We start from the raw sequence: 46,949 nt of genomic DNA, 5'->3' as shown, positions 1-46,949 counted from the left end.
TGTTGCGTTGCCCACACCGGCCCCGCCGCCCGCCACCCGGCCCGCGCGCTCCCCCCCCGGCGTGGGGGGTTGGGTGGGGGGGGGGGCGCTTCCACGTCGGGATTCCCTGCGTGGAGAGAGCCCCCACCCGCCGCGCTCTTCGAGCGCGTCGGCCTCCCCCGCAAGCGGGAGAGGCGAAGCGAGCCAGCCGATAAAACTCGTGAACATCATATGCGATTGCCCTGCCGCGGCCGGGAACCGGATTGCACCAACGATGTCCGGGCATAAAAAAAGCCGGGGCGATCCCCGGCAGCTGGAACGAGGGCGTCGGCGAACACGTCAGGACCATATCTCGGCCCGTGGCCGATGAGGCCCTGGGGGAAACCGCGGAACGAAGACCGCTCCGCACCGAACGAAGAAAGACCGTTTCTTCTGCCGTACCGATCCTCAGGCTTGAGGAAGTTTCGATCCGGCCGTTGACCTGATGTCTCGCCGACACCCTCTTTCGTCGACCAGAGCGCTTCAGGGAGAAACCGGCTTTCGCAGGTCAGTCGCTGGGAGGCTCTCGTGACGCGCCGGCATCAAGGACACCGGCATCCTCTCGAAGACGAGAGTTACTTCTTCTTCTTGGCGACCTTGCGGGTCTTCTTCGCAGTCTTCTTCACTGCGCTCTTCGCCTTCTTCGCCTTCTTTGCCTTCTTAGCCATGTTGCCCTCCTGATGTAGTGAGATGGCTTTGTCGCTGTTGTGCACTCGGGAATCGAGATGCACGTCATTCGAAATACAGCAACAACGTCAAAAAAAACAGCGTCCCGCTTAAGGAAGTGTTGACGCGCGGCTGCGCGAGCGCATCGCGCGCATCATGCGACGACGCGACGATGCGTGCGCATCGCGATGCGCGAAACGCTCGCGCCGCCCGCGTCCGCATTCGTCGGCATCGCAGGAAATGCCTGTGCCGCAGTGATTTCCTTGATTCACGCTCGACGCATTTCTTGCGCGATGAAAGCGCGCGCGAGCGGGCCAACGTAGTTAACGGCTCCGTTCGCGGACTCCGAGTCGCGAATTTTGGCAAGAAAAATATTTTCGTGCTCACCGGCATGTTCGCTCGCTCGCGCGCATCGAACGTCGCCGTTCTTGCGAATCATCGTCCGTCGATTCGCAACACGCGCGTCGCCTCGCGCACGTCATGCGCGATCGCTTTGCGACGAAAAAGGAAGATGCGAGGCGACGAAGCGGTGGCGGCGCGCGACGTTCGCGCACGCCGCCGTCAAAGACCGAGCTTCGTCTTCAGGAGATCGTTGACGGCTTGCGGGTTCGCCTTGCCGCCGGACGACTTCATCACCTGGCCGACGAACCAGCCGAGCGCCTGGGGCTTCGCTTTCGCCTGCGCCACCTTGTCAGGATTGGCGGCGACGATCTCGTCGACCACCTTTTCGATCGCCGACAGGTCGGTGACCTGCTTCAAGCCGCGCGCCTCGACGATCGCGCGGGGGTCGCCGCCCTCCTGCCAGACGATCTCGAACAGGTCCTTGGCGATTTTGCCGGAGATGGTGCCCTCGCCGATCAGGTCAACGATCGTGCCCAATTGAGCGGCCGACACCGGCGAGCCCGCAATATCCCGGCCTTCCTTGTTGAGCCGGCCGAACAGCTCGTTGATCACCCAGTTCGCGGCCACCTTGCCGTCGCGCTTCTGGTCGGAGAGCTTCGCCAACACCGCCTCGTAGAAATCGGCGCTCTCGCGCTCGGCGACCAGCACGCCGGCGTCATAGGCCGACAGTGCAAAGTCGGCGACGAAGCGCGCCTTCTTCTGGTCCGGCAGCTCCGGCAGGTGCGCCCTGAGGCCGTCGACGAAGGCCTGGCTGAATTCCAGCGGCAGCAGGTCGGGATCGGGGAAGTAACGGTAGTCGTGCGCCTCCTCTTTGGAGCGCAGTGAGCGCGTCTCGCCCTTGTTGGGGTCGAACAGACGGGTCTCTTGCTCGATCTGCCCGCCCTCCTCGACGATCTCGATCTGGCGCCGCGCCTCGACCTCAACCGCCTGTCCGATGAAGTTGATCGAGTTCAGGTTCTTGATCTCGCAGCGGGTGCCGAGCGGCCCGCCCGGCTTGCGCACGGACACGTTGACGTCGGCGCGCAGGGATCCCTTCTCCATGTCGCCATCGCAGGTGCCGAGATAACGCAGGATCGAGCGCAGCTTGGTCACATAGGCCTTGGCCTGCTCGGCATCGCGGATGTCCGGTTTCGAGACAATCTCCATCAGCGCGACGCCGCAGCGGTTGAGATCGACAAGGGACTGCGACGGCAACTTGTCGTGCAGCATTTTTGCCGGGTCCTGCTCCAGATGCAGCCGCTCGATGCCGATGGCGGCGGTCCTGCCGCCCTCGAGCTCGACGGTCACCTCGCCTTCGCCGACGATCGGCGACTTGTACTGGCTGATCTGGTAGCCCTGCGGCAGATCGGGATAGAAATAGTTCTTGCGGTCGAACACCGAGCGAAGGTTGATCTTTGCGTTGAGGCCAAGTCCGGTCCTGACAGCCTGCCTGACGCATTCCTCGTTGATCACGGGCAGCATGCCCGGCATCGCGGCATCGACCAGCGAGACCTGGCTGTTGGGCTCGCCGCCGAATGCGGTGGAGGCGCCGGAAAACAGCTTTGAGTTCGAGGTGACCTGGGCATGGATTTCCACGCCGATCACGACCTCCCAGTCGCCGGTTGAGCCCTTGATCAGCTTGCCGCCGGTCGCCGTCATTTCCGTTCTCCTCCGCCGAGCGTAGCGGCGATCCGCTCCCACTCGGCATCCAACGAGTCCTTTGCCACCGGCTGGCCCGCCTGGCGGTACCAATAGCCGGCGTTGCCAAGATCGCCCTCGACGCGGTGCAGATAGGCGTGCACCCAGGCGGCGTCCCTGGTGTCTTCGTCCTGGACGATCTTGTGCGCAGCGTCCCAGTCGCCCTTGGCGGCCCACCACAGCGCGGCCAGCGGCGGGCTCAGCGTCGGCGCCGGCAGTGCGTCTGAAAGGCTGGCTTTCAGATCGGCCATGCTCACCACCACTTGGGCGCGGGGAACCGGCCGGCGGCCTGCTCGATCACCTCGCCGAGCGCGAACAGCGTCTCCTCGTCGAAGGGACGGCCGATCAGCTGCAAGCCGAGCGGCAGGCCCTGGCTGTCCTTGCCGGCGGGCACCGCGATGCCCGGCAGGCCCGCCATGTTCACGGTCACCGTGAAGATGTCGTTGAGATACATCTCGACGGGATCGGCGCCGCCCTTCTCGCCGACGCCGAACGCCGCCGACGGCGTCGCGGGCGTCAGGATCGCGGTGACGCCCTTGGCAAAGCAGTCCTCGAAGTCCTTCTTGATCAGCGTGCGAACCTTCTGGGCACGCAGATAATAGGCGTCGTAATAGCCTGCCGAGAGCACATAGGTGCCGATCATGACGCGGCGGCGCACTTCGGCGCCAAAGCCGCTCGCGCGGGTGTTCTCGTACATGTCGATGACGTTGCGGCCCTGCTCGCGCAGGCCGTAGCGCACACCGTCGTAGCGCGCGAGGTTGGAGGAAGCCTCCGCCGGCGCCACGATGTAGTAGGCCGGCAGCGCGTATTTCGTGTGCGGCAGCGACACCTCGACCAGCTCGGCGCCGGCCGCCTTCAGCCAGGCCGCGCCCTCGCTCCAGAGCCTTTCGATCTCGTTCGGCATGCCATCGAGGCGATACTCCTTGGGGATGCCGATCTTCATGCCCTTCACGGACCTGCCGATCGCAGCCTCATAGTCCGGCACATCAATGTTGACCGAGGTCGTGTCCTTCGGATCGTGGCCGGCCATCGAGCGGAGCAGGATTGCAGCGTCGCGGTTGGTGCGTGCGATCGGACCTGCCTGGTCGAGCGAGGAGGCAAAGGCGACGATGCCCCAGCGCGAGCAGCGGCCATAGGTCGGTTTCACGCCGACGGTGGCGGTGAACGCCGCAGGCTGGCGGATCGAGCCGCCGGTGTCGGTTGCGGTCGCGCCCATGCAAAGCAGCGCCGCCACGGCGGAAGCCGATCCGCCGGACGAGCCACCCGGCACCAGCGCGGTGTTGGAGCCCTCGCGCCGCCAGGGATTGACCACCGGACCGAAGCACGAAGTCTCGTTCGACGAGCCCATCGCGAACTCGTCGTTGTTGAGCTTGCCGAGCATCACCGCGCCGTCGCGCCAGAGCTGCGAGGTGACGGTGGACTCGTAGGTCGGCACGAAATTGCCGAGGATCTTCGAGCACGCGGTGGTGCGCACGTCCCTGGTGGCGAACAAATCCTTGATGCCGAGCGGAATGCCGGCGAGCGGCCCGCCCTCGCCCCTGGCGATGCTGGCGTCGGCGGCCTGCGCCATCTGGCGCGCCCTGTCGGGTGTCTCAAGAACGAAGGCATTGAGCGAACGCGCGGCTTCCATGGCCGCCAGATGCGCCTCGGTCAGCTCGCGCGACGAGAAAGACTTTTTCGCGAGGCCGTCGCGGGCCTCGGCGATCGTCATCGATGTCAACGTTGTCATTTATTGATCGGGCTGCAGAAGAACGGGGAGAGCGTCTTGTCGTTGGCGGGGTCGTCCTGCTTCGGGCGGGTCAGCTCGCTGGCCTCGAGCGCATCGAGCACGGCATCGATCGCCTTGTCGGGATCGGCCTGTTTGCCCTGCTTCTCCATGGCATCCAGGAAGTCCATATAGGCCTTGTAGGCCTTCTCATCGTCGCAGAGCAGACACATGCGTCACCTCTATTCCACGACCTTGGGCACCAGGAAGAAGTGATCCTCGGTCGCCGGCGCATTCTTCACGATGTCGTCGGCGATCTCGCCGTCATTGACGACATCGGCCCGCTTCTTCATCTCCATCGGCGTCACCGAGGTCATCGGCTCGACACCCTCGATGTTGACCTCCGACAACTGCTCGACAAAGGCCAGCATTGCGTTCAGCTCGCCCTGCAGATGGGGAACTTCGGCGTCGGTGACCGCGATCCGCGCCAGATGCGCGATACGGCGAACGGTCGTGGCGTCCACGGACATTATATAGGGCCTCAAGCGGGGGTTTCAGCCCGCCGTATAGCAGAGGCCGCTTTTGCGCCGCAACCGCGGGGGCTGCCCGCTTAACCGGCCATTTGCGCGAGCCGGGCCAGCGCCCCGCCGGCCAAGGCCCGGGTAAGCTCCGCCGCGGGCATTTCCTTGCCCATCCGCACCGCCTGCCCTGCCCAAAGATTGGTGAAATCGACCCTGCCGAGCTTTTCGGCCGCCGCCTTCAGGGGGCCGAGCGCGGTGGCGGCATGGGGGAATGCCGGGGCATCCGGCGAGATCGGGCCGACCTCGCGCATCACGCGGTTGGCGACGCCGCGCGCGGGGCGGCCGGTCATGACGTTGGTGATGACGGTGCTCTCGTCGGTAGCCTGCGCCAGCGCCACACGCGCCGGAGCTGTCACCTTCGATTCGGGGCAGCGCAGATAGGCGGTGCCGATCTGCACGCCGGAGGCACCGAGCGCAAAGGCCGCCGCGATGCCTCGCCCGTCGGCGATGCCGCCTGCTGCAATGACCGGAACTTTCACGGCATCGACGACCTGCGGCACCAGCGCGAAGGTGCCGGGCTGCTCGGCGATATTTTCCGTCATGAACATGCCGCGGTGGCCGCCCGCCTCGGCACCTTGCGCGATGACGACGTCGGCGCCGTTCTCCTCCAGCCAGATCGCTTCCTTCACGGTGGTTGCCGACGACATCACGATTGCGCCCGTTGCCTTGACGCGCTTCACGAGATCGGGCGACGGCAGCCCGAAATGGAAGCTCACCACCTCGGGCTTGAGCTCCTCGACCACGGCACAAAACGCCGCATCGAACGGCGCACGGTTGGCGGCATTGACGGGTGCGGCCGGATCGAGCCCGAACTCCCCGTAGTAGTCGCCCAGTCTCGCCCTCCAGCCGGCTTCGCGCACGGGATCGGCATCGACCGCCCTGTGGCAGAAGAAGTTCATGTTGACCGGCGCGGAGACGCGCTGACGGATGATGTTGACCTGCTCGCGCGCCTTCTCGGCGGAGATCATCGCGCAGGGCAGCGAGCCCAGCGCGCCGCCTTGGGCCGCGGCGATGACGAGTTCGGCATCCACCACCCCCGCCATCGGCGCGAGCACGATCGGAAATTCGGTCTTGAAGAGGTCGAGGAGACGGCGATCGGGCCACATGGCTTTTCTCATTGGGTTGGCGCTAGGCGGCGGCGGTGAAATTGCTGCGGCCAAGCAGCAACTGCCCGGCTTCGGCGACGATGCGTTCGACGATTTCGGCCGCGGGCGGAATATCATGGATCAGGCCGACGGACTCGCCGGCAATCACGGCGGCGACGTCGAAATTTGCGGCGGCCCTGGCGGCGGCATATTCGGCTGCCACCGCATTGACCTGCTGCAGCAGCTCGAGTTCGCGGCCCATCCAGCGGCGCGCATGATCGTTGATCAGGCAGCGGCCGGTGAACGGCGCGGGCCAGACGTTGTTGCGCGAGAGATCGAAGATGATGCCGCGAACGCTGCTGCCGCTGTCGGCCGCACAGATGCGCCGCTTTGCCTCCTCCGCGCCGTCGGCCTCCGCGCTGGCGTAGAAGCGCGTGCCCATCAGCACGCCCGAAGCACCCAGCATCATCATGGCCGCCAGCCCGCGTCCGTCAGCGATGCCGCCGGCGGCAGCGACGGGCACGCGGCCGGCCGCCAGATCGATGATCGTGGGCACGATGTCGATGGTGGTGCGCGAGGCGCCGTGCCCGCCGGCTTCGGTCCCCTGCGCGATCAGGATATCGGCGCCGGCATCCAGCGCCTGCTTCGCCATATCCTCGTTCTGCACCTGGCAGATCAGCAGCGCGCCGCCCCGCTTGATGCGCGGCGCAAAGACCGAGGGATCGCCGAATGACAGCATGACCGCGCGCGGCCTTGCCGCCAGCGCAATGTCGAGAAGTTCGGGCTGCCTGGCGAGACTCCAGGTAATGAAACCGATGCCGAAGGGACCTTCGAAACCCCTGAGCTTCGCGGTCTCCGCCTCCAGCCACTCCCGATCGCCATAGCCGCCGCCCAAAATGCCGAGACCACCGGCGCCGCTCACCGCCATGGTCAGCCGCGCACCCGAGATCACATCCATCGGGGCCAGCAATATCGGATGCTCGATGCCGAGAAGCGCGGTCAGTGGCGTTGCGATCGACATGAATCCCTCCTCGTCTGGACAGCGAACTTAGCGGCGTCTATCATTCTCCAAAAATGAATACTTCAGAATGCAGCCATCTCTAAATTGAAACGGAGATTTGCGGTGGAACTGACCGACCTCCTCACCTTCTCGGCCGTGGCCCGCACCGGCGGCATCACGCGCGCCGCCGAAGAACTCAACACCGTGCAGTCCAACGTGACTCAACGCGTCAAGGCGCTGGAAGCCGAGATCGGCACCGCCCTGTTCGAGCGGCACAGCCGCGGCATGACCCTGACCGGCGCCGGCCGCCGCCTGCTTCCCTATGCCCAGCGGATGGCGGCCTTGTCGCGCGAGGCCGTGATCGCTGCCCGCGACGATGGCGAAGTGAAGGGGCCGCTCGCCATCGGCTCGATGGAGACGACGGCAGCCGTGCGCCTGCCGGCCTTGCTTGCCGATTTCCACCGCCGCTTTCCCGCCGTGAAGCTCAGCCTGCGCACGGCAACCACCGCCGACCTCGTCACCGCCGTGCTCGACGGCAGTCTCGACGGTGCATTCGTCGCCGGGCCGATCGAGCATATGGACCTCGCCGCGACGGTCGCCTTCCGCGAGGAGCTGGTGCTGGTCACGGAGCGGCATCTGAAAAGCCTCGCCGAATTGCGCGCGGCGACGCCGGAGCCCGGTCCGACGGCGCTGGTGTTCCGCACCGGCTGCACCTACCGGCAACGCCTGGAGCAGGTTCTGGCCGAATTCGGCTGGCCGTCGGCCACGCGGTTCGAGCTCGGCACGCTCGACGGCATGGTCGGCTGCGTCGCGGCCGGCATGGGGGTCACGCTGCTGCCGCGCGCGGTGGTGGAACGAAACGACGCCGTCAGCGTCCACTCACTCGGGGCGGCGCAATCGCGGGTGGAGACGCTGTTCGTCACGCGCCGGGCCACGCACGAGTACAGCGCGCTTCGCGGTTTCGTCTCCTGTCTGCACGGGCAGGAGGCAGACATCGCGGCCTGAACGACGGCCGTTCTTCCACGCTGCGAAATTCTCGTGCCACATTTTCGCGACAAAGCCAAAGCGCGCTTCGCAAATGCGAATGTGCACCGCTCGGTCGGAATCCTCTGGCCGTTCGCTTCGCCTCCGTTAGTATGAGGCACTTGCTGCCAACAACCATAACGTCAACTCTGGGAGGACTGCGATGCGTCAAGCACTCGTTCTGTGCTGCTCTGCTGCCTTGTTGGGATCGGTCAGTGCGGCCAACGCGCAAGACTGGACGAAATCGAAATGGGGTCCGAACGACGAGATCGGCGCCGCCAACTACATGAAGCCCGAGCTCGTCGTCAAAGCCGCCCAGCTCGTGAAGACCGGCAAGACCTACGCGCTCGGTATCCCCGTCGATTCAAAGACGCCCGCCTACCCGCCGCGCAGTTTCAAGGTCACCATCGTGCAGCCCGGCCAGGCCGGCATCCCCGGCCTCGGACCGAGCAAGACCACCTACAATGACGACATCATCGAGGGCTGGGTCGGCGTCGGCAGCCAGATCGACGGGCTCGGCCATATCGGCGTCGAGCACGTCTACTACAACGGCAACAAACTGCTCGAATTCGCCGATCCCACGGGCCTGAAGAAGCTCGGCGTCGAAAAGATCCCGCCGATCGTGGCGCGCGGCGTGCTGCTCGACATGGCCGCCCATTACGGCATCGACGTGGTCAAGGAAGGCACCGCCTTCAACGTCAAGGAGATCGAGGAAGTCGCCAAGAAACAGGGCGTCGAGATCCGCCAGGGGGACGTCGTGCTCTTCCACACCGGCTGGCTCAGCCTGATCGGCAAGGACGACAAGCGCTACGGCGCGGCCGAGCCCGGGCTCGGCGTCGAAGGCGCCAAGTACCTGGTCGGCAAAGGCGTTGTCGCAATCGGCGCCGATACCTGGGGTCTCGAGGTCCTCCCCTTCGAGTCCAAGAACGTGTTCGAGGTGCACCAGATCCTGCTGCCGATGAACGGCACCTATATTCTGGAGAACATGGACACGGCCGAACTCGCCAAGGACAAGGCCTACGAGTTCCTGTTCGTGCTCGGCCAGCCCCGCTTCAAGGGCGCCGTGCAGAGCATGATCAACCCGATCGCGATCAGGTAAGGACGATCTCGCCAAGCGGCGTGGCGTCCGCGGGGATGCCATGCCGCTTCGACCTTTGCCTGCTCCGCCGCGCGCATGCTATGCGCTGCCCATGCCCGCCCCCATCCTTCCGCTGATCGAAGCCGCCGCACGCTGGCCCGAGCGCGGCGCCCTGATCGGCCTCGACCTCGGCACCAAGACCATTGGCGTAGCCGTCTCCGATCCGGACCGGCGGCTCGCGACCGGCGTGGAAACGATCCAGCGCAAGGCGTTCAAGGCGGACGCGGCGCGCCTGTTGGCGCTCGCCGCCGAGCGTAGCGCCACCGGCTTCGTGCTGGGCCTGCCCATCAACATGGACGGCAGTGAGGGCCCGCGCGCGCAATCGACCCGTGCCTTTGCGCGCAATCTGGCGAGCCTCACAGAGCTGCCGATCGGCCTCTGGGACGAGCGGCTCTCGACGTCGGCGGTGGAGCGCGAACTGATCGGCATGGATGTCAGCCGTGCCAAACGCGCGGCTGTGATCGACGAGCATGCAGCGATCTTCATCCTGCAGGGCGCGCTCGACCGGTTGAAGACCCGTCGCGGAGACGCCTAGGCATGGCGGTGGTGATCCCGGCGCTGCTGCCGGTCTTCCTGCTGATCGTGCTCGGCTTCGTCCTGAAGCGCAGCCTGATGCGGCTGGACACGCAATGGCACGGGCTGGAACGGCTGACCTACTACGTGCTGTTTCCGACGCTGCTGATCCAGACGCTGGTGAAAGCCGACCTGTCCAGCGTGCCGGTCGCCGGCGTCGGCGGCGCGCTGATGCTGTCGGCGCTCGCGATGTCGCTGCTGTGCCTGGCGCTGCGCCCCCTCCTGTCGCGCTGGAACATCGACGGGCCCGCCTTCACCTCGATCTTCCAGGGCGCGACGCGCTGGCAGACCTATGTGGCGCTGGCGGTCGCGAGCAATCTGTTCGGCAATGCCGGGCTGGCGCTGGCCTCGGTCGCCATGGTGGCCATCATTCCGCTGGTGAATGTGTTCAGCGTATCCGTGCTGGCACATTACGCCGCGCCGGAAAAGCAATCGGTCCGCGCGATCGCGATGACGGTGGTGAAGAACCCGCTGATCTGGGCCTGCGCGATCGGGCTGGCTGTAAATGTCACGCATCTGCAGCTGCCGAAGGTCTGGCACGACGTCGCCGAGGCGCTCGGCCGCTCCTCCCTCGGCATCGGGCTGCTCGTCACCGGCGCCGGCCTGCACCTCGAAGGCCTGCTGCGCCCACGCCTCGCCGCATCGATCACAGTGTTCCTCAAGCTGATCCTGATGCCGGTGTTTTGCATTGCGCTGGCGCTTTGGTTCGGCGTTTCCGGCCCAAGCCTGGTGATCGTGGCAGTCTGCTCGGCTGTGCCGACCTCGTCGTCCGCCTATGTGCTGGCGCGGCAGATGGGCGGCGACGCGCCACTGCTGGCGCAGATCATCACCCTGCAGACGATTCTGGCGGCGATCACGATGCCGGTCGTGATTGCGCTGGTGAGTTAGGCTCCGGCCTCTCGCCGTCATTGCGAGGAGCGTAGCGACGAAGCAATCCATCTCGCCGCAAGCGGAAAGGTGGATTGCTTCGCTGCGCCCGCAATGACGATCGGGTCTACGAACCCGTCAGATAAATCGTCTGCACCGTCGCCGCGAGGTTGTTGAGGCCGTGCAGGACGATGGTCAGCCAGGTCGAGCCGGTGCGATGGCGGATGTAGCCGAACAGGAGGCCGATGGAAAACACCTCGCAGAAGAAGAACCAATCGTATTGCAGGTGCAGCGAGGTCCAGGCGATCGACGACAGCAGGATGGCGCCCGTCGGCCCGAGGCGCGACTCCGACCAGCCGCGATAGAGGAAGCCGCGCGCGAACAGCTCTTCCGATATCGGCGCGGCGACGCAGAACGCGATCACCAGCAGCCACAGCGCGCCGTCGGCCTGCGCGGATTTCAGTACGTCGCCCATGAAACCCGGCGTGATCTCGCGTCCCAGCGCGCGCGACAGCAGGTCCCAGCATCCGACCAGCACGACCAGCGAAACGATGCCGAGCGCGGCATTCTTCCAGGAGGTCCAGCGCAACCCGAGATATTCGGCAAACGGCGTGCGCGACGGCTTGATGGCGATCCAGCAAGCCGCGGCGACCGCCGGCAGGCCCATGATCACGGAGAGCGCGATCGTCAGCCCGCCGCCGATCGCGCGGATGGAGGTGGCAAGGTCGACGTCCCCTTCCTGCCGCAGCACGAACCAGGCGACGACGGCGAGCTGCCCGGCGAACATCGCAGCAAAGATGAAGAGGCCCCACAGCGTGGTGCCCCAGAATTTCCAGATCCGCGGAGGCCGGGCGTCAGCCGCCAGGGGAGGAGTAGTCTGCGGGCTGATCGAATCCATCGAGTAGTTCCCGGTTTTCTCCACTCGTCATGCCCGGGCTCGTCCCGGGCATCCACGCCTTTGTCGCCGCATGGTTAGGAAGTCGTGGATGGCGGGGTCATTTTGCGTCAAGACGCGCTTCGCGCTTCTGCCCGGCCATGACGACGCGGTTAGGGCAGCGCCCGCTCCAGCAGTCGGCGGACGTCGTCGTTGGGAAGCTCCGTTGCGCCGTACATGCCGCTGTGATTGCCGGCAAGGCGGGTTTCGGCGAACAATTCGGCGCTGCGCGGCGCGACCGCATTGAGCGCCGCAGCTGCCGCCAGCAATGCCAGCTTCTCGACCGCGATCCGCGCGACGCGCTCGCCGTCGGGCCGGCGGAACGCCTTGCCGATGAAGGCTGCGGCTTCGGCGGCGCCGGTCAAGCCCTTGCTTTCGCCAGCGAGCTGCTGCAGCACCGGCACCGCAGCGTCCGGCTCGCGCGCCAGCGCGCGTAGCACGTCGAGGCACATGACATTGCCGGAACCTTCCCAGATCGCGTTGACCGGGCTCTCGCGGTAATGCCGCGCCAAAATCCCTTCCTCGACATAACCGTTGCCGCCGAGGCACTCCATGGCTTCATAGAGAAAGCCCGGCGCGCTCTTGCAGACCCAGTATTTGATCGCCGGCGTCAGCAATCGCATGTAGGCGGCCTCCCCCGCGTCGGCGGGCGCGCGGTCGAAGGCGCGGCAGAGCCGCATCACCAGCGCAATCGATGCCTCCACATGCAGCGCCATGTCGGACAGCACCGCCTGCATCAGCGGCTGGTCGGCGAGATGTTTCTGGAACACGCTGCGGTGCCGCGCATGATGCAGCGCGTGCGCCAGCCCCGAGCGCATCAGGCCGGCGGAGGCAATCGCGCAATCCTGCCGCGTCAGCTGCACCATCTGGATGATGGTGCGGATGCCCTTGCCCTCCTCGCCGACAAGCTCGGCATAGGCGCCGTGAAACTCAACCTCGCTCGAGGCGTTGGAGCGGTTGCCGAGCTTGTCCTTCAGGCGCTGGAAATGGATCGCGTTGATGGAACCGTCGGGCACAAAGCGCGGCATCAGGAAACAGCTCAGTCCCTCCTCGGCCTGCGCCAGCACCAGGAACGCGTCGCACATCGGCGCCGACATGAACCATTTGTGGCCGGTGATGCGATAGCCGTCGGCGGCGCGCTCGGCGCGCGTCATGTTGGAGCGCACGTCGGTGCCGCCCTGCTTTTCGGTCATGCCCATGCCGAGCGTCATGCCGCGCTTGGTCCACCACGGCGCAAAGGTTGGGTCGTAGTCGCGCCTCGACACCACCGGCATCACCTTCGCGAGCAAATCCGGCTGTGCGGCCAGCGCCGCAACGGAAGCGCGAGTCATGGTGATCGGGCAGAGATGGCCGGTTTCCACTTGCGCGGCGATATAGAACTTGGCCGCGCGCACCACTTCCGACGCGCCGCCGGCGGGCCTGCCCTCCGCGGTCCAGGTGGAATTGTGCACGCCGGCGCGGGCGCTCGCCGCCATCAGCTCGTGATAGGCCGGATGGAACTCGACCTCGTCGCGGCGGTTGCCGCGGGAATCGAAGGTGCGCAGCTTCGGCGTATTCTCGTTGGCGATGCGGCCGCGCTCGGCCATCGCGGCCGAACCCCAGTGCTTGCCGAACTCCGACAATTCCTTTTCGGCGCACGCCCCGCCATTGCCTGAAACCGCCTCGACCAGCGGACGATCGGCACTGAAGAGATCGACGTCGCAGAACGGCGGCGACTGGTTGAAGACCTCATGGGTCTGGAAGGCTGGCTTGTTCATGGCCGGTCCTGTCAGGGGCGACGCGGTGCAATCGGGAAATCATAGGCCTCGCCGCCCGCGCCGGGCAGCGAAAAGTGCCACCACTCCTTCGAATAGTTCACAAAGCCCTGCTTGCGCATCGCCGCCACCAGCGTGCTCCGCCATTTGCGCTGTTCCGGCGCGATCGCGGGCGAGGCCGTGTGCGACTTCACGTCGGAGCAGTCATAGCCAGTGCCCATGTCGATGCTGCCTTCGGGCGCGCGCGCCTCTACCGGAGCCGTGCAGTCGGCATAGACCTTAGCAGGATCGAATTTCGCGGAATTGTCCGCGGTCAAGTCGACCAGCGTCAGGTCGAGCGCGCTGCCGGTCGAATGGCCCGAATAGGCGGCGATATAGCCGAGGCGGAACAGATCGGCCTTGGGGATCTTGGGATTGTAGCGCCGCTCGGCCGGCGTTTCCTTGCCGCTGCGCGACCACTTCACCATATCGGCGACCGCCCGCTTCGGCCGGTAGCAGTCGAACATCTTCAGCGACAGCTTCTGCGTCGCAAGTTCCTGCTGGACGGCCTTCAGCCGAAGTCCCACCTCGCGCTTCACCACGCATTCCCCGGCCTGATAGCCGGAGAGCGGATGGCCGACGAAGTTGTTGGCCGTGGCGTAACGCATGTCCTGGATGATGGTGGGGTCGATGTCGCGCAGATAGACGAAGCCGCCGGGCAGTTGCTGCGCCTGCGCCGCCTCCGCAATCAGCGCAAGAGCAAGCACCATCGCCTGCCCGGCGCGGCCGGCGGTCGCCATAAGAAAAACCTTCATTGCACGAGATCCGAATTGACCCGCAGCTTCGTAACGGCGGTGTCCTTGTATTTGTTGCCGGCCCAGACCTCCTCGATGACGAACTTCACCCAGTAGGATTGCACCGGCTTTGCAAGCGTCAGGGATTGCACGGTGATGCGGTCTTCCAGCGTGAATGTGTGCGTCTCGCCGCCGGAAAAGACGACGCGAAGCTGCCGAACGCGGTTGTTCTTGCGAAAGATGTCGTTGTTCTTCTGGTAGCCGTTCTGAACCGTGAACGACTTGACGCTCCGCAGCGTGTCGAATTCCACCGTGATCCATTCGCCGACGCCGTTGCCCGCCTGGCCCTCGACCCAGGCGGTGCCGGTCGAAGCATCGAACAGGTTCGCCACCCCGTAGGAGTTGCCGAATTGCGGCCTCAATACGGAGCTGACGCAATAGGTCTCGAAGGCGTTGCGCGCGCAGCTCTCGCCCGCAGCCGACGGACGTTGCGGCCGCAGCACGGTACGCTGGGTTTCTGGCGGCCTCGGCGCCCGTTGCACCGGCATGGCCGCCAGCGCAGGCGCGCGGCCGTCGCCGGACGGCCTGGCGAGATAGATGCGGCCGCCGAGGGTCTGGTCGTAATAGGCCGGCGTCTGCTCGTGCGGAGCCGGTTGGCCGCCGTCATTGGTCGCCTTCAGTGCGAGTTCCGCCACGCGCTCGCGCACCTCGACCGCGAGATCGCCCAGATGCAGTTCCGGCCGCTTCATTTGCTCGGCGAACACGCGCGTGAACACCGAATTGTCCGAGCTGTCGTTATTGTTCAGCCGGTCCAGCGCAGTCTGGCCGATACCCGCCGAATAGAGCGTGAAGATGCCGCGCGCGGGTTTGGCGTCGGCGAGCCCCCGCGTATTGCCGATGGAGCGGCCGGCGGCGCGCGGGAACGGGTTGTCGCGGCAGGCGTCGATCACCAGGAGTGCAACCCGCACCGATTTCGCCTGCAACTCCGCAATCAGGTCGGGCTCGGCGAGCGCAGCACCGCGCACCCGCGCTTCCGCCCCCTCGCTCACCGCCGGCACGTCGCTCGGGATCAGATAATTGACCCCGGCGATCGCCACGCCATGGCCGGCAAAGAACACGGCGGCGGTATCGCCCGGCTCGAGCCGCGCGGTCAGCTCCGCGAGCCGGTCGATCATGGCTTGCCGGCCGAGATTGCTACCCAGGATGACTTCAAATCCGAGCGATCTGAGCGCATCCGCGATGGTGGCGGCGTCGTTGACGGCCTTCTTGAGCTGCCGGTCCGGCGGCAGGTTCGGATAGAGGTCGTTGCCGATGGCAAGCGCGATCCGCCTTTCGGCCCGGCCTGGCGTCGCAGGAGCTGCGCAGGCCAGCGCCGCCAGCAGCGCGGCACACAGGAATTGCGAAAAATGCCGGGTATTTGCCATCATGGCCTGACGGTTGCGCGCGGACCGCGCCAGACTAGCAAGCAAGCCGCGACCCGGGAACATCTCCGGCGGGCCCGGTTTACCCTGTCGCAGACGTGCTGGTGGATAAGTCCGGATCGGGGATTTGAAGCTTGCCCTGCCCCCCGGCCGCGCCTATAGCTCTCGCTTTAATGACCTCCTTATCGAAATCGACTTTCGTCCTCGGTCACCGGCATCTGCTGGGAATCGAGGGGCTTTCCGCTGCCGACATCACCGGCCTGCTCGACCTCTCCGAGGAATATGTCGAGCTCAACCGCCAGGTCGACAAGAAGCGCACCAGCTTGCGCGGACGCACCCAGGTCAACCTGTTCTTCGAGGCCTCGACGCGGACCCAATCCTCGTTCGAGATCGCCGGAAAACGGCTCGGCGCCGACGTCATGAACATGTCGGTGTCGTCTTCCTCGATGCGCAAGGGCGAGACGCTGATCGACACCGCGGTGACGCTCAACGCCATGCACCCGGACATCCTGGTGGTCCGCCACCACGCCTCGGGTGCGGTCGAGCTCCTGGCGCGCAAGGTCGACGGCTCCGTGATCAATGCCGGCGACGGTTCCCACGAGCATCCGACCCAGGCGCTGCTGGATGCGCTCACCATCCGCCGCAACAAAAGCCGGATCGAGGGCCTCGTCGTCGCGATCTGCGGCGACGTCATGCATTCGCGCGTCGCCCGCTCCAACATCCTCCTGCTCAACACCATGGGCGCCCGGGTGCGGGTGGTCGCACCGTCCACCCTGCTGCCGCAGGGCATCGAGCGGATGGGCGTGGAAGTCGCGCGCGACATGCGCCAGGGGCTCGACGGCGCCGACATCGTCATGATGCTGCGGCTGCAGCGCGAGCGCATGAACGGCTCCTTCGTGCCCTCCACCGGCGAATACTTTCACTATTTCGGGCTCGACCAGAAGAAGCTGTCCTATGCCAAGCCGGATGCGCTGGTGATGCATCCGGGGCCGATGAACCGCGGCGTCGAGATCGACTCGGCGGTCGCCGACGGGGCGCAGTCGCTGATCCGGGAACAGGTCGAAATGGGAGTGGCGGTGCGGATGGCGGTGCTCGAAGCGCTCGCCCGCAACCTGCCGAACGCGTGAGAACATGCTGACCGAACGCCGCCCGATCCTGCTCGCCAATGCCCGCGTCGTCGATCCCTCCCGCGATCTCGACGGTCCCGGCGACGTGCTGATTGCCGATGGCGTGATCCGCGATAGCCGCCGCGGCATTGGCGCGGCCGGCGTGCCCGAAGGCACCGACATCGTCAATTGCGCCGGCAAGGTGGTGGCCCCCGGCCTGATCGACATGCGCGCCTTTGTCGGCGAGCCCGGCGCGAGCCATCGCGAGACGTTTGCTTCCGCAAGCCAGGCGGCAGCCGCCGGCGGCATCACCACCATCATCTGCCAGCCGGACACCTCGCCGGTCATCGACAATTCGGCCACTGTCGACTTCGTGCTGCGCCGCGCCCGCGACACCGCGATCGTCAACATCCATCCGATGGCGGCGCTGACCAAGGGCATGCGCGGCGAGGAGATGACCGAGATCGGCCTGTTGAAGGCCGCGGGCGCCGTGGCGTTTACCGACTGCGACAAGAGCGTCGTCAATGCGCAGGTGATGCGCCGTGCGCTGACCTACGCCCGCGATTTCGACGCGCTGATCGTGCACCACACCGAGGACCCCGACCTCGTCGGCGAGGGCGTGATGCACGAAGGCGAGTTCGCCACGAGGCTCGGCCTCGTCGGCATTCCCTATGCCGCGGAATCGGTGATGCTGGAGCGCGACATGCGCCTTGCCGCACTGACCGGCGGTCGTTATCACGCGGCGTCGCTGACCTCGAACGAGTCGCTGGAAATCCTCAAACGCGCCCGCGATGCCGGTCTCGACGTCAGCGCCTCCGTCTCGATCAACCACGTGACGCTGAACGAGAACGATATCGGGCCCTACCGGACGTTCCTGAAGCTGTCGCCGCCGCTGCGCACCGAACAGGACCGCCAGGCGCTGGTCGCCGCGCTCTCCTCCGGCCTCCTCGACGTCATCATGTCCGATCACAACCCGCAGGACGTCGAGGTGAAGCGCCTGCCATTTGCGGAATCGGCGTCGGGCGCGGTCGGGTTGCAGACCATGCTGCCGGCGGGCCTGCGGCTGGTCCACAATGGCGATCTCGATTTCAAGACGCTGATCCGCGCGATGTCGACGCGCCCCGCCGAGCTGCTCGGGTTGCCCGGCGGTTCCCTGCGCGCGGGCTCGCCGGCCGACGTGATCGTGATCGATCCGGATACGCCATGGGTGCTCGATCCGGCCGACCTGAAGTCGCAATGCAAGAACACGCCGTTCGACGAAGCCCGCTTCTCCGGCCGCGCGGTGCGTACTATTGTCGGCGGACGCACCGTCTACGAGCACGTCTGAACTTCGAGGAGCGCCGCCGATGGCAGCCGAAACCTTCCTGCCCGTCGCCTTCGTCGTCGGCTATCTCTTGGGATCGATTCCGTTCGGGCTGATCCTGACGAGGCTCGCCGGCACCGAGGATCTGCGCTCGATCGGCTCCGGCAACATCGGCGCCACCAACGTGCTGCGCACCGGCAAGAAGAGCCTTGCCGCAGCAACGCTGCTCGGCGACATGCTGAAAGGTACGGTAGCCGTCGTCATAGCCGGTTATGTCTGGGGGCCAAACGCCGCGATGCTGGCAGGGCTCGGCGCCTTCCTCGGTCACCTCTTCCCGATCTGGCTCAAATTCAAGGGCGGCAAGGGCATCGCGACCTACATCGGCGTGCTGCTCGGCCTGTTCTGGCCGGCAGCCGCGATGTTCGGCGCGATCTGGATCGCCACCGCCTTCACCACGCGCTATTCGTCACTGTCGGCGCTGGTGGCATGCTTCGTAACGCCGATCTTCCTGTGGTTCTTCGGCCATCCGGCGCTCGCCTCATTGTTTGCCGTGATGACGCTGATCTCGTTCTGGACCCACCGCGAGAACATCAAGCGGCTGCAGGCCGGCACCGAGGGCAAGATCGGGCAGAAGTAACCGAAGTGACAGGCGGCCCGGGCAACTGAACGCGGAAGCGCTTGATCGCATCTTTCGGTTGAGCGAAGCTGTCCGCGCATGCACGACCGGACACCCAGTACAAATCTCTCCGACGTCGAACGGCTCAACCGGCTGCGGTTGATCCGTTCGGACAATATCGGGCCGCGCACGTTTGGCGCCTTGATCCGTCATTGCGGCGATGCGGCGGCCGCGCTCGAGCGGCTGCCAGAATTCTCGCGACGCGGCGGCGCGGCGCGGCCGGGACGCATCTGCAGCGAGGACGAGGCGCGTGCCGAGCTCGCCGCCTGCAAGAAGCTCGGCGTCAACCTGGTCGCGCCGGGCGAAGCATTTTACCCGCCGCGGCTGGCCGTGATCGACGACGCGCCTCCCCTGCTCGCCGTGCGCGGCGCGCTCGATGCCCTGATGCGGCCGATGATCGCGATCGTCGGCTCGCGCAATGCGTCCGGCGCAGGACTGAAATTCGCGCAGTCGCTGGCACGCGATCTCGGCCAGGCCGGTTTCGTCATCATCTCGGGCCTGGCGCGCGGCATCGACCAGGCCGCCCACCGCGCCAGCATCTCCGGCGGCACGGTCGCGGTGCTTGCCGGCGGCCAGGACCGAATCTATCCGCCGGAGCACGAGGACCTGCTGTTTGCGCTGCTGGAAACGGGCGCTGCGATCTCGGAAATGCCGCTCGGCCATGTCGCGCGGGCGCATGACTTTCCGCGCCGCAATCGCCTGATCTCCGGCGCCTCGCTCGGCGTGGTCGTGGTGGAGGCGGCGCAACGCTCGGGCTCGCTGATCACCGCGCGGATGGCCAATGAGCAGGGCCGCGAGGTGTTTGCCGTGCCGGGCTCGCCGATCGATCCGCGCGCCGGCGGCACCAACGATCTGATCAAGCAAGGCGCGACGCTGGTGACGGAAGCCGCCGACATCATCAATGCCGTGCAGCCGATCATGGCCCGTCCGCTCGCGCTGGAAGAGCCCGACGACGACTATTCCGAAGCCGAGCCCGATGCGGGCGAACGCGCGCGCATCGTCGCCCTGCTCGGCCCGACGCCGATTCTGCTTGACGATCTGATCCGCATGGCAGGCAGCTCGCCCGCCATCGTGCGCACGGTGCTGCTGGAGCTCGAACTCGCCGGCCGGCTCGAGCGCCATGGCGGCGGCATGGTGTCGCTGCTCTAAAGCATGATCCGGAAAAGTGTGAAGCGGTTTTCCGAAAAGATCATGCTCAAACAACAACCTAAAGCGCGATGACGATTCATCCCAATCTCATCGCGCTTTAACTCTCCCCGTTGCGCGCGTCGAACTTCGATCGCGCCCGCTCGATTTCGGGAATGTGCTCGAACGCCCATTGGCCGAGCGCCTTCACCGGATCGGCAAGGCCACGGCCAAGATCGGTCAGTTCATAATCGACCCGCGGTGGAATGGTCGGAAACACCGTGCGCGTCACCAAGCCGTCGCGCTCCAGCCCGCGCAGCGTCAAGGTCAGCATCCGCTGCGAGATGCCGTCGATCATGCGCTTGAGTTCGTTGAAGCGCCGCGGGCCGCCCATCAGCAGCATGATCACGAGCACCGTCCATTTGTCGCCAACACGCGCGAGCACCGAGGCCACCGCGCGACAATTGCTGTCCCGGGGGTTGGCCGGGACGGTCACATTGATGTTCTCGGGTCTCATTGGTGTGCTCGGGGCTCAAAAATGTGCGTTCTTGCGGCTTTTGCCAGGGTCACTCATGTAGTGCCAGTTACAAACCTATACCATGAGGCGATATCAGCCATGAAACTCCTGCATCTCGATTCCAGCGTGCTCGGCCCCCATTCCGTCAGCCGGCAAGTATCTGCCGCCATTGTCGACCGGCTGCGTCAGACCACTCCCAATCTCGACATCGCCTACCGCGACCTCACGGCGACGCCGCTCGGCCATCTCACCGGCCTGCACCTTGCCGCCGGCCAGGGTGCGCCGCCCGATGCATCGCTGCGCGAGGACATCGCGGCGGGACAGGCCATGCTCGATGAGTTTCTGGCGGCCGATATCGTCGTGATCGGCGCGCCCATGTACAATTTCACCATCCCGAGCCAGCTCAAGGCCTGGATCGACCGCATCCTCGTCGCAGGCAAGACGTTCAAATATGGCGCGCAGGGTGTCGAGGGCCTCGCCGGCAACAAGCGCGTCATCGTCGCGGTCTCCCGCGGCGGCCACTATGGACCAGATACTCCGATGGCCGCGCTCGAGCACCTCGAGACCTATTTGCGCTCGGTGTTTTCCTTCATCGGCATCAGCAATCCGGAATTCATTTCCGCCGACGGCATCCAGATCGGACCCGAGCATCGCGAGAAGGCAGTCGCCGGCGCGCTGAGGGCGGCGAGCGATCTGGCGGCTTGAGCTGGGAAAAAGCCGGTTGCCGCCGTCTGGCGGCAGCCGCTCTATTCAGAAGATGCCATAGACGCGGCAGACGACGACGAGCACCGAGACCAGAAGACCGGTGCAGGAAAACAGCGCAATCGAAACGAGTTCGTTGGCGTCGGCATTTTCCGCCGGAGTCGAGGAAATACCAGTCTTCGGCACAGCTGCCCTCACCGGTCCATGATTCCTGCGCTTGAATGTCCGGCAGTTGCCCCCTCCGATTCAATGCGCGTTCTGGCCCAGCGCCAATCGGCCGCAGGCCTGGCCAGCCGGCGGCTGACGTCCGCGCCGCCCGAATCTTCACCTATAAGAGAGTCCCCACTTAAGAGAGCCTGCGCTTGTTGCGACACCATTCCGCGGCCTCGAGCTGCGTCATGCTGCGCAGATGCCTGAGCATATCGAGGCCGTGCCGCTCGGCCACCCGGGAAAGATCGGCCACCATGTCCGCGATGAAGGTCGCGGCCTCCTCCCGGCCCGCGCGGGAACAGGCCTCGTCTCCCGGAATCTCTTCCCCCGAGTCTCCGCTCTTCCGATCGCCCCCGATCTTGCTCAATGCCCGTCCCAAATCGCGCCCATTGGCCCCGAATATACGGCCAAACGGCACAACTCTAGGGATGCATAATACAACTTTTTGGATAGGTATTTCTACGAGTCCGGACCCCCATCAATATCTGGCGATTTGACAGGGGCGGCCTCACCACCCATGTTCGGGGCAAATCGGCCGGCCGCGAGTCTCGCGGAACCGGCCTGATATTTTTCGCGTAAGCTATTGGAATGACATGAATATCGTCATTGTGGAGTCGCCGGCGAAAGCCAAGACGATCAATAAATATCTGGGCTCCTCCTACGAGGTCCTGGCCTCGTTTGGCCATGTCCGCGACCTTCCCGCCAAGAACGGATCGGTCGACCCCGAGGCCAATTTCCAGATGATCTGGGAGATCGATCCCAAGGCCAACAGCCGCCTCAACGACATTGCCAAGGCGCTGAAGGGCGCCAACCGCCTGATTCTCGCCACCGACCCTGATCGCGAGGGTGAGGCCATCTCCTGGCACGTGCTGGAGGTGATGAAGGAGAAGCGCGCGCTCAAGGACCAGAAGATCGAGCGCGTGGTGTTCAACGCCATCACCAAGCAGGCGGTGACGGAAGCCATGAAGGCGCCGCGCCAGATCGACGGTGCGCTGGTCGACGCCTATATGGCGCGCCGGGCGCTGGACTATCTGGTTGGCTTCACCCTCTCCCCCGTGCTCTGGCGCAAGCTGCCGGGCGCGCGTTCGGCCGGCCGGGTGCAGTCGGTGGCGCTACGCCTCGTCTGCGATCGCGAGCTCGAGATCGAGAAGTTCGTTCCCAGGGAATACTGGTCGCTGGTGGCGACGCTCACGACGCCGCGTGGCGAGGCTTTCGAAGCGCGCCTCGTCGGCGCCGATGGCAAGAAGATCCAACGACTCGACATCGGCTCGGGCGCGGAGGCGGAAGACTTCAGGAAGGCGATCGAAGCCGCGCTCTTCAAGGTCTCGACCGTCGAGGCGCGTCCGGCGCGGCGCAATCCACAGGCGCCTTTCACCACCTCCACGCTGCAGCAGGAAGCCAGCCGCAAGCTCGGCTTTGCGCCGGCGCATACCATGCGCATCGCGCAACGGCTCTACGAGGGCATCGACATCGGCGGCGAGACCACCGGTCTCATTACCTATATGCGTACCGACGGCGTGCAGATCGATGCTTCCGCCGTCACGCAGGCGCGCAAGGTGATCGGCGAGGACTATGGCAACGCCTATGTGCCGGACGCGCCGCGCCAGTACCAGGCCAAGGCCAAGAACGCCCAGGAAGCGCATGAAGCGATCCGCCCGACCGACCTGTCGCGCCGCCCCGCCGACATGCGCCGCAAGCTCGATAGCGACCAGGCGCGGCTCTACGAGCTGATCTGGACCCGCACCATCGCCAGCCAGATGGAATCGGCCGAACTGGAGCGCACCACCGTCGATATCGAGGCCAAGGCGGGCTCCCGCGTGCTGGAGCTGCGCGCCTCCGGGCAGGTCATCAAGTTCGACGGTTTCCTGGCGCTCTACCAGGAGGGCCGCGACGACGAGGAAGACGAAGACGGCCGCCGCCTGCCCGCGATGAGCGAGGGCGAAGCGCTGAAGCGGCAGGATCTCTCGGTCACCCAGCACTTCACCGAGCCGCCGCCGCGCTTCTCGGAGGCCTCGCTGGTCAAGCGCATGGAAGAGCTCGGCATCGGCCGGCCCTCGACCTATGCCTCGATCCTGCAGGTGCTGAAGGACCGCGGCTACGTCAAGCTCGAGAAGAAGCGCCTGCATGGCGAGGACAAGGGCCGCGTCGTGGTCGCGTTCCTGGAAAACTTCTTCGCCCGCTATGTCGAATACGACTTCACCGCCGATCTCGAGGAAAAACTCGACCGCATCTCCAACAACGAGATTTCCTGGCAGCAGGTTCTCCAGGATTTCTGGCACGGCTTCATCGGTGCGGTGAACGACATCAAGGACCTGCGGGTTGCCGAGGTGCTCGACGCGCTCGACGAGATGCTGGGCCCGCACATCTACCCCGCCCGCACCGACGGCGGCGACGTCAGGCAGTGCCCGACCTGCGGGACCGGCCGGCTCAACCTGAAGGCCGGCAAGTTCGGCGCCTTCGTCGGATGCTCGAACTATCCGGAATGCCGCTATACCCGCCCGCTCGCCGCCGATTCCGAGGCGAGCGCCGACCGTGTGCTCGGCAAGGATCCCGAGACCGATCGCGATGTCGTGGTGAAAGCCGGCCGCTTCGGGCCCTATATCCAGCTCGGCGAGCAGAAGGACTATGCCGAGGACGAGAAGCCGAAGCGCGCAGGGCTGCCGAAGAACACCTCGCCCGGCGATATCGATCTCGAGACGGCGCTGAAGCTGCTGTCGCTGCCGCGCGAAGTCGGCAAGCACCCGGAGACCGGCGAGCCGATCACGGCCGGCCTCGGCCGCTTCGGACCGTTCGTGAAGCATGAGAAGACCTATGCCAGCCTGGAAGCGGGCGACGACGTCTTCGGTATCGGGCTCAACCGCGCGGTGACGCTGATTGCCGAGAAAATCGCCAAGGGCCCGAGCGGCCGCCGCTTCGGCGCCGATCCCGGCAAGCCGCTGGGCGATCACCCGAGCCTCGGCGGCGTTGCGCTGAAGAACGGCCGCTATGGCGCCTACGTCACCGCGGGCGGCGTCAACGCCACCATCCCGAGCGACATCGCGCCGCCCGACACGATTACGCTCGCGCAGGCGATCGCGCTGATCGACGAGCGCGCTGCCAAGGGTGGCGGCAAGGCCAAGCGCACGCCCAAGAAGGCGGCGCCTGCGAAGGCCAAGGCCAAGCCCGAGGGCGAGGATGCCGCCGCAAAGCCGGCGAAGAAGGCCGTCGCCAAGAAGGCCGCGGCCAAGCCGAAGTCGGATGCGGCGAGCAAGGCGCGCGCACCGGTAGCCCCTGCGGCCAAGACGTCGGCGTCGAAACCGGCGGCTGAAAAGGCGCCCGCCAAGAAAAGCGCGGGCAAGGCACGCGGGTGAGCAAGCGGCGCGAGCAAGGCTTTCCGGGCCGCGACGCCGTCCTCGCCTTCATCCGCGCCCATCCCGGCAAGGTCGGCACCCGCGAGATTGCGCGCGAGTTCGGACTGAAGAACGCCGACCGCGCCGAGCTGAAGCGCATGTTGCGCGAGCTCGCCGACGAAGGCGCCGTCGCAAAGCGCCGCCGCAAGATGCACCAGCCGGCGGAACTGCCGCCCACGGTACTCGCCGACATTACCGGACGCGACAGCGACGGCGAGTTGCTCGCCACGCCCACGGAGTGGGACGCGGACGAGAGCGGCACGATTCCCAGGATCCGCGTGGTCTTTCCGCGGCGGCCGCAGCCCGGCACCACCGCCGGCGTCGGCGACCGCGCCTTGCTGCGGATCGAGCGAACGGATGAGGCCGACGGCACGCCCTATCGCGGCCGCGTCATCCGCGTCATCGCCCATGCCAGGACCCGCGCGCTCGGCATCTTCCGCAGGAATCCCGACGGCAGCGGGCGTCTCGTCCCCGTCGACAAGAAGCAGGCCGGCCGCGAGCTCAACATCGCCAAGGCCGACAGCATGGACGCCGAGGACGGCGATCTCGTCAGCGTCGACCTGATCCGCACCCGCGCCTATGGCCTCGCCTCAGGCCGCGTCAAGGAACGGCTCGGCTCGATGGCGACCGAAAAGGCGATCAGCCTGATCGCGATCCACGCCCACGAGATCCCGCAGGCCTTTACGCCCTCGGCGCTGAGCGAAGCGGAAGCCGCAAAGCCCCCCAGGCTCGAAGGGCGCGAGGACTGGCGCGACATCCCGCTCGTCACCATCGATCCGCCCGACGCGAAGGATCACGACGACGCGGTTCATGCCGAACCGGATCGCGATCCCAACAACAAGGGCGGCTATGTCGTCCATGTCGCCATCGCCGACGTCGCCTATTATGTGCGGTCGGGCTCGGCGCTGGATCGCGACGCGCTGACGCGCGGCAACTCCGTGTATTTCCCCGACCGCGTCGTGCCGATGCTGCCGGAGCGCATCTCCAACGACCTCTGCTCGCTGGTGCCGGGCGAGCCGCGCGGCGCGCTTGCGGTGCGATTGGTGATCGGCGCCGACGGCCACAAGCGCTCGCATTCCTTTCATCGCGTCCTGATGCGTTCGGCGGCGAAGCTTGCCTACGCGCAGGCCCAGGCCGCGATGCACGGCCGGACCGACGACGTCACCGGCCCGCTGCTCGACCCCATCATCAGGCCGCTATATGCCGCGCACGATCTGGTCAGGCTGGCCCGCGACGCGCGCGACCCGCTCGATCTCGACCTGCCCGAACGCAAGATTCTGCTCAAGCCCGACGGCACGGTCGATCGCGTCATCGTGCCCGAGCGACTCGAGGCCCACAGGCTGATCGAGGAGTTCATGATCCTCGCCAACGTCGCCGCCGCCGAGACGCTGGAAAAGAAGGGATTGCCGCTGATCTACCGCGTGCACGACCAGCCTACACAGGAAAAGGTCCACAACCTCCTGGAATTCCTGAAGACGCTCGACCTTTCCTTTGCCAAGGGCGGCGCGCTGCGCCCTGCCGTGTTCAACCGGGTGCTTTCGCAGGTGAAGGGCGGGGATGTCGAAGCGCTGGTCAACGAGGTCGTGCTGCGCTCGCAGGCACAGGCGGAATATTCCGCGGAGAACTACGGCCATTTCGGCCTCAACCTGCGCCGCTATGCGCATTTCACCTCGCCGATCCGGCGCTACGCCGACCTGATCGTTCACCGCGCGCTGATCCGTGCGCTCGGGCTTGGCGAAGGCGCACTGCCCGCAGACGAGACGCTGGAACACCTCGGCGAAGTCGCAGCCCAGATTTCCGCCACCGAGCGCCGCGCCATGAAGGCCGAGCGCGAGACCGCCGACCGGCTGATCGCGCATTTCCTCGCCGACCGCATCGGCGCGACGTTCCAGGGGCGCGTTTCCGGCGTCACTCGCGCCGGCCTGTTCGTGAAGCTGGACGACACTGGCGCCGACGGCATCGTCCCGATCCGCACGCTCGGCACGGAATATTTCAACTACGACGAGACCCGCCACGCGCTGGTCGGTTCGCGCAGCGGTGCCATGCACCGGCTGGGGGACGTCGTCGACGTCCGTCTGGTAGAAGCTGCTCCCGTAGCTGGCGCGCTGCGCTTCGAGTTACTATCTGAAGGTCAGGTCGTACCGCGAGGCCGCAAGCGCGATGGCGAGCGTGACGTCCTGAAATCCCAGCGCTCGGAAAAAGAACGTGCCAACCGCGCCTCGCGCAAGAAGGCGGGCACGCGCAGCAGGCAAGAGTCCGGAAAATCCGGGAAAGGCAAGTCATGGAGACGGTAGGAACCGCAACTGATGTGTGGACCCGCAAGACCGCCGTCGGCGAGAAGCGCGACCTCTGGAGCGCCATGAAGCGCGGCTTTCGCGGCCGCTGCCCGCGCTGCGGCGAGGGAAAACTGTTTCGTGCTTTCCTGAAGACCGCCAACGACTGCTCGGCCTGCGGGCTCGACTTCACGCCGCACCGCGCCGACGACCTGCCCGCCTATCTCGTCATCGTCATCGTCGGCCACATCATGGTGCCGCTGGCGCTGTCGATCGAGACCCATTTCTCGCCGCCGGTGTGGCTGCAGCTTGCGACTTACCTGCCGCTCACACTGGTCCTGTCGGTGCTGCTGTTGCAGCCGGTCAAGGGCGCGGTGGTCGGCCTGCAATGGGCGCTGCGCATGCACGGCTTTGACGAGAATCCGCCTGACGGCATTCCGCCGGTCTAAGAAACAAGAAGACGCTAACGGGGATGGAAATGACGCAAGCAGCAGTTGCCGCCAAGGAGCAGGCGAAGGAAGAAAAGGAGGCCGATCACCATCCTTATTTCCGCCCCAAGGACGCCGCGACGCTGATCCTGATCGATCGCTCCGGCGAAAAGCCGAAGGTGCTGGTCGGCCGCCGCCACGACAACGTGGTGTTCATGCCGGGCAAGTACGTTTTCCCCGGCGGCCGCGTCGACAAGTCGGATAATCGCGTTCCCGTCGCGGCTCCCATCACCAGGGAGCTGGAGGAAAACTTGCTCAAGGGCAGCCCGAAGATCACGCCGGGCCGCGCCCGGGCGCTCGCCAACGCCGCCATCCGCGAAGCCTGCGAGGAGACAGGCCTTTGTCTCGGCCGCAAGTGCGACGCGCCCGGCAAGCTCGAAGGCGCCTGGAAGCCGTTTTCGGAAGCGGGCCTGCTGCCCGACCCCTCCGGCCTGTTCCTGATCGCGCGCGCCATCACCCCGCCCGGCCGCGTGCGCCGCTTCGATACCCGCTTCTTCACGGCCGATGCTTCCGCCATCGCCCACCGCGTCGAGGGCGTGGTGCATGCCGATGCCGAGCTGGTGGAATTGGTCTGGGTCGAGATCGGCTCGAAGCCGCTGGCGGACGCGCACGCCATGACCAAGAACGTGCTGGCCGAACTCGACCGTCGCCTTGCCACCGGACCGCTGCGCCACGACGCGCCGGTGCCGTTCTTCCATTTCTACGGCGGCAGGATGCAAAAGGACGTGCTGGGGGCGTAGCTCGCGTTACTCTCCCACTCTACTTTGCATGGGGTTGTTTTCGCGATTTTGAGTCCAGGCGCTCCGTTGGCGCGCTTGGAATGACGACTGTTCTGCCAGTTCGCCCAAAATCAGAATAGTCTTCTGCGCGAGCATGCTGGCACCGTCGCGCCGCCTTCCTATCTCATCTCCAACAACAACCAGGACGGAATAGGCAATGGCGAAGCGTCAACTCAAGCTCGGCGCCTTCATGCGGCCGGTCAGCATCCACACCGGCGCCTGGCGCTATCCCGGGGCCTGGCCCGACGCCAACTTCAACTTCGCCCACCTGAAGCAGCTGATCCGAAAATTGGAAGCCGGCAAGTTCGACGCCTTCTTCATGGCCGATCACCTGGCCGTCTTGAACATGCCGATCGATGCGCTGAAGCGCAGCCACACGGTGACTTCATTCGAGCCGTTCACGCTGCTGTCGGCGCTGGCCGGCGCCACCGAGCGCATCGGGCTGATTGCGACGGGCTCGACCACCTTCGACGAGCCCTATCACGTCGCGCGCCGCTTCGCATCGCTCGACCACATCTCGGGCGGCCGCGCGGGCTGGAACATCGTCACCACGTCGAACCCGGATGCCGCGCTGAATTTCGGTCTCGACGATCACATGGAGCACGCCGAGCGCTACAAGCGGGCGCGCGAATTCTATGACGTGGTCACGGGCCTGTGGGACTCCTTCGCCGACGACGCTTTCGTGCGCGACGTCGAGGCGGGCCTGTACTTCGATCCCGCCAGGATGCACGTGCTCGACCACAAGGGCAAATATCTGAAGGTGCGCGGACCGCTGAATATCTCCCGCCCCGTGCAGGGCTGGCCCGTGATCGTGCAGGCCGGCGCATCGGAGGACGGCAAGCAGCTTGCGGCGGAGACCGCGGAAGCCGTGTTCACCGGCGGCGGCAGCCTTGCCGACGGGCAAAAACTCTACGCCGACATCAGGGGCCGTATGGACAAGCTCGGCCGCGACCGCGAGCATCTGAAGATCCTGCCCGGCGCCTTTGTCGTAGTCGGCGACAGCGTCGAGGAAGCCAGGGAGAAGCGGGCGAAACTCGACAGCATGGTGCACTACGACTCTGCGATCGCCTCGCTCTCGGTAGTCCTGGGCACCGATGCCTCCGGCTTCGATCCCGACGGGCAGCTACCGCCGATCCCGGAAACCAATGCCAGCAAGAGCGGCCGCCAGCGCCTCGTCGATGTTGCCGCACGCGACAAGCTGACCGTGCGCCAGCTTGCGCAGCGCGTCGGCGGTTACGGCGGCCTTTCGTTCGTCGGCACGCCCGTCACCATCGCCGACCAGATGGAGGAATGGCTGACGAGCTACGCGAGCGACGGCTTCAACATCATGTTCCCGTATCTGCCGGCCGGGCTCGATGATTTCGTCGACAAGGTGGTCCCGGAGCTGCAACGGCGCGGCATCTTCCGCACCGAGTATGAAGGCACGACGCTGCGCGAGAATCTCGGCCTGCCGCGGCCAAGGAACCGCTTCTTCGAGAGCTGATGAGGCGGCATTCCTGCCCTCAGGTCGGAGAAAATCGCCGGATTCAGGGCTAAGCGCCGGGAAATCATCCCAGATTCAGCCTTGAAAACCTTGACTTTGGGTCGTTTGCGGCTAGGTTGCCGGCCAAATGCGGGCCGGTTGGCCGGCGCCAGATTTTCCCATTTTTGAGGCTTCCACCATGGCCAAAGCGGTCACCATCAAGGTCAAGCTCGTTTCCTCGGCGGACACCGGCTTTTATTACGTCGCCAAGAAGAATTCGCGCACCATGACCGACAAGCTCGTCAAGAAGAAGTACGACCCGGTCGCGCGCAAGCACGTCGAGTTCCGTGAAGCCAAGATCAAGTAAGATCACGGAATGTTTCTGACTGAACGGGACCCTCGCGGTCCCGTTTTTCATTCTGCTGTCACGGCCCGAGCCTTTCGCGCCGATGCATATTCTCTTGCGGCCTTGCGCGCGCTGATGCCGCGCGCGGAGCTAGTCCTGACGGGCTAGTCAACAAGCTCCGGCAAAAAGACGCATTTCCACCTGCTTCGCCACACGATCATGCGCCGGAACCGAAGTTCCTGCTGGGGCGCGTTGGTGTTTGGTGGCAGGCATGATCGAAAACGGAAAGCTCGCGCACGAACCTCTGATCTACAACGGACGGCGGCGCTGCCCGCACTGCACAGGGTTCTCCCGCCTCACCCATTCGCTTCTCGATTCCCGGAGCGGCAACACCGTCCACGTGTACCAGTGTATCGCCTGCGGCAAACGCATCTGGGATGAGAGCCGAAAAATGCGTGCGAGGGTGCAATGACCTGGAGAAACGGCTGCACCCGGCATTTTCTGCAACCGGCCCACGAAGGGCGGTCAACCAGCACGTTGCATAGAAACATTCGCGAGATTGTCGGGTCGAAACGCGCCTTAACCCCAAGTCGCGTGGCCTGACGATGCACGAGCTGGCGGCTAAATTTCCAGCTCCGGAAGACGAGTTTTATTAGAGGAGTGAAGTTATGAGAGGACAGAGCGCGGTGGTGAAACCCTTCGATGCCTCCAGGCTCGAAGATGAGGTTCGCGAAGCAGTTCAACACAATCATCCCTACATTCAGGCGCTTGAACCCGTGCCGCGGACACCGGCGCCCCCCGTTCCGGATTACGTCAGCCATCGCGAGGACGTCAGCGAGATCGGCAAGCTCTCGGCCGAGGCGATCGTCAAGGAATACGAGGAGACCGCCAAAGAGATCGAAACCATGGGCAACGTGGTGAGGGAGATGGTGCAGCGCTGCGAGCAGCTCACCGCATCCGCCTCCGCGATGCTAAAGGACATCAAGTCGACAGCCGCACGCTACCGCAAGGAAGGCAAGCGGATGTTCACCGAGATTGAGTCCTGTTCCAGCGCGACGGATGAGGTCCGTCGGCTCTGCGAGTCCTTCCGCGACAAGCTCGCGGCCAGGGACTCCGAGGCGATCAAATGATCGCCTATTGGGCGGTGCCGTATCTGGTGGTTGCGGCACCGCCCGCCATCGTGCTGCTGACCATCCTGATCGGCGGCTGTACGATGACAAGAACCGCGGACGATCGAGCCGACCGTCCGCGACATTATTCGGATCCAGCCAGCCCGGCCGGCAAAGAGCTCACCAGCGAGCTGGACCGGCGCGCGGCCCGCGCGGAGCTCCGCCGCCTCATCGAGGAAGCACAGCGATGATCTGCGATTGCTGCCGCCGCGAAGTCGACTATGTCCGGGCATCATTCTGGCACGGCGACGCCAGGCTGTGCCGGGAATGTTTCGCTCAATGGTACAGCCCCGACTACGACCAGTTCGGATCTGCCGCGCCCATGAACGTCGGAAACTACGTCCGCCTCCGGCATGGTCTCCCGCCGCTCGCCTCAGTGATCGCCCTCCTGATGTTGGCCGGAACGACCGAGTCCTACGCCTCCCGCCATTGCCTCGACGAGGTTGAAGCGGCGCAGGTAAGGCCGACGCGGACAACCGTGCAAACCACATGGCGGCTGCAAGACGATCGGCCCGGCCGCTCGCCCAGCCGCGAACGCAGCTGGTGAAGCGGTCTGTTTCACCGCAGATTCGCAAACTCTCCCCGACCCGGCGCAGGACGTGTGCTCTTCGCGCCCTCAGTGGTCCGAGCTGCTGTCCAGCAAGATCGGCAGGTTCGAGACGCCATCCGTATTGTCGAACAGTCTGCGATTGACCGCCCAGATCGCCGCCTGGGTGCGATTGCTGGCTCCTATTTTCCTCAAGATCGCCTTTACATGCGCTTTGACGGTCGGCTCCGCGATGTTGAAGAAGCGCGCGACATGCTTGTTGGAATCGCCTCGCACGATGCGTTCCAGTATGGCAATCTCTCGTGAGGACAATTGCCTGGCCGCCTGGTCGGCAGACATCCAGGGGATTTCATCCTGCAGCGAGGGCGTCAGCCTCTCCTCGGCCTTTGGCTGGATTTCGAGCGACCACAGGCGCGCGTCGATCAGCACGAGCCGTTCATTGATCACCGCCTGAAGCGTGCTGAGGAGCGCGTCCGGGCTGACCGAACTGAACAGCGCCGCGCTCGCGCCGTCGTCAAGCGCGTTGGCGAGGGATTCGGGACTGCTTTCATCGCCAACGGCCACGACAAAGGCGAGCGGATACTGCTCGCGAATCCTGCTGCAGATCATCGCGTCGTTCGCGTCCAAACCGACGATGAACAGAACCGCCCTGTCGCAAGGGACTTCGCCAAGATCGTCCAATTCGATCGCGCAGCCCTGCGGGCAAAAACGAGTTTCTGAAAGTATTAGCCGCAGGCCTTCGCGGAAAAGGCCGTCCCTTTGCAAGATATACGTCGGTACGCCGGGGTCACTCGACATACTACAGCAGCTGCTCCGATGAATACGCTATGCATACTCGGCAGCCCCATCCACCCGACCGCAACATACAACAATATTAGGGCCCTGTGTTAACTTACGATAAGTGCAGGGGAACTTCGGAGAGACTGGCCCTCGTCAGGGAGCGGTCGGCAAAGGCCCGTGTCCTTCAAAGGAAGTATGGACGTCGGCAGCTGCAAATGCCCGCGCAGAATTGGTCAAACGAGCTACAAGTCCCCGTAAACATTGACTGAACGGGAGTTCCTTGCCCCTGCTCAGGCGTTGCGCACGAGTAGACGATCCCGCATGCCCGGTCGGGTTTAAAGCAGAGCCAACTACGTCGTAAGGACTAGTTCGAATGAGCAGGCCCGACGTTTCAGGCTGGCCGCATCATTGGCGGCTGGCTTGGCCTGATCAGTGCGAACGCCACCTGGACGATGCCGCCGGCAAGACCGAGCGCCACGCCGATGCGCCAGGCCATGGTGTATGAGCCGAGCGAGTCGTAGATCAGCCCGCCGCCATAGGCGCCGAGGAAGCTTCCGATCTGGTGGCTCATGAAGGCAAGGCCCTGGATCATTGCCTGCCATTTCAGGCCGAACATTTCGGCGACAGCGCCCGCGACCAGCGGGCCAACGCCCATCCAGAGGAAGCCCATGATCGCGCCAAACAGCAGCGTCGTTGCCGGCGTCGCCGGCAGCATGAAATACCAGGCCAGCGCCACCGAGCGCAGGATGTAGATCATCCCGAGCAGCGCCAGCTTGTTCCAGCGCTGGCCGGCCCATCCGAAGAACAGGCTGCCGATCACGTTGAATCCGCCGATCATGCCGAGCGTCTGGGCGCTCAGCATCGGATCGAGACCGCAGATCAGGAGATAAGATGGCAGATGCGTGGTGAGGAAGACGAGCTGCATGCCGCAGACGAAATAGGCCAGCGTCATCACCACGAATGACGCATTGCCGAAGGCAATCCTGGCAGCGGTCGCAGCCGAGGCGTCGCCGATGTCTTCAGGCGCCTTGGGCGGCAACGGAATCTTGTCCGCCCTGCCCGCGTACCAGGCGGCAGGCAGCATGAAGAGCGACAGGATGACAAAGCCGGCGACGCCAATGCGCCAGCCGTAACCTTCGTTGAGCAACTGTCCGATCGGTGCCGCCATCAGCGCGCCGAGCGATCCCGCCGCCGAGACAATGCCCATCACGGTGCTGCGCACGGTCGCGGGCACGGCGCGCGCGGCTACCGACATGGCGATCGCGTTGGCGGTGCAGGCGAGCGAAGCGCCGATCAGCACGCCCGCGCCGATCAGGATCGGGATCATCCCTTGCGCGGTCGCCATCAGCACGAGGCCCGCGATGTACAGCAGCGAGCCCACGATCATGATCGGCTTGAAACCCCAGCGCACGGACCAGGCGCCTGCGACCGGCTGCAGAAAACCCCAGGCGAGGTTCTGCACCGCAAGCGCCAGCGTGAACTGCGACACCGAGATGCCGATGTCGTGCGTCAGCGGCTGCATGAAGATGCCAAAACTCTGCCGCAGCCCCATGCTCAAGGTGAGCATCATCGACGCGCCGATCAGGATGGGGAGCGTGGGGCGCAGGGCTTGCAGCAGGGGCATTGTTCTTGTTCTCCCCGGAGGCCGCTCATCGACAAAATCGACCTGCGATTCCCGAAAATTTAGATTACACAGATCTGTGTAGTTGCGCTATGGTCGCACGTCAAGGAAAGCCCGGTCCGGGTCAACGCATGGCATCCCTGCAGAATAAGCCCGACATGAAGGAGCGGATCCTCAGGACCGCCGACAAGCTGTTCTATCTGCAGGGAATTCGCGCAATCGGCGTCGATACCATCGCCGCCGAGATCGGCATCTCCAAGCGCACGCTGTACAACCACTTCCCGTCCAAGGACGCGCTGATATCGGCCTATCTGGAGCGGCGCTTCGTGTTGCCGCCACCTTCCGACAAGCCGCCGGCCGAGCAGATTCTCGCAACCTTCGATTCGCTGGAGAAGCGCTTCTCATCGAAAGACTTTCGCGGCTGCCCGTTCGTCAACGCCGTGGCAGAGCTCGGGGCCGAGGACAAGTCGGTGCGCAAGATCGCGGTCGCCTTCAAGGAAAGCCGACGGCTGTGGTTTCGCGATCTGCTCAACCAACTCGGCGTTACCGACGCCGAGGCGCTCGCGACGCAACTCGCCGTCCTCGTGGACGGCTGCATCGCGCAGGATCTGGTGCGCAACGATCCCTCTATGGCGCGGGCGGCAAAGGAGGCCGCGCGGGTGCTGCTGAAGAACGCAGGCGTGAAAGTGAGCGGCTGACGACTTCCCTGCACATGGCCAAAACTGCTAGTCAGGCCTGATTCAGAACAAGCGTATTCCGTCCGGCGGCATGCCCGGCGGCGAAGGGGACAACGAGCATGGAAGGCATGAAGGTGACCGCCGCCGGTTACGATTTCAAACCGGCGCAAGCGGCCATGCAGCGCTACGTGGACAACGACCTCCTGTCCGGCATCTCCTGGGCCGTGCTCTCGGGGCGCGATCTGGTCGACGTCAACTGCGTCGGCTGGGCCGACAAGGAGGCGCAGACTCCACTGCGCGTCGATCATATCTTCCGCGTGTTCTCCAACACCAAGCTGATCACCTCCTGCGCCGCGCTGTTGCTGCACGAAGAGGGCAAGCTCAAGCTCGACGATCCCATCGAGAAATTCATCCCGCAGCTGGGCAACCGCAAGGTCCTGCGGCCCGGCGCGACGTCGATCGACGACACGGAGCCGGCGAAGAGCTCGATCACCGTCCGGCATTTGCTCAGCCACAGCTCGGGATTGAGCTACGGCTTCTTCGATCCCGGCACGGTGATCTTCAAGTCGCTCAACGAACGCGGCGTGCACGACATCAACAAGACGCTGGCGCAGATGGTGGACGTGCTGGCCGACCTGCCCCTGGTCTATCATCCCGGCACGTCCTGGGAATATTCGCTCGCCACCGACGTGACCGCGCGCCTGATCGAGGTCATCAGCGGGCAGAGCTTCGACCGGTTCATCAAGGCGCGCATCCTCGACCCGCTCGGCATGGTGGACACCGGTTTCGTCGTGCCGCAGAAGGATCAAGACCGCCTCGTCGCTTACTACGCCGGCGCCGACATCATGGAGCCGATGAAGCCCGGGTTGACGCGAACGGACAACGCGCCCTTCCCCGGCGCTTATTTGCGTCCGGTCGCACGGCTCAACGGCGGCGGCGGCCTGGTGTCGACGCTATCAGACATGGTGGCGCTGATCCGCAGCCTGCTGCCGGGCGGTCCGACGCTGCTCAAGCCCGAAACGATTGCGTTGATGATGAGCAACCAGTTGCCGGAAGGGCAATGGATCCGGTTTGCCAATCTTGGGGAACAGCCTGGCAAGGCATTCAGCCTTGCCGGCGGCCTCATTCTCAAGCCCGGACCGTTCGATCACGCCGATGCAGCGGGCGAACTCTATTGGGGCGGCGTCGCCGGCACGCAATGGTGGATTTCGCCGAAGCGCAACATGGCGGGCGTCATGATGGCGCAGCGGCAGATGGCCTTCGTCCACCCGTTCTCGTTCGAGTTCAAGCGGCTGGCCTATGACGCGCTCGGACAGGGGCGCAAGGCGGCCTGACCTTCACGCCGCGTCTGACACCACGCGGTTGCGGCCGTCGTGCTTGGCGCGATAGAGCGCCTTGTCGGCGCGCTTGAGCAGGTCGGCGACCGGCTCGCCCTTGCGCTCGAGGATCGAGAGCCCGATCGAGATCGTGACCTCGATGCGCTTGATGCCCTTGCTGATGGCGAAGCTCTCGCCCGCGATCGATCGGCGCAGCCGTTCCGCCACCATGCCGGCAACATGCAGGTCGGTTTCCGGCATCACGATCACGAACTCCTCGCCGCCATAGCGGCAGGCGAGATCAATGCCGCGGATCGACTTGCGGATGCGCACCGCGAACTCGCGCAGCACGTCGTCGCCGGCATCGTGGCCATGGCTGTCGTTGATCGCCTTGAAGAAGTCGATGTCGAGGATCATCAACGCCAGCGGCTTGCCGCGGGCCGAGGCCTGCTCGGCCAGCGTCGCCAGATGGCTTTCCATATAGCGGCGGTTATGCAAGCCCGTCAGCGCATCCGTGATCGCCATCTCGATCGAGTTCTGCACGTTGTCGCGCAAATGATCGGTGTAACGGCGCTTCCTGATCTGGGTGCGGGCCCGCGCCAGCAGCTCGTTCCTGTCGACCGGACGCAGCAGATAATCGTTGACGCCGATCTCGAGGCCGCGCAGCAGCCGCGCATTGTTGTCGGCGTCGGAAATGGCGAGGATCGGCACCTGCCGCGTACGCTCCAGCGAGCGCGCCTGGCTGCATAGTCTGAGGCCGTCGAAATTCTCGAGGCTGAGCGAGACGATCAGGAGGTCGTAGCTGCCCTCGGCGGCATGGAACAGCGCCTGCGACGGATCGGGCTCGACGTCTACGTGGTGCTCGGTCGCCAGCATCGGCGCCAGCCGCTCGTAGGAGGCTGGACGGTCATCCACCAGGAGGATGCGACCGCCCTTGCCGGTGTCGGCGACCGCGCTGCGCTCCGGGGCCTCCATGCCCATCTCCAGCGAGGTGATGGCGCGCATGCGCAGCTCGTCGGTCATCATCTTCAGCCGTGTCAGCGAGCGCACGCGCGCCAGCAGCACGACATCGGACACCGGCTTGGTCAGGAAGTCGTCGGCGCCCGCCTCCAGGCCGCGCACGCGGTCCGCGGGGCTATCGAGCGCGGTGACCATCACGACCGGGATGTAATGCGTGGCCGGATTGGACTTCAGCCGCCGGCATACCTCGAAGCCGTCCATGTCGGGCATCATGATGTCGAGCAGGACGATGTCGCATTCGGCGCGCGCACAGATCGCCAGCGCATCGGCGCCGTTGGAAGCGGTGATGACGTCGAAATACTCGGCCGACAGGCGCGCTTCCAGCAGCTTCACGTTGGCGGGAACATCGTCGACGACCAGGATACGCGCGGTCATGGAAACTTACCTTCACCCGATAAAACGACGCACAGTCTCAATAAACTTGCCGACCGAAATCGGCTTCGACAAATAGGCCTCGCAGCCGCCTTCGCGAATCCGCTCCTCATCGCCCTTCATGGCAAAGGCCGTGACGGCCACCACGGGAATGGCGCGCAATTCCGGATCATCCTTGATCCATTTCGTGACCTCGAGGCCGGACACCTGCGGCAGCTGGATGTCCATCAGGATCAGGTCCGGACGCATCTTGCGGACGAGATCGAGCGCCTCGTAACCATTGCTGGTGCCCGAGGTCTGATAGCCATGAGCTTCCAACAGGTCGCGAAAGAGCTTCATGTTGAGCTCGTTGTCCTCCACGATCAGGACGGTCTTGGCCATCCCGTCCCTCCCCGTTCCCTAAGGAGACATGCCCGGAATGCGGCGCGCTGGCCGCCCCCACCGGGCGTGTCGAAAAGTGAATTCAAACTAGCGTCAGATTCGCTCTAAGCCGTTAAGTCCGAGGGTCGTGTTTCCTTGATTGGGTTTGCAGTTCTTGAACACCTTCCGCAGACTCGGGCATGATTAGACCCCAGAAGTTAACGGAAAGGCAAACGGGTCGGTTGAAAAAGCCTGTTCAAAACCCCCGCGAAGTCGCTGAAATCGTTGCGATTCAGGCCCTGTCCTTCATCGCCGGCGATCCCGCGCGGCTGGGCCGATTTTTGGCCGAAACCGGCATCGGCCCGGATACCCTCAGAAAGTCCGCTTCCGACCCGAAGTTTCTCGCCAGCGTGCTGGATTTCGTGATGCGCGATGACGCGACCGTGAAGGCGTTTGCGCAAGCCTCCGAACTGCACCCGACCAACGTCGCGGCCGCCCACCAGGCGCTGTGCGATCCAGCCTGGGAGCGCGACGTGCCGTGAGCGCGGCGCCGCAAGCGGTGGTCGGACCGCGCGCCTTTTGCCGCGACTGTCTCGCCGACCTCGACTTCTCCGCCCGGCGCTGCGGCCAATGCGGCTCGCCTCGCCTGGTGCGGCACCGTACGCTGGCCTCGCTCGCGCTCGCCCATATCGACTGCGACGCCTTCTATGCGACCGTCGAGAAGCGCGACAATCCCGATATCGCCGACAAGCCGGTGATCATCGGCGGCGGCAAGCGCGGCGTGGTCTCGGCCGCCTGCTATATTTCCCGCACCTTCGGCGTGCGCTCGGCTATGCCGATGTTCAAGGCGCTGGCGCTTTGCCCGCAGGCGGTGGTAATCCGGCCGGATATGGCGAAATACGTCCGGGTCGGGCGCGAGGTACGGCAGGCCATGCAGGCGCTGACGCCGTTGGTCGAGCCGCTGTCGATCGACGAAGCCTTTCTCGATCTTGCCGGCACGCAGCGCGTCCACGGCATGATTCCGGCCAAAGTGCTGGCGCGCTTTGCCCGCGAGGTCGAGCGCGACATCGGCATCACCGTGTCGGTGGGCCTTTCCGTCAACAAGTTCCTCGCCAAGATCGCCTCCGACCTCGACAAGCCCCGCGGCTTTGCCTTGCTCGACCGGGACGAGGCGCGCGAAATGCTGGCGGAGCGGCCGGTCGGCTTCATCTATGGCGTCGGTCCCGCCTCGCAGGAAAAGCTGATCCAGCGCGGCTACCGCCTGATCGCCGACCTGCAGCGCGCCGACGAGCACGAGCTGATGAAGCAGTTCGGCGGCGAAGGCCAGCGGCTTTGGCGGCTGGCGCGCGGCATCGACGACCGCCTCGTGGTGCCCGATCGCGGCGCCAAGAACATCTCCGCCGAGACCACGTTCGAGACCGACATCCGCGATTTCGCCACGCTGGAGCGCCTCTTGTGGAAACTTTCGGAAAAGGTTTCGGCGCGCTTGAAGAGCAGCAATCTCGCCGGAAGCACCGTCACGCTGAAACTGAAGACCGCCGATTTCCGCCAGCGCACCCGCTCGCAGTCGATCCAGTCGCCGACGCAGCTCGCTGCCAAGATTTTCGCCATCTCCCGCGAGATGCTGGCGAGGGAAATCGACGGCACCGCTTTCCGCCTGATGGGCACCGGCGTCAGCGCGCTGAAGCCCGGCTCGGCGGCAGACGATTCCGACATGCTCGACCGCCGCTCGGCCCATGCCGAGCGCGCGATGGACGATTTGAGGAAGAAGTTCGGCAGCGCCGCGGTGATCCGCGGGATTGCGTATGAGGGGCCGGAGAAAACGGGGGAGGATATTTAGCTCCGTCGTTCCGGGATGGTGCGTTAGCACCAGACCCGGAACCTCGAGATTCAGGGTCTGGTCCTTCGGACCATCCCGGAATGACGCGTGAGCGCTTCGCGCTCCCGCGTCATTTACACGGCTTCGAATCCTTCACGTCGAACTTGCCAAGCGCGCCGGAAATGACGAAGTCATTGTAATCCAGCACCAGCGCGCGGGAGACGCCGTTCTCGAACAGCTCGAAAGACATCGCGTAGACCGGGGTCTGCTCGCCGTCCTTGGCGCGCGCGTCGCGGTCGTAATAGCTCACCGTCACCGGCCAGCGGGTCAGCGTTTTCATCTTGTCGTTGGCGGTGGACGGATCGGGCGAGGCAATGCTGCGATCGCCTGATATCGGTTGGCCGATCACCGAGAGCGTGTTGTAGACCTTCTCGCCATCGTCGGAGCCGTCATAGACCATCAATTCCAGGATCGATTTGCCTGATCGCGCGGCGTCGATGATCCGGTGGATCTGCTCGGTCGGAAACACGACGCTGCCTTCGAGATTGAAGGTCTTCGCCGCCGGCTGCTTCAGCTTGACCCTGATCCGGTCGCCGATCCGCTCGGCAAAACCGTCGACCGACGGCGCGTCGGAATCGTTCATCCGTGTGTCGATCTTGAAGCGGTAGCTCTTGCCCTCGCCGTCTTCCCAGGAGGTCGAGCGCAGATCGCTCAGCGTCGATTTGCCCTCTCCGCTGTTGAGCTCGGACACCTGGCGGAATTCAGAGGTATAGCCCTCGCAGGCACTGCCGGTGAAATTGTAGAGAATGCGGCCGCGGGCGGCGTTGACGGCCTTGGCGCCGCGCGACTTGAGCAGGCTCAGCTCATAGAGCGCCTGGTGGGAGAGGAAGCCCGGACCTGTGGCCTGTGCAGACCCGATCGTTAGACCCGTTCCGACCGCAACCGCGGCAATTGTCGTGAGTACGGCGCGCGGCGGCTTCAGGCAGGCCATGGCATTCCCTTGTTTGTGGAAGATTCGCAACAATACTGGCGGTCCTTTTGCGCCGCAACTGGGGCGGCACCACGAAAATGCAGCTTTTGCAGGCAAAAACACCTGCCGGCGCGCGCCGCGCCTCGCTTGCATGTCGTGGCGGCATGCGCGAAACAAGGTGCCCTTGCGAAGCTGAACGTTCGGATAACGGCGCATTCATTTTGGGGACGGAACATGGCGGGTACGGTCGAGCAGAAACTGGCGGCGGAAGGCATCACCTTGGCTGAACCGCGAAGCCCCATCGCCAATTACGTCCCCTTCGTGCGCTCCGGCAACCTGCTGTTCGTTTCGGGCCAGGTCTGCATGAATCCCGACGGCACGCTGATCGCCAAGGGCAAGTGTGGTGCCGGCGTGACCGTCGAGCAAGGCTATGCCGCGGCAAAGGGTTGCGCCGTCAACCTGCTGGCGCAGGTGAAGGCCGCGCTCGGCGATCTCGACAAGGTCGCGCGCGTGGTCAGGCTCGGCGGGTTCGTCAATTCCGCGCCCGATTTCCTCGACGGGCCGAAGGTGCTGAACGGCGCTTCCGACCTGATGGTTGCCGCCTTCGGCGACAAGGGCCGCCATGCCCGGACCACCGTCGGCGTGTCCTCGCTTCCGGCTGACGCCGCGGTCGAGGTCGAGGCCGTCTTCGAGGTCGCTTGACCGGCATGCGTGCCCCCGCATGGCTGACGGCGCGGCCGGTCGCCCATCGCGGCCTGCATGACATTTCTCGCGGTATCGTGGAGAACATGCCGGGCGCGGTGCAGGCGGCGATCGCGGGCAATTTTGCCATCGAGGTGGACACCCAGCTCACGGCCGACGGCGAGGCAATGGTGCATCACGACGATGCGCTTGGCCGGCTGAACGAAGGATCCGGCGCTCTGCTGCAGAAGAGCGCTGCGGAGCTGAAAACGGTCAAATTCAGGGACACCGGCGAGCGCATGATGTCGCTTGCCGACCTCTGCACGCTCGTCGCAGGGCGCGTCCCGCTGGTCATCGAGGTCAAGAGCCATTTCGACGGAGACCGCAAGCTCGTCACACGGATGGCGGAAGTGCTCTCCTCCTATTCCGGCCCCGCCGTCGGCATGTCCTTCGATCCCGACCAGGTGCTGGCGCTGCGCGAGCTTGCCCCCAATTTGCCGCGCGGCATCGTCGCCCAGCGCGACTATGACGACGACTACTGGAAGAAGCTCACGAAAGAGCAGCGCGACAGCATGCTCTTTCTGCGCCACGGCTTTCGCACCGAGCCGCACTTCGTCGCCTATTGGGTGAACCAGCTGCCGGCGCCCGCGCCATGGATCGCGCGCAACATCTTCGGCTGCCCGCTATTAACCTGGACTGTGCGCACGCCCGAACAGCGCGAGCGCGCGACACGCTACGCCGACCAGATGATTTTTGAGGGTTTCGTACCGGGAACCTGACATACCGCGTGCGGCCTTGAAGTGGCACGGCGGATGCACGATGTTTGGGGTGTCGATGGCCTCATCCGAAATCACCCTCGAAGCAGTCTCCTCGATCAGCGCGATTCCCGCCGCTGAATGGGATGCCTGCGCCAATCCCGGCGGGGATTGCGGCCCCGGTTCAAAGCCTTATTATAACCCCTTCGTATCCCACGCCTTTTTTGCGGCGGCCGAAACCTCCGGCTCGGCCAGTCCGCGCACCGGTTGGGGCGCACGGCACCTGATCGCCAGGCTCGACGACAGAATCGTCGGCGTCGTGCCCTGCTACCTGAAATCGCATTCGCAAGGCGAATATGTCTTCGACCGCGGCTGGGCCGACGCCTATGAGCGCGCCGGCGGGCGCTATTACCCGAAGCTGCAGTGCTCCGTGCCATTTACGCCGGCGAGCGGACCGCGTCTGTTGATCCGCGACGGCGTCGACCGCGAGCGCATTGCCCACGCGCTCGCCGCCGGGCTGATGGCGCTGTGCAACGCAACCACTGCGTCATCCGTGCATGTCACCTTCGCGCGCGAGGCGGACGCGAAATGCCTCGCGCAGCACGGCTTCCTGATCCGCAACGACCAGCAGTTCCACTGGCACAACGAAGGCTACAAGAGCTTCGACGATTTCCTCGCCACGCTGAATTCGCGCCACCGCAAGGCGATCAAGCGCGAGCGGCGCGAGGTGCTATCCGCCGGGATCACCATCCACTGGCTCACCGGCAGCGAGATCGACGAGGACGCGTGGGACGCGTTCTTCACCTTCTACATGGAGACCGGCTCGCGCAAATGGGGCCGCCCGTACCTCACGCGAACGTTCTTCTCAGAGATCGGCGAGAGCATGGCCGCGGACGTGCTGCTGGTCATGGCCAAACGCAACGGCCGCTGGATCGCGGGCGCGATCAACTTCGTCGGCTCCGACACGCTGTTCGGCCGCAACTGGGGCGCCATCGAGCATCACAACTTCCTGCATTTCGAGGTCTGCTATTATCAGGCGATCGATTTCGCCATTCAGCGCGGACTGGCGGTCGTCGAAGCCGGCGCGCAGGGCGAGCACAAGCTGGCGCGCGGATACCTGCCGCAGACGACGTGGTCGGCGCATTTCATCGCCGACCCCGATCTGCGCCGGGCCATTGCCGACTACCTCAAGCGCGAGCGCGCCTATGTCGCCGAGGCCGGCCGCGAGCTTGCCGCCGCCGGCCCATTCCGCAAAAGCGCTGATGACGCGCCTTAGGATTTCTGGCTAAGAAGCTGAACCGAAGTTGATTTCGAGGAGCCCGCCGCCATGCCCGCCTACGACCCGCAAAACCCCTTCGCAAAGATCCTGCGCGGCGAATTCCCCTGCTACAAGGTCTACGAGAACGAGCATGCGATGGCCTTCCTCGACATCATGCCGCGTTCGCCCGGCCATACGCTTGTCATCCCGAAGGCCCCTGCCCGCAACATCCTCGACATCACCGCCGAGGACTATGCCCATGTCGCCCGCGCCGCGCACAAGATCGCCTCCGCCGCGATGAAGGCTTTTCAGGCCGACGGCATCACCGTGCAACAGTTCAACGAGCCCGCCGGCGGACAGGTCGTCTTCCACCTGCACATGCACGTGATGCCGCGCCACAACGGCGTAGCGCTGCTGCCGCCCGCCAGCCGCAAGGAAGATGTGAAAGTGCTCGAGGACAATGCGACCAGGCTGATCGCGGCGTTGGCCGATTAGCTTCAACCGTCATTGCGAGGAGCGAAGCGACGAAGCAATCCAGTTTTCCTTCCTGCGGCAACAGCTGGATTGCTTCGCTTCGCTCGCAATGACGGAGTTGGCCACATCACTCCGTCTCGAAATCCCCCGCCTGAGCAGCGGCGAGCGGACTGAATTCGCAGCGGTCGGGCTTCACGTCCAAGAGCGGCGTGCCGTCGAGGCAGTCGAGCCCGCGTACCAAAATGGTGTTGCCCTCGACGCCGACCAGTTTGACGATCGAGGTGCCGATCGGATTGGGCCGCACCGGCGAGCGCAGCGAGAAGGTGCCGCGGGTCTTCTGGTTGTTCTTCGGGCTCTGCAGCACGAGGTCGCGGCGCGACTGGTGCAGCCAGTAGATCACCTCGAGATTCTCGTAGAAGTCGACGCCCTTGATGGCGGGCACGAACGGCTCGAAGATTTCCAGCCGGCAGATCGGGCCGTCCTGCCGCCCCTGCCGCGGCGTCTCCAGCCGCGAGGTCCAGGGCGTGCGAATACGGCCGATAAAGACCAGGCGGGCATCGTTCGGTGCCGGCATGTCGATGGCGACCTCGCCCTCGCGCAGTTCTTGTACCATTGTCTCGATCCATCTCGTTTGGCGCCGACACTAGCCGATTGTGCAGCCCCTGCAATCCGATTGCACACCTGCAATCCGATTGCATCTGCAATCAGCCGAGCCACCATTTGCCGGCGATCATGACGATCTCGCCGCAGACCACGCCGGCGAAGATCGATCGTTTGGCAACGAGGAACACCGCAAACCCTGCGACCACCGCGCCATAGCGCAAGCCATCCGGCACGCCGGCGAGCGCGCCCGGGGGCTGCACCAGGATCTGCGCGATCACTCCGGCAAGGATGGCGGTCGCCACCGCCCTCACCCACACCAGCACTTCCGAGCCCTCGTCGATGCCGCTGACGAACCACAGCCCGGCCATGCGCCAGACCTCGTTGGGCAGGAAGCCCGCGACGATGAGGAGAAGCAGCGCGTGCCAGTCGCCGACAAAGCCGCTCATGCCGGCCTCCGCCACCAATGCACGCCATAGCCGATCGTGCCCGCCACCACGCCGGAGATGAGGATATCGACGCCGGTGTGAAGCATGGCCACCAGCGGAAACAGCGCGAGCCCGAGCGCCAGCGCCACGATATCGGGAAGCTGCGTGCAATTGCGAGCGGTCGACAGCAGGAACGCGAGCGGCGTCAGCAGCAGGATGGCGGCGGCAAACAGCGGCGGCAGTTTGGCCGCGAGCTCATAGCCCACCGTGGTCGCGATCAGGCACACCGCGACGAGGCCGCAGCCGAGCCCATGCACAAAGGCGACGCGGCGCTCGCGCGGCACCTGCGGCAGCAGGCGATAGCACTCCACCCACAGCGTCACCGCAACGAAATGCGCCGCCAGCACGAGATGGCGCCGTTTTGTCTGCGGCGTGCGCAGCATCGGCAGCACCGACACCACCATCGGAAACAGCCGGATCGCGCTCAAGGTCACGGCAATTGCCGCCTGCACCGCGGTGGCCCCGGAGCCGAGCGTCGAGATCAGGATGATCTGCGCGGGCCCCGCCCACACCAGCAGCGTGCTCAACAGCACCCAGAGCAGGCTGAACTGCGTGTCATGCGCCAGCGCGCCGATGCCCAGATAGGTCGCAAACAGTACCAGCGTCAGCACGGTCGAGACGACCGCGCTCATCCCCCACGCAAAGGCGCGGATGGGACTTTGCCAGTGGGCTGAGTCGGGTGGCGGCAGCCGCATGGATTGCTTAACGCTGATGGGGGAAGCTGCGTCAAGCGAGGGCGGCATCGGGGCTGGCATGCAAGTCCGCCAGCGATTACTACCGTCATTGCGAGCGAAGCGAAGCAATCCATCTATGCCGCGAGAAGAGCATGGATTGCTTCGTCGCTATCGCTCCTCGCAATGACGGGGTTGGGTCGGTACGTCCCTCACCCCCTGTTCCTCAGCACAAAGCACGCGCCGCCCGCCTTGCGTATGCGGTTGCAGACATCATCCGCCTCGCCGCGCGTATCGGCGCCGAACCGCACCTGGTAGAACGTCGCGGGCCCGCGGCTGCGCAGGCGCGAGGTGAGGATCGAGGGGTCGCGGTCGCCGATCACGCTCGAGAGGCGCGAGACCGCTCGGCCATACATCGCCAGCGCCCTGTCGCGGCTAAAACCCGCAGCAAGCTGCACGCCCCATGGCTTGGCGGCCGCGAGCGTCACGCGCTGTTCGAGGCCTTCGATGAAGGGATTGGGCGCCTGCTTGAGCAGCGCCATCAATTCGCGGCAGCTCGAGGCTGGCATGCGCTCCGGCTGCTTGCCGCCCTTTCCCGCCTTGGCCCAGTCCTCCACCGACGAGCCGGTGATCGCGTACACATAGTTGCGTGTCTCCTGCGGCATCCCGCCGATGCCGTCGAGCCATTCCTGCACGCGGCGCGGGCCGGCATTGTAGGCGGCGGCCGCCAGCCCGAGATTGCCGAACTGCGCGCGCAGCTCGGCAAGAAACTCCGCCGATTTCGGCAGCGCCTGCACGGGACTGAAGGGATCGAGCAGGCCGCGCTCGCTGGCCGTGCCCGGCATGAACTGCGCGATGCCCTGCGCACGCTGTCCGCTTCGCGTCATCGGTCCCACCGCATCGGAGCGGAAACGGCTCTCCTGCCAGATCACGCGGGCGAAGAATTCCAGCGGCAGGCTGGATTGCCGCGCCGCAGACTCGATCATCAGGCAGATCGCCTCGCGGGTGTCGGATTCCCGCTCGGTCGGCTTCGGCGGCGCGGCGGCCGGCTCCTCGAAGCCCACCTGCGCGAGGCGCAGCGGATCCTGCGCCGATGCGAGCGGACCCGGCAGCACCACCATCAAGCAAAGAAAGGCGCAGAGCCGCCGGCCTGCTTGCATCGCTATCCCGTTGAAAGCCGTTACGGATGGCTCCCGGAAATGATGTACCGGCACCATTCGGGGTTGCAACACGCCACGTGAACCGCCGGCGTCCCCGCCGGTTCCCGAACCGGCCGGTTTACGTTAACGCGACAAATCGCTGCCGTCGTCCCTCGTCTGCCCGCGGAACCGTCGTACAGTCGCCCTTCCATAGCGGGAGACGCCGACCATGCAGGACC

At 65.1% G+C, this 46,949-nt stretch carries 48 protein-coding genes; 25 read left to right on the top strand and 23 right to left on the bottom strand.

Translation table 11 applies throughout. The annotated features are described in order from the left end of the window. Positions 1-1,245: 1,245 nt before the first annotated feature. From gatB to ACT4OC_RS21065, 7 genes are all read right to left on the bottom strand, one after another. Entirely contained in the window at positions 1,246-2,724 is a 1,479-nt protein-coding gene (gene gatB / locus ACT4OC_RS21095; protein ID WP_444840966.1) for an Asp-tRNA(Asn)/Glu-tRNA(Gln) amidotransferase subunit GatB, read from the bottom strand. Next, entirely contained in the window at positions 2,721-3,014 is a 294-nt protein-coding gene (locus tag ACT4OC_RS21090; protein ID WP_444840965.1) for a hypothetical protein, read from the bottom strand. Before ACT4OC_RS21090 ends, gatB begins: the two co-directional genes overlap by 4 nt. 2 nt (positions 3,015-3,016) lie before the next feature. Next, positions 3,017-4,492, bottom strand: a complete 1,476-nt coding sequence (gene gatA, locus ACT4OC_RS21085; RefSeq protein ID WP_444840964.1) for an Asp-tRNA(Asn)/Glu-tRNA(Gln) amidotransferase subunit GatA — start codon at positions 4,490-4,492, stop codon at positions 3,017-3,019. Beyond that, entirely contained in the window at positions 4,489-4,701 is a 213-nt protein-coding gene (locus ACT4OC_RS21080) for a hypothetical protein (protein WP_291611082.1), read from the bottom strand. The genes gatA and ACT4OC_RS21080 overlap by 4 nt, the downstream gene beginning before the upstream one ends. Positions 4,702-4,710: 9 nt before the next feature. Further along, positions 4,711-4,998 (bottom strand): Asp-tRNA(Asn)/Glu-tRNA(Gln) amidotransferase subunit GatC, encoded by a 288-nt coding sequence (gatC, locus tag ACT4OC_RS21075; RefSeq protein ID WP_444840963.1) that lies wholly within the window; start codon positions 4,996-4,998, stop codon positions 4,711-4,713. Positions 4,999-5,078: 80 nt separating this feature from the next. After that, the gene (locus ACT4OC_RS21070) at positions 5,079-6,155 is read right to left on the bottom strand and encodes an NAD(P)H-dependent flavin oxidoreductase (protein WP_444840962.1); all 1,077 of its coding nucleotides are present in this window, start codon (positions 6,153-6,155) and stop codon (positions 5,079-5,081) included. Positions 6,156-6,177: 22 nt separating this feature from the next. After that, a complete protein-coding gene (locus ACT4OC_RS21065; protein WP_444840961.1) occupies positions 6,178-7,155 on the bottom strand; it encodes an NAD(P)H-dependent flavin oxidoreductase in 978 nt (325 codons plus the stop codon). Positions 7,156-7,257: 102 nt separating this feature from the next. Between ACT4OC_RS21065 and ACT4OC_RS21060 the strand changes: the two genes are divergently transcribed. The 4 genes from ACT4OC_RS21060 (at position 7,258) to ACT4OC_RS21045 (ending at position 10,756) form a co-directional block, all read left to right on the top strand. Next, complete coding sequence (locus tag ACT4OC_RS21060) at positions 7,258-8,139, top strand: LysR substrate-binding domain-containing protein (RefSeq protein WP_444840960.1); 882 nt, start codon at positions 7,258-7,260, stop codon at positions 8,137-8,139. A 181-nt stretch (positions 8,140-8,320) separates the two neighbouring features. Continuing rightward, entirely contained in the window at positions 8,321-9,256 is a 936-nt protein-coding gene (locus tag ACT4OC_RS21055; protein WP_444840959.1) for a cyclase family protein, read from the top strand. A gap of 91 nt (positions 9,257-9,347) precedes the next feature. Continuing rightward, positions 9,348-9,830: a Holliday junction resolvase RuvX gene (ruvX, locus tag ACT4OC_RS21050; RefSeq protein WP_444840958.1), complete on the top strand. Its 483-nt coding sequence runs from the start codon at positions 9,348-9,350 to the stop codon at positions 9,828-9,830. A 2-nt stretch (positions 9,831-9,832) separates the two neighbouring features. Continuing rightward, the gene (locus tag ACT4OC_RS21045; RefSeq protein WP_444840957.1) at positions 9,833-10,756 is read left to right on the top strand and encodes an AEC family transporter; all 924 of its coding nucleotides are present in this window, start codon (positions 9,833-9,835) and stop codon (positions 10,754-10,756) included. Positions 10,757-10,862: 106 nt separating this feature from the next. Here ACT4OC_RS21045 and ACT4OC_RS21040 read toward each other — a convergent pair whose 3' ends face one another. The 4 genes from ACT4OC_RS21040 to ACT4OC_RS21025 all read right to left on the bottom strand — a co-directional run bounded on the left by ACT4OC_RS21040 (position 10,863) and on the right by ACT4OC_RS21025 (position 15,623). Then, positions 10,863-11,633: a lysostaphin resistance A-like protein gene (locus ACT4OC_RS21040; RefSeq protein ID WP_444840956.1), complete on the bottom strand. Its 771-nt coding sequence runs from the start codon at positions 11,631-11,633 to the stop codon at positions 10,863-10,865. Positions 11,634-11,782: 149 nt separating this feature from the next. Beyond that, positions 11,783-13,426 (bottom strand): isovaleryl-CoA dehydrogenase, encoded by a 1,644-nt coding sequence (locus ACT4OC_RS21035; protein ID WP_444840955.1) that lies wholly within the window; start codon positions 13,424-13,426, stop codon positions 11,783-11,785. An 11-nt stretch (positions 13,427-13,437) separates the two neighbouring features. After that, on the bottom strand, positions 13,438-14,172 hold the full coding sequence (locus ACT4OC_RS21030) for a M15 family metallopeptidase (RefSeq protein ID WP_444840968.1): 735 nt from the start codon (positions 14,170-14,172) through the stop codon (positions 13,438-13,440). Positions 14,173-14,213: 41 nt separating this feature from the next. Further along, a complete protein-coding gene (locus ACT4OC_RS21025; protein WP_444840954.1) occupies positions 14,214-15,623 on the bottom strand; it encodes an NADase-type glycan-binding domain-containing protein in 1,410 nt (469 codons plus the stop codon). A 167-nt stretch (positions 15,624-15,790) separates the two neighbouring features. Here ACT4OC_RS21025 and ACT4OC_RS21020 point away from each other — a divergent pair, with 167 nt between their 5' ends. The 4 genes from ACT4OC_RS21020 (at position 15,791) to dprA (ending at position 19,851) form a co-directional block, all read left to right on the top strand. Then, a complete protein-coding gene (locus tag ACT4OC_RS21020; RefSeq protein WP_444840953.1) occupies positions 15,791-16,744 on the top strand; it encodes an aspartate carbamoyltransferase catalytic subunit in 954 nt (317 codons plus the stop codon). A gap of 4 nt (positions 16,745-16,748) precedes the next feature. Beyond that, positions 16,749-18,050 carry a dihydroorotase gene (locus ACT4OC_RS21015; protein ID WP_444840952.1) on the top strand — a complete coding sequence of 434 codons (1,302 nt, stop codon included), beginning with the start codon at positions 16,749-16,751 and terminating at the stop codon, positions 18,048-18,050. 19 nt (positions 18,051-18,069) lie between these two features. Next, the gene (gene plsY / locus ACT4OC_RS21010) at positions 18,070-18,663 is read left to right on the top strand and encodes a glycerol-3-phosphate 1-O-acyltransferase PlsY (protein ID WP_444840951.1); all 594 of its coding nucleotides are present in this window, start codon (positions 18,070-18,072) and stop codon (positions 18,661-18,663) included. Positions 18,664-18,741: 78 nt separating this feature from the next. Next, on the top strand, positions 18,742-19,851 hold the full coding sequence (dprA, locus tag ACT4OC_RS21005; RefSeq protein ID WP_444840950.1) for a DNA-processing protein DprA: 1,110 nt from the start codon (positions 18,742-18,744) through the stop codon (positions 19,849-19,851). A gap of 97 nt (positions 19,852-19,948) precedes the next feature. Here dprA and ACT4OC_RS21000 read toward each other — a convergent pair whose 3' ends face one another. Beyond that, complete coding sequence (locus ACT4OC_RS21000) at positions 19,949-20,344, bottom strand: winged helix-turn-helix transcriptional regulator (protein WP_444840949.1); 396 nt, start codon at positions 20,342-20,344, stop codon at positions 19,949-19,951. 99 nt (positions 20,345-20,443) lie between these two features. On the opposite strand from ACT4OC_RS21000, the gene ACT4OC_RS20995 reads away from it, so the two are divergent. Beyond that, positions 20,444-21,049, top strand: a complete 606-nt coding sequence (locus ACT4OC_RS20995) for an FMN-dependent NADH-azoreductase (RefSeq protein WP_444840948.1) — start codon at positions 20,444-20,446, stop codon at positions 21,047-21,049. Positions 21,050-21,094: 45 nt separating this feature from the next. Here the strand turns inward: ACT4OC_RS20995 and ACT4OC_RS20990 are convergent, their stop codons facing one another. Both ACT4OC_RS20990 and ACT4OC_RS20985 read right to left on the bottom strand, forming a co-directional pair. Next, entirely contained in the window at positions 21,095-21,232 is a 138-nt protein-coding gene (locus ACT4OC_RS20990) for a hypothetical protein (protein WP_444840947.1), read from the bottom strand. A gap of 160 nt (positions 21,233-21,392) precedes the next feature. Continuing rightward, positions 21,393-21,623: a hypothetical protein gene (locus tag ACT4OC_RS20985; RefSeq protein ID WP_444840946.1), complete on the bottom strand. Its 231-nt coding sequence runs from the start codon at positions 21,621-21,623 to the stop codon at positions 21,393-21,395. A gap of 226 nt (positions 21,624-21,849) precedes the next feature. Between ACT4OC_RS20985 and topA the strand changes: the two genes are divergently transcribed. From topA to ACT4OC_RS20945, 8 genes are all read left to right on the top strand, one after another. After that, entirely contained in the window at positions 21,850-24,606 is a 2,757-nt protein-coding gene (gene topA, locus ACT4OC_RS20980) for a type I DNA topoisomerase (protein WP_444840945.1), read from the top strand. Then, the gene (gene rnr / locus ACT4OC_RS20975) at positions 24,603-26,939 is read left to right on the top strand and encodes a ribonuclease R (RefSeq protein WP_444840944.1); all 2,337 of its coding nucleotides are present in this window, start codon (positions 24,603-24,605) and stop codon (positions 26,937-26,939) included. The genes topA and rnr overlap by 4 nt, the downstream gene beginning before the upstream one ends. Beyond that, positions 26,927-27,367 carry a DUF983 domain-containing protein gene (locus ACT4OC_RS20970; protein WP_444840943.1) on the top strand — a complete coding sequence of 147 codons (441 nt, stop codon included), beginning with the start codon at positions 26,927-26,929 and terminating at the stop codon, positions 27,365-27,367. Before rnr ends, ACT4OC_RS20970 begins: the two co-directional genes overlap by 13 nt. 29 nt (positions 27,368-27,396) lie before the next feature. After that, a complete protein-coding gene (locus tag ACT4OC_RS20965; RefSeq protein ID WP_444840942.1) occupies positions 27,397-28,146 on the top strand; it encodes an NUDIX hydrolase in 750 nt (249 codons plus the stop codon). 196 nt (positions 28,147-28,342) lie between these two features. Then, on the top strand, positions 28,343-29,668 hold the full coding sequence (locus tag ACT4OC_RS20960; protein ID WP_444840941.1) for an LLM class flavin-dependent oxidoreductase: 1,326 nt from the start codon (positions 28,343-28,345) through the stop codon (positions 29,666-29,668). 178 nt (positions 29,669-29,846) lie between these two features. Further along, positions 29,847-30,014, top strand: a complete 168-nt coding sequence (gene rpmG / locus ACT4OC_RS20955) for a 50S ribosomal protein L33 (protein WP_007603295.1) — start codon at positions 29,847-29,849, stop codon at positions 30,012-30,014. 647 nt (positions 30,015-30,661) lie between these two features. After that, positions 30,662-31,123 carry a hypothetical protein gene (locus ACT4OC_RS20950; RefSeq protein WP_444840940.1) on the top strand — a complete coding sequence of 154 codons (462 nt, stop codon included), beginning with the start codon at positions 30,662-30,664 and terminating at the stop codon, positions 31,121-31,123. Then, entirely contained in the window at positions 31,120-31,353 is a 234-nt protein-coding gene (locus ACT4OC_RS20945; protein WP_444840939.1) for a hypothetical protein, read from the top strand. The genes ACT4OC_RS20950 and ACT4OC_RS20945 overlap by 4 nt, the downstream gene beginning before the upstream one ends. Positions 31,354-31,778: 425 nt before the next feature. Here ACT4OC_RS20945 and ACT4OC_RS20940 read toward each other — a convergent pair whose 3' ends face one another. After that, the gene (locus tag ACT4OC_RS20940; protein ID WP_444840938.1) at positions 31,779-32,507 is read right to left on the bottom strand and encodes a LuxR C-terminal-related transcriptional regulator; all 729 of its coding nucleotides are present in this window, start codon (positions 32,505-32,507) and stop codon (positions 31,779-31,781) included. 373 nt (positions 32,508-32,880) lie between these two features. Continuing rightward, the gene (locus ACT4OC_RS20935) at positions 32,881-34,113 is read right to left on the bottom strand and encodes an MFS transporter (protein WP_444840937.1); all 1,233 of its coding nucleotides are present in this window, start codon (positions 34,111-34,113) and stop codon (positions 32,881-32,883) included. Positions 34,114-34,268: 155 nt separating this feature from the next. On the opposite strand from ACT4OC_RS20935, the gene ACT4OC_RS20930 reads away from it, so the two are divergent. Next, the gene (locus ACT4OC_RS20930; RefSeq protein WP_444840967.1) at positions 34,269-34,808 is read left to right on the top strand and encodes a TetR/AcrR family transcriptional regulator; all 540 of its coding nucleotides are present in this window, start codon (positions 34,269-34,271) and stop codon (positions 34,806-34,808) included. Positions 34,809-34,906: 98 nt separating this feature from the next. Beyond that, positions 34,907-36,121 carry a serine hydrolase domain-containing protein gene (locus ACT4OC_RS20925; protein ID WP_444840936.1) on the top strand — a complete coding sequence of 405 codons (1,215 nt, stop codon included), beginning with the start codon at positions 34,907-34,909 and terminating at the stop codon, positions 36,119-36,121. 3 nt (positions 36,122-36,124) lie between these two features. Here ACT4OC_RS20925 and ACT4OC_RS20920 read toward each other — a convergent pair whose 3' ends face one another. Together ACT4OC_RS20920 and ACT4OC_RS20915 are read right to left on the bottom strand one after the other, a co-directional pair. Continuing rightward, positions 36,125-37,498: a PleD family two-component system response regulator gene (locus ACT4OC_RS20920; protein ID WP_444840935.1), complete on the bottom strand. Its 1,374-nt coding sequence runs from the start codon at positions 37,496-37,498 to the stop codon at positions 36,125-36,127. Between the two features lie 12 nt (positions 37,499-37,510). After that, positions 37,511-37,876, bottom strand: a complete 366-nt coding sequence (locus ACT4OC_RS20915; RefSeq protein ID WP_291608801.1) for a response regulator — start codon at positions 37,874-37,876, stop codon at positions 37,511-37,513. A 221-nt stretch (positions 37,877-38,097) separates the two neighbouring features. On the opposite strand from ACT4OC_RS20915, the gene ACT4OC_RS20910 reads away from it, so the two are divergent. Beyond that, a complete protein-coding gene (locus ACT4OC_RS20910; protein WP_291608802.1) occupies positions 38,098-38,397 on the top strand; it encodes a DUF3572 domain-containing protein in 300 nt (99 codons plus the stop codon). Then, positions 38,394-39,695: a DNA polymerase IV gene (locus tag ACT4OC_RS20905; protein WP_444840934.1), complete on the top strand. Its 1,302-nt coding sequence runs from the start codon at positions 38,394-38,396 to the stop codon at positions 39,693-39,695. The genes ACT4OC_RS20910 and ACT4OC_RS20905 overlap by 4 nt, the downstream gene beginning before the upstream one ends. A gap of 109 nt (positions 39,696-39,804) precedes the next feature. Here the strand turns inward: ACT4OC_RS20905 and ACT4OC_RS20900 are convergent, their stop codons facing one another. Beyond that, the gene (locus ACT4OC_RS20900; protein WP_444840933.1) at positions 39,805-40,665 is read right to left on the bottom strand and encodes a cell envelope integrity EipB family protein; all 861 of its coding nucleotides are present in this window, start codon (positions 40,663-40,665) and stop codon (positions 39,805-39,807) included. A gap of 213 nt (positions 40,666-40,878) precedes the next feature. On the opposite strand from ACT4OC_RS20900, the gene ACT4OC_RS20895 reads away from it, so the two are divergent. From ACT4OC_RS20895 to ACT4OC_RS20880, 4 genes are read left to right on the top strand one after another with little or no spacing between them, the layout of a single operon-like run. Next, positions 40,879-41,346 (top strand): RidA family protein, encoded by a 468-nt coding sequence (locus ACT4OC_RS20895; RefSeq protein WP_444840932.1) that lies wholly within the window; start codon positions 40,879-40,881, stop codon positions 41,344-41,346. A 5-nt stretch (positions 41,347-41,351) separates the two neighbouring features. After that, positions 41,352-42,104 carry a glycerophosphodiester phosphodiesterase gene (locus ACT4OC_RS20890; RefSeq protein WP_444840931.1) on the top strand — a complete coding sequence of 251 codons (753 nt, stop codon included), beginning with the start codon at positions 41,352-41,354 and terminating at the stop codon, positions 42,102-42,104. Between the two features lie 55 nt (positions 42,105-42,159). Further along, positions 42,160-43,356 carry a GNAT family N-acetyltransferase gene (locus ACT4OC_RS20885; protein WP_444840930.1) on the top strand — a complete coding sequence of 399 codons (1,197 nt, stop codon included), beginning with the start codon at positions 42,160-42,162 and terminating at the stop codon, positions 43,354-43,356. Positions 43,357-43,407: 51 nt separating this feature from the next. Further along, the gene (locus ACT4OC_RS20880) at positions 43,408-43,833 is read left to right on the top strand and encodes an HIT family protein (RefSeq protein WP_444840929.1); all 426 of its coding nucleotides are present in this window, start codon (positions 43,408-43,410) and stop codon (positions 43,831-43,833) included. 106 nt (positions 43,834-43,939) lie between these two features. On the opposite strand, the gene tsaA is transcribed toward ACT4OC_RS20880, so the two are convergent. The 4 genes from tsaA to ACT4OC_RS20860 all read right to left on the bottom strand — a co-directional run bounded on the left by tsaA (position 43,940) and on the right by ACT4OC_RS20860 (position 46,731). After that, positions 43,940-44,425 carry a tRNA (N6-threonylcarbamoyladenosine(37)-N6)-methyltransferase TrmO gene (gene tsaA / locus ACT4OC_RS20875; RefSeq protein ID WP_444840928.1) on the bottom strand — a complete coding sequence of 162 codons (486 nt, stop codon included), beginning with the start codon at positions 44,423-44,425 and terminating at the stop codon, positions 43,940-43,942. Positions 44,426-44,516: 91 nt separating this feature from the next. After that, positions 44,517-44,861: an AzlD domain-containing protein gene (locus ACT4OC_RS20870; RefSeq protein ID WP_444840927.1), complete on the bottom strand. Its 345-nt coding sequence runs from the start codon at positions 44,859-44,861 to the stop codon at positions 44,517-44,519. Continuing rightward, a complete protein-coding gene (locus ACT4OC_RS20865; RefSeq protein ID WP_444840926.1) occupies positions 44,858-45,595 on the bottom strand; it encodes an AzlC family ABC transporter permease in 738 nt (245 codons plus the stop codon). The genes ACT4OC_RS20870 and ACT4OC_RS20865 overlap by 4 nt, the downstream gene beginning before the upstream one ends. Positions 45,596-45,783: 188 nt before the next feature. Further along, complete coding sequence (locus ACT4OC_RS20860; protein ID WP_444840925.1) at positions 45,784-46,731, bottom strand: transglycosylase SLT domain-containing protein; 948 nt, start codon at positions 46,729-46,731, stop codon at positions 45,784-45,786. Positions 46,732-46,949: the final 218 nt, after the last annotated feature.

The sequence above is a fragment of the Bradyrhizobium sp. genome, from assembly GCF_052389815.1.
Lineage (GTDB): Bacteria > Pseudomonadota > Alphaproteobacteria > Rhizobiales > Xanthobacteraceae > Bradyrhizobium.
The sequence above is the reverse complement of the archived record's forward strand: the minus strand, read 5'-3'. Positions and strand labels throughout refer to the sequence as shown.

Coding starts and splice junctions, on each gene's coding strand:
- gatB (WP_444840966.1), bottom strand. CDS start 2,724: ATGACGGCGACCGGCGGCAAGCTGATCAAGGGCTCAACCGGCGACTGG.
- ACT4OC_RS21090 (WP_444840965.1), bottom strand. CDS start 3,014: ATGGCCGATCTGAAAGCCAGCCTTTCAGACGCACTGCCGGCGCCGACG.
- gatA (WP_444840964.1), bottom strand. CDS start 4,492: ATGACAACGTTGACATCGATGACGATCGCCGAGGCCCGCGACGGCCTC.
- ACT4OC_RS21080 (WP_291611082.1), bottom strand. CDS start 4,701: ATGTGTCTGCTCTGCGACGATGAGAAGGCCTACAAGGCCTATATGGAC.
- gatC (WP_444840963.1), bottom strand. CDS start 4,998: ATGTCCGTGGACGCCACGACCGTTCGCCGTATCGCGCATCTGGCGCGG.
- ACT4OC_RS21070 (WP_444840962.1), bottom strand. CDS start 6,155: ATGTGGCCCGATCGCCGTCTCCTCGACCTCTTCAAGACCGAATTTCCG.
- ACT4OC_RS21065 (WP_444840961.1), bottom strand. CDS start 7,155: ATGTCGATCGCAACGCCACTGACCGCGCTTCTCGGCATCGAGCATCCG.
- ACT4OC_RS21055 (WP_444840959.1), top strand. CDS start 8,321: ATGCGTCAAGCACTCGTTCTGTGCTGCTCTGCTGCCTTGTTGGGATCG.
- ruvX (WP_444840958.1), top strand. CDS start 9,348: ATGCCCGCCCCCATCCTTCCGCTGATCGAAGCCGCCGCACGCTGGCCC.
- ACT4OC_RS21045 (WP_444840957.1), top strand. CDS start 9,833: ATGGCGGTGGTGATCCCGGCGCTGCTGCCGGTCTTCCTGCTGATCGTG.
- ACT4OC_RS21040 (WP_444840956.1), bottom strand. CDS start 11,633: ATGGATTCGATCAGCCCGCAGACTACTCCTCCCCTGGCGGCTGACGCC.
- ACT4OC_RS21035 (WP_444840955.1), bottom strand. CDS start 13,426: ATGAACAAGCCAGCCTTCCAGACCCATGAGGTCTTCAACCAGTCGCCG.
- ACT4OC_RS21030 (WP_444840968.1), bottom strand. CDS start 14,172: ATGGTGCTTGCTCTTGCGCTGATTGCGGAGGCGGCGCAGGCGCAGCAA.
- ACT4OC_RS21025 (WP_444840954.1), bottom strand. CDS start 15,623: ATGATGGCAAATACCCGGCATTTTTCGCAATTCCTGTGTGCCGCGCTG.
- ACT4OC_RS21020 (WP_444840953.1), top strand. CDS start 15,791: ATGACCTCCTTATCGAAATCGACTTTCGTCCTCGGTCACCGGCATCTG.
- ACT4OC_RS21015 (WP_444840952.1), top strand. CDS start 16,749: ATGCTGACCGAACGCCGCCCGATCCTGCTCGCCAATGCCCGCGTCGTC.
- plsY (WP_444840951.1), top strand. CDS start 18,070: ATGGCAGCCGAAACCTTCCTGCCCGTCGCCTTCGTCGTCGGCTATCTC.
- dprA (WP_444840950.1), top strand. CDS start 18,742: ATGCACGACCGGACACCCAGTACAAATCTCTCCGACGTCGAACGGCTC.
- ACT4OC_RS21000 (WP_444840949.1), bottom strand. CDS start 20,344: ATGAGACCCGAGAACATCAATGTGACCGTCCCGGCCAACCCCCGGGAC.
- ACT4OC_RS20995 (WP_444840948.1), top strand. CDS start 20,444: ATGAAACTCCTGCATCTCGATTCCAGCGTGCTCGGCCCCCATTCCGTC.
- topA (WP_444840945.1), top strand. CDS start 21,850: ATGAATATCGTCATTGTGGAGTCGCCGGCGAAAGCCAAGACGATCAAT.
- ACT4OC_RS20970 (WP_444840943.1), top strand. CDS start 26,927: ATGGAGACGGTAGGAACCGCAACTGATGTGTGGACCCGCAAGACCGCC.
- ACT4OC_RS20965 (WP_444840942.1), top strand. CDS start 27,397: ATGACGCAAGCAGCAGTTGCCGCCAAGGAGCAGGCGAAGGAAGAAAAG.
- ACT4OC_RS20960 (WP_444840941.1), top strand. CDS start 28,343: ATGGCGAAGCGTCAACTCAAGCTCGGCGCCTTCATGCGGCCGGTCAGC.
- rpmG (WP_007603295.1), top strand. CDS start 29,847: ATGGCCAAAGCGGTCACCATCAAGGTCAAGCTCGTTTCCTCGGCGGAC.
- ACT4OC_RS20950 (WP_444840940.1), top strand. CDS start 30,662: ATGAGAGGACAGAGCGCGGTGGTGAAACCCTTCGATGCCTCCAGGCTC.
- ACT4OC_RS20945 (WP_444840939.1), top strand. CDS start 31,120: ATGATCGCCTATTGGGCGGTGCCGTATCTGGTGGTTGCGGCACCGCCC.
- ACT4OC_RS20940 (WP_444840938.1), bottom strand. CDS start 32,507: ATGTCGAGTGACCCCGGCGTACCGACGTATATCTTGCAAAGGGACGGC.
- ACT4OC_RS20935 (WP_444840937.1), bottom strand. CDS start 34,113: ATGCCCCTGCTGCAAGCCCTGCGCCCCACGCTCCCCATCCTGATCGGC.
- ACT4OC_RS20930 (WP_444840967.1), top strand. CDS start 34,269: ATGAAGGAGCGGATCCTCAGGACCGCCGACAAGCTGTTCTATCTGCAG.
- ACT4OC_RS20925 (WP_444840936.1), top strand. CDS start 34,907: ATGGAAGGCATGAAGGTGACCGCCGCCGGTTACGATTTCAAACCGGCG.
- ACT4OC_RS20920 (WP_444840935.1), bottom strand. CDS start 37,498: ATGACCGCGCGTATCCTGGTCGTCGACGATGTTCCCGCCAACGTGAAG.
- ACT4OC_RS20915 (WP_291608801.1), bottom strand. CDS start 37,876: ATGGCCAAGACCGTCCTGATCGTGGAGGACAACGAGCTCAACATGAAG.
- ACT4OC_RS20900 (WP_444840933.1), bottom strand. CDS start 40,665: ATGGCCTGCCTGAAGCCGCCGCGCGCCGTACTCACGACAATTGCCGCG.
- ACT4OC_RS20895 (WP_444840932.1), top strand. CDS start 40,879: ATGGCGGGTACGGTCGAGCAGAAACTGGCGGCGGAAGGCATCACCTTG.
- ACT4OC_RS20890 (WP_444840931.1), top strand. CDS start 41,352: ATGCGTGCCCCCGCATGGCTGACGGCGCGGCCGGTCGCCCATCGCGGC.
- ACT4OC_RS20885 (WP_444840930.1), top strand. CDS start 42,160: ATGGCCTCATCCGAAATCACCCTCGAAGCAGTCTCCTCGATCAGCGCG.
- ACT4OC_RS20880 (WP_444840929.1), top strand. CDS start 43,408: ATGCCCGCCTACGACCCGCAAAACCCCTTCGCAAAGATCCTGCGCGGC.
- tsaA (WP_444840928.1), bottom strand. CDS start 44,425: ATGGTACAAGAACTGCGCGAGGGCGAGGTCGCCATCGACATGCCGGCA.
- ACT4OC_RS20870 (WP_444840927.1), bottom strand. CDS start 44,861: ATGAGCGGCTTTGTCGGCGACTGGCACGCGCTGCTTCTCCTCATCGTC.
- ACT4OC_RS20865 (WP_444840926.1), bottom strand. CDS start 45,595: ATGCGGCTGCCGCCACCCGACTCAGCCCACTGGCAAAGTCCCATCCGC.
- ACT4OC_RS20860 (WP_444840925.1), bottom strand. CDS start 46,731: ATGCAAGCAGGCCGGCGGCTCTGCGCCTTTCTTTGCTTGATGGTGGTG.